This is a genomic window from Bradyrhizobium sp. HKCCYLS20291 (genome assembly GCF_051167715.1).
Classification (GTDB): domain Bacteria; phylum Pseudomonadota; class Alphaproteobacteria; order Rhizobiales; family Xanthobacteraceae; genus Bradyrhizobium.
In genome coordinates, this window is the sequence record NZ_JBNPTO010000031.1 from 1 (window position 1) to 41,859 (window position 41,859).

Genomic DNA, 41,859 nt, shown 5'->3' on the forward strand with positions numbered 1-41,859 from the left:
CCTGTGGTACCTGCCGCCTGCATTTTTTTCGCAGGCGGGCCACGGGCGCGGCCAGCGCCCGGCCTTCCCTGCGCCCTCTGTTATTCGAGGGCGGTGAGTTTCAGCACAGCTCGGGCGCATCGTGTCGCGAGGACGAAGGCGCATGTCTTGAACTCTGTCCCGGAGGCAACGCCCGCGCGTCAACCTCAACTGTCGTCCCGGACAAGCGCGAAGCGCGCCGATCCGGGACCCATAACCACAGGGTTCAATTGTTTTGCACGGGACTCTCGGCCTGCCTGTTTCAGACATCACGCGGTATGGGTCCCGGCGTTCGCCGGGACGACGCCGGTGGTGTGACGCGCGATGGGCCATTGCAAAGGCTGGCGTCATGTGGCGCCAAGTCCCGGAGATCTCAGTCGTTGCAGGCGCGCTCGCCGTTACCGACCTCCAGCTCCGCTCAATCCCTCCGCCCCGGCGTCTGAATGAATCCCCTGTTCCAGGTCGGGCTGATCAGGATTTCATTGACGCACACCCGTGGCGGCAGGCTCGCCACGAACGCGATGGTGCGGCCGAGGTCCTCGGGCTGCAGCATGCGGGCCTGCTCCTCTGCGCTCGGCACCACCGGGCGCTGCTCCAGGATCGGCGTGGCGACCTCGCCCGGCATCAGGCAGCAGGCGCGCAAGCCGTTCGCACATTCCTCCATGTTGAAGGAGTGCGTCAGCGCCAGCACCGCATGCTTGGTCGAGGTGTAGGCCGGGCCCGGCATCTTCGAGACGTGACGGCCGGCCCAGGACGAGACGTTGATGATGGTGCCGTCCTGCTGCCTGCGCATCGCCGGCAGCACCGCCTTCATGCAGTACAGCACGCCGTTGAGATTGATCTCGACCAGCTGGTTCCAGCCGTCCAGCGTCATGTCGTTCCAGCTCCGCTTCGGCACGTTGACGCCGGCGGAGTTGACCACGAGATCGATCCGGCCGTGCCGCGCCAGGATGGCGTCCGCCACCGCCTGCACGTCGGCGGCCTTGGCGACGTCGAGCGGAACGGCCTCGGCCACCCCGCCATTCGCCGCCACCTTCGCCACCACGGCCTCCAGCGCCGCCTTGCGCCGGCCCGACACGATCACGGTCCAGCCCTCGGCCGCCAGCGCCAGCGCGCCGGCCTCGCCGATGCCGGTGCCGCCGCCGGTGATCCACGCGATCCGTTTCCCCTTGGTCATATCGTTGCGTCTCCCGTTGCCTTCGAAAGGGCGTTTTTGCTAGAGCAGCCTCGAACAGAGACGGCCATCCTGGCGGCGCCGCCGCTGCCATCCGCCGTCCGGCCCTTTTCGTCTTCGTCGAGCCCGATGTTCCGCCGGCTGAAACAGCCGGCCCGGCGGTGCTCTTGAGGGGAATGTTGCATGAACCAAGCCGTCAACGCCAATTTGTTCGCCCGCCTGTTCGATGGCCTCGACGATCCCAGCCGTCTCGCGATCGAGACCCATGACGGCCAGCGCATTAGCTATGGCGACCTCGTCGCGCGGGCCGGGCAGATGGCGAATGTGCTGGTAAGCCGGGGCGTCAAGCCGGGCGATCGCGTCGCGGCGCAGACCGAGAAATCCGTGTCGGGCCTGGTGCTCTATCTGGCGACTGTGCGCGCCGGCGGCGTCTATCTGCCGCTCAACACCGCCTATACGCTCAATGAGCTCGACTATTTCATCGGCGACGCCGAGCCGACGGTCGTGGTTTGCGATCCTGCCAAGGCGGAGGGTATCGGCGCGCTCGCGGCCAAGGTCGGCGCCAAGGTGGAAACGCTCGATGCGTCGGGCAGGGGCTCGCTGACGGACGCGGCGGACAAGGCGGACAGCGCGTTCACGACCTTGCCGCGCGGCGCGGACGATCTCGCCGCCATTCTCTATACTTCGGGCACCACCGGCCGATCCAAGGGCGCGATGCTGTCCCACGACAATCTCGCCTCGAACTCGCTGACCCTGATCGACCACTGGCGCTTCACCAAGGATGACGTGCTGATCCACGCGCTGCCGATCTATCACACCCACGGCCTGTTCGTGGCCAGCAACGTGACGCTGTTTTCGCGCGCGGCGATGATCTTTCTGCCGAAGCTCGATCCCGACCTGATCATCAACCTGATGGCGCGCGCCACGGTGCTGATGGGCGTGCCGACCTTCTACACGCGGCTGCTGCAGAACCCGCGGCTGTCGAAGGAGACGACCCGCCACATGCGTCTCTTCATCTCCGGCTCGGCGCCGCTGCTCGCGGAGACCCACCGCGAATGGTTCGCGCGCACCGGCCACGCCGTGCTCGAGCGCTACGGCATGACCGAGACCAACATGAACACGTCGAATCCGTATGACGGCGAGCGCGTGCCCGGTGCGGTCGGCTTCCCGCTGCCCGGCGTGTCCGTGCGCGTCACCGATCCCGAAACGGCCAAGGAGCTCGCGCGCGACGACATCGGCATGATCGAGGTCAAAGGCCCGAACGTGTTCAAGGGCTATTGGCGGATGCCGGAGAAGACGAAGTCCGAATTCCGCGACGATGGCTTCTTCATCACCGGCGATCTCGGCAAGATCGACAGCCAGGGCTACGTCCATATCGTCGGCCGCGGCAAGGATCTGGTGATCTCCGGCGGCTTCAACGTCTATCCGAAGGAGATCGAGAGCGAGATCGACGCCATGCCGGGCGTCGTGGAGTCGGCCGTGATCGGCGTGCCGCATGCCGATTTCGGCGAGGGCGTCACCGCCGTCGTGGTGCGCCAGCCCGGCGCCGACATCAGCGAGGCCGGTGTGCTCAAGGGCCTCGATGGCCGGCTCGCCAAGTTCAAGATGCCCAAGCGCGTGTTCGTGGTCGACGAGCTGCCGCGCAACACCATGGGCAAGGTGCAGAAGAACGTGCTGCGTGACCAGTACAAGGACATCTATACGAAGTGACGGAGACGCGATGACCGGGCGGATGACGCGCGAGCAGGCCGAGGCGATTCAGCATCATCTACTCGATGCCTCGCGCGCCCTCGGACGCGCTGCGTCCGCCCTGGTCGATGTCGAAGACGACGAGAGCGGAGCGCTGTCGGCTGCGATGGTCGATGTCTCATCGCGGCTCTATCGGGATCTGCTCCAACCTGTCTACGCGCGGTTCCCCGACTTGGCTGTGCCGATGCAAGTCGTCGGGACAGTCAGGCATTTGCGTTGGGAGGATGTCGCGCTGCCGCCGTCCATCACGGAATCGGATCTCGATGGTCTCATCTTTTCGCTGCTGAAGCCCGGCTGGATCAATCTAGCGGTGATCCTCGTCTTGGCATCGCGGCGATGCGAGGAGCTGTCCTGGCCGCTGAATTTTGCGGAGATCGCTGCGCGGATCCAGGCGCTGGTCGACGCTGGCCGCATCGAGCATGAGGGCGATCTTCAAAGGTTGGGTGCAGGCGACGTGCGGCTGCCAGCCTTGAAGGACGAGGGCCAGGATGGTGGACGGACGAACGATCTCGGCCGGTGATAGCTCAGCGCTGCCGACAGAGCATGAGACCCGCGAGCGCGGCCAGCGGCGGCGCGGCGCAGATCAGCACGAATTCGAGCACGGCAAGCCACGCGATCTCGTGCTGAATAGCCAGCGCCAGGCAGGCGGCGAACAGTCCGGCTGCGGTGAAGCCGAGGATGCAGGTCAGCGGCTCCTCGGCCGGCTCTTGCGACGACACCTTGCGCGCCGGCAGCGCCGCCGGGCGTTCGGGTGTCGTCGGTCTGACCGTTTGAAGCGGCATCGGCGTGCCCCTGCACCGCGAGGTTTGTTGCGACTTGGCGAGATTAGGCCGCTTCGGCGTCCCCGGACATGCGGCAAAATGGACCCATGCCGTGCGCCTTTCCTTGCGCCGTCGGCCACGAGGAACGCGTGGGCCAGCGGTGATTTGCCGAAACAAGGGGACGAAACCGGAGCGCCGTTGGGGACTGATTGTCCCGCGAATCGCTCCGGTCAGGTTTGCAGATTCACGGGCCTTACGGGCCTCGCGTCTGCAAACCCGATACGGCGAAGACCGTAGTTAAGCGGTGAATCAATGACCTAGGATTGGCGCTATTTTACAGCTCGGACGTGGTCGCCGCGGCTTCAGCGGAGGGATAGAAATGAACCGAAATTCGCAACGAGGGCAGGTTGATAGGGTCTGGTATACCACGGCGGCGATTGGTCCTTTTTCCACTGCCGCCGTAGTACTGAATCGCTGTTCGGTTTCCAGCCATTTGGCCGTTGCAACACCTGTTCCTTCTCCGTAAATAAAGCCCGCCTTGCCGATCCACACGGCCGCAAGCCCCTTCCGTTCACGGCCCACAAGAAATCATCAAAGCAACCAATGACAGCCAGGATCGAACGACCGCTTTCGCCGCATCTGCAAACCTACCGCTGGACGCTGACGATGATCTTGTCGATCGTCCATCGCGCCACCGGTGTTGCACTTTATTTCGGGACGCTGCTGCTGGCCTGGTGGCTGATCGCCGCCGCGTCCGGTCCAAGCGCCTATTCCTATGTCCAGGGCTTCATGGCGAGCTTTCTCGGTCGCCTGATCGTGTTCGGCTACACCTGGGCGCTGCTGCACCATCTGTTGTCCGGCATCCGCCACTTCGTCTGGGACCTCGGCTACGGCTTCAAGCCCAATGAGCGCGAGACGCTCACCTGGGGTGCACTGATCGGCGGCATCTTCCTGACCGTTCTGGTGTGGATCGTGGCTTACGCAGTGGGAGGCGGCCGATGAGCGACGCACGCGCGAAATCGATGCGGACCCCGCTCGGCCGCGTCCGCAACCTCGGTGCGGCGCATTCCGGCACCGGTGATTTCTGGCGCCAGCGCATCACCGCGGTCGCGATGACCCTGCTGATCGTGCCGGTCGTCGTGGTGGTGATCATGCTGCTCGGTCGCAATCAGGCCGGCGCCGCGCAGATCCTCGGCTCGCTGCCGATCGCGCTGATCATGCTGCTGTTCGTGGTCGCGAGCTGCTGGCACATGAAGATCGGCATGCAGGTGATCATCGAGGACTACGTCCATAGCGAGCCGATCAAGCTCGTCGCCGTGATGGCCAACAACTTCTTTGCCGTGACCGTGGCGATCGCCTCGATCTACGCCCTCATCAAACTGTCCACTGGAGTCTAGCGAATGGCCGGCGGAGCAAATGGCAGCGCGAACGGCGCGCCCGCGACGAACGGAAAAGCCTATCCGATCGAGGACCACACCTACGACGTCGTCGTGGTCGGCGCCGGCGGCGCCGGTTTGCGAGCCGTGGTCGGCTGCAGCGAAGCGGGCCTGCGCACGGCCTGTATCACCAAGGTGTTTCCGACCCGCTCGCACACCGTCGCGGCGCAGGGCGGCATCTCGGCCTCGCTCGGCAACATGCACCAGGACGACTGGCGCTGGCACATGTACGACACCGTCAAGGGATCGGACTGGCTCGGCGACCAGGACGCGATCGAGTACATGGTGCGCAACGCGCCCGACGCGGTCTATGAGCTCGAGCATTGGGGCGTGCCGTTCTCGCGCACAGAGGACGGCAAGATCTACCAGCGTCCGTTCGGCGGCATGACCATGGACTACGGCAAGGGCCAGGCGCAGCGCACCTGCGCCGCCGCCGACCGCACCGGCCACGCGATGCTGCATACGATGTATGGCCAGTCGCTGCGCCATGCTGCGGAGTTCTTCATCGAGTTCTTCGCCATCGACCTGATCATGGACGACCAGGGCGTCTGCCGCGGCGTCATCGCGATCAAGCTCGACGACGGCACGCTGCACCGCTTCCGCGCCCAGACCACCATCCTGGCGACCGGCGGCTATGGCCGTGCCTATGCCTCCTGCACCTCGGCGCACACCTGCACCGGTGACGGCGGCGGCATGGCGCTGCGCGCCGGCCTGCCATTGCAGGACATGGAGTTCGTCCAGTTCCATCCGACCGGCATCTACGGCTCAGGCTGTCTGGTGACCGAGGGCGCACGCGGCGAGGGCGGCTATCTCGTCAACGCCGAGGGCGAGCGCTTCATGGAGCGCTATGCGCCGTCAGCCAAGGACCTCGCCTCGCGCGACGTCGTCTCGCGCGCAATGACCATCGAGATCCGCGAAGGCCGCGGCGTCGGCAAGAAGAAGGACCACATCTTCCTGCATCTCGACCACCTCGATCCGAAGGTGCTGCAGGAGCGCCTGCCGGGCATCTCTGAATCCGCCAAGATCTTCGCCAATGTCGACGTCACCCGCGAGCCGATCCCGATCGTGCCGACGGTGCACTACAACATGGGCGGCATCCCGACCAACTATCACGCCGAGGTGCTGACCAAGAAGGACGGCGACGACAACGCCATCGTCCCCGGCCTGATGGCGGTGGGCGAGGCGGCCTGCGTCTCCGTGCACGGCGCCAACCGGCTCGGATCCAACTCGCTGATCGACCTCGTCGTGTTCGGCCGCGCCGCCGCGCTGCGGCTCGCCGAGAAGCTGACGCCGAACGGCAAGCAGCCGGATCTGCCGAAGGATTCCGCGGATCTCGCGCTCGGCCGTCTCGACCGCTATCGCTACGCCTCCGGCGGCACGCCGACGGCGAAGCTGCGCGAGAGCATGCAGCACGTGATGCAGACCAATTGCGCCGTGTTCCGTACCGGCGAGGTGCTGCAGGAAGGCCACAACCTGATCCACAAGGTGCATGGCGGCGTCAGTGACATCGCCGTGTCCGACCGCTCGCTGGTGTGGAACTCGGACCTGATCGAGACGCTGGAGTTCGACAACCTCATCGCGCAGGCGGTGGTGACGATGGACTCGGCCAACAACCGCACTGAGAGCCGCGGCGCACATGCCCGCGAGGATTTCCCGGATCGCGACGACAAGAACTGGATGAAGCACACGCTGGCGTGGCTCGACAACAAGGACGGCAAGACCACGATCGATTTCCGCCCGGTGCACAACTACACCATGACCAACGACGTGCAGTACATCCCGCCCAAGGCACGCGTCTACTGATCGCGCGTGTACTGAGCCCCGTCCGTCAAAAGCAAGAAGGCCTCCCGAAATGGCTGAGTTCGCACTTCCGAAGAATTCGCAGATCACCGGCGGCAAGACCTGGCCGAAACCGGCCGGCGCCACCGAGGTTCGCGAGTTCAAGGTCTATCGCTGGAATCCGGACGACGGCAAGAATCCGAGCGTCGACACCTTCTATGTCGACGTCAACGATTGCGGTCCGATGGTGCTCGACGGCCTGATCTGGATCAAGAACCATATCGATCCGTCGCTGACCTTCCGCCGCTCCTGCCGCGAAGGTGTGTGCGGCTCCTGCGCGATGAACATCGACGGCCAGAACACGCTCGCCTGCACCAGGTCGATGCACGACGTGAAGGACGGCGCGGTGAAGGTCAATCCGCTGCCGCACCAGCCGGTCGTGAAGGACCTGGTGCCTGATCTCACCAACTTCTACGCGCAATACGCCTCGATCGAACCGTGGCTGAAGACGACCTCGCCGACGCCGCAGAAGGAATGGCGGCAGAGCCACGAGGATCGCGAGAAGCTCGACGGCCTCTACGAGTGCATCCTGTGCGCCTGCTGCTCGACCTCGTGCCCGAGCTACTGGTGGAACAGCCAGCGCTATCTCGGACCGGCGGCGCTGCTGCAGGCGAATCGCTGGGTCAAGGACAGCCGCGACGAGGCCACCGGCGAGCGGCTCGACAATCTCGAGGATCCGTTCCGGCTGTATCGCTGCCATACCATCATGAACTGCGCCAAGGCCTGCCCGAAGGGGCTGAACCCGGCCGAGGCGATCGCCGAGCTCAAGCTCAAGCTGGTCGAGCGGCAGATCTAGCCGCCGGACGTTCGCTACGAATATCGCCAGATGCTCCTCGGAATCGGGTGGTGTCTGGCTGGTAGCGATCGCCAAGCAGGCTACATCGATGCGTCGATCACCGCTGTCCCTGCTGTTCGATCTGCATCGCCTCGATCGCGATCTCAAGCGGCTGCCCTGCCCGCTCTGCAAGGCGGATCAGCCGCAACAGGTCCTGAGCCGCGACCGCTATTTCCTGCGTGTCGATCTCTCGATCTGCCAGGTCTGCGGCGCCATCTATCTCGCGCGCGGCCTGACCGGCGCGGCCGCACAGCGCTTCTACCGTGACATCTATCAGCGCCTGATGGCGGCCGAGAACCTCTCGCCCCCCGCCCTCGGCCAGGCGCGGCTCGCCGCCGGCTATCGCGTCAACGCGATTCGCAACGTCGTCGGCGCTCTTGATGACGTGATCGACATCGGCGCCGGCCACGGCTTCTTCCTGGCGGCCTGCCGCGACGCCGGCAGCGCGAGCTTCTGGGGCATCGAGCCCGGCGGACCGCAGCGTCGCTACGCCGAGGACCAGCTCGAGCTGCGCGGGCGCGTCGGCGGCGGCGATTTCACCTCGCCGGAGGGCGCGCCGTTCCAGCCGGCCATCGTCACCCTGTTCCACGTCCTGGAGCATCTCGAAGATCCCGGCGCGACGCTCGACACGATTGCCGGCTGGCTGCCGCGCGACGGCTGGCTGGTGATCGAGGTCCCCGACCTCGCGCGATGGTCGGAGATCGGCCTGAACTACGTTCATGTGTCGCATCGCAGCTACTTCACCGCCGCCACGCTGACCGGCCTGCTGACCCGGCATGGCTTTCGCGTCCACACCGTGCAGCAGGAGCTCTACGGTATCCATCCGACCAATCTCCGAGTCTTCGCGCGGGCCGGGGGTGCCGAGCCGACGGCGCTCGCCGTGCCGGATGCGCTGCGGCTGCGCGACGAGATCCGCCGCCAGATGCAGCCGTGGCGGCTCGCGGACGGCTATCCGCGGGTGGCGCGGCGGCTCGGCAAGCTCGCCCTGGCCGGCCGATGACCTGATCTATCGCGATCGCGCGGCCAGCACCTCGCGATAGACATCGAGATGGGCGTCGGTCATCCGATCGGCACCGAACATCGCCAGGCAGCGCTCACGCGCGTGCTGCCCCATCGCCGTCGCGAGCTCCGGCTCGTCGTGCAGGCGACGCATCGCCGCCGCGAGCGCGCGCGGGTCCGCTGGCGGCACGACGAGCCCGGTCAGGTCGGCGATATTGACGTAGCTCGTGCCGGTGCCGATCTCGGTCGAGATCATCGGCTTGCCGTAGAGCGCGCCCTCGAGCAGCGCCACGCCAAACGCTTCGGACCGCAGATGCGACGGCAGCACCACGGCGCCGCAGAGCGAGAGAACGGCCGCCTTGTCGGCCTCCGACAGGCTGCCGAGGAAGGTGACGTGCGGGGCTCCGCGCGCCAGCCGTCGCAGGCGGCCCTCCATCGGGCCGGCTCCCACGATCACCGTCGGAAGCCCGGTCAGCCGGGCGGCGTCGATCAGGAACGGCAGGCCCTTGTAGGCCCTGAGCACGCCCACGAACAGCACGAAGCCCTCGCCCAGCCGCTCGCGCCACGACCTCACGGCCTGTGCCTCGGGCTCGGGGTAGGATCGCGGATCGAGCCCGATCGGAATCACGCTGACCTTGTCCACATAGGCCTGCAGCATCTCGCTCGTCAGCAGATAGTTCGGCGAGGTCGCAACGATGCGATCCGTATGCGTCAGGAAGCGGCGCGCCAAGGGCCGGTAGAGGCGCAGCAGCTGCTTCTGCCGGACGATGTCGGAGTGATAGGTGACGACGCTCGGTCTGTCCTTCGACAGCGCTAGATGCAGGGCATCCATGAACGGCCAGGGATAGTGGAAGTGCACGATATCAGCGTCGCGGGACAGCTGCTGAAACCGGCGCGGTGCAGCGAGGGAGAAGCCGGTCGAGGCGATTTCGAAGCTCTGAGGGACGCGGTGAATGCGATAGCCGTTGCGCTGCAGGTCGGGCAGGTCGCCGGAGGCGGGCGACAGCGCCAGAAGATCGACCTGCACGCTGCGGCGGGCCAAGCCGGTGGCGAGCTGGTCGATGACGAGCGGAATGCCGCCGATCGTCTCGGGCAGACAAGCCTTGTAGACGTGCAGGACCTTCATCGGCGGCGGGCCCTCGTCATGCCGCCAGCTCGCGATAGGCCGCGCCGGTCAGTTGCGCGCAGCGCTCCCAACTGAAGCGGGCGGCACGGTTGAGGCCACGCGCGCGCGCCTGCTCTCGCCATGTCTCGTCGTCGAGTCCCTGCGCGATGGCCTCCGCGAGCGATCGCGGATCATGCGGCGATACCATCCTCGCTGCGTCACCCCCGGCCTCTGCCAGCGCCGGCGCATCGGAGCATACGACCGGCACCCCGGAGGCCATCGCTTCGAGCGGTGGGAGACCAAACCCCTCGTACAGCGAGGGATAGACGAACAGCCGTGCGCCGGCCATCAATGCCGGAAGCTGCCGGTCCGGCACGTAGCCGAGATAGATGAGCCAGCCGTCGCGCACAGCCCTTGAGATCTGTCGATGAAGATCCGCACTCTCCCAGCCGCGATCTCCGGCCAGCACGAGCGGGCAGCGCTGGCGTTGCTGCGCCGGCAGACTCGCGAACGCGTCGAGCAGAACGGTCAAATTCTTGCGCGGCTCGACGGTCCCGACCGAGAGGCAATAGCCGCCAGGCTGCACGGGCAAACCGGACAACGCCGCCTTCAGCGCGGCAGGCTCGTGGGGATGAAATTCCGGCCCGATGCCGAGCGGTGTGACCCTGATCCGGTCGGGATCGACGCCAAGAACCCGCGTGATCTCGGCCTTGGAGAATTCCGACACGGTCAGGATTCGCGCCGCGCGGCGCACGGCCAAGGCGACCTCCTTATGCATGTAGCGCACGCGATCAGGCCGGTGATACTCGGGCGCGGTGAATGCGGAGACGTCGTGGATGGTCACGATGCTGCGGCCGGGGAACACCGGGAGATAGTAGTTCGTGCCGTGGAAGATCGCCTCGGCGTGGCCACGCAGCGCCCGTGCGCGGCGGAGGCCGAGCTGATGCCGATACACAGCGGTCGGCAGGCTGAAGCCCGACAGCGCGTTGCGCAGGACCGGAACGAAGGGATGACCCGCGGCGGGGACGGGCAACGCATCGAGATGGCGGCTGCCTTGCATGAATGTCAGCGAGACGCCCGACTGCCGCGCAAGCGCGCGTGCCAGCTCGAGCGTGTAGCGTCCAACACCGGTCATCGGCTGACGCACCGCGTCGACGGTATAGATCACCTTCACCGGATCGCCCGCCGGTCTTGGCTCGCACACCCGCCTCCGCGAGCGGGTCCCGTGAGCTTGCGCAGGCCCCAGAGCACGGGCCGCAGCACGGGATAGGCAAAGCCGAGCCAGCGCGGCAACCGCATCCGCTTGATGTCGTCGCTGCTCGCCAGCGCCACCTGCGCCTGCGACCACCAGTGACGCCAGCCGCCGCGCAGGGCGAAGTGAGACAAACGCACGCGGGTCATGCCGAACGCCGTGTTCTCCAGCTCGGCCTCCCCTCCACCCGCCGTCATCGCGGCGAGCGCCACTCTGCCGAGCCTGCGCACCGCGCGATCCTGCGCCAGTACCTGTCGCGTGGCCGGGTCGAGCGGCGTCTCGAGCAGCTCGGCTGCGAGCCAGAGTGCCTGACCGACGGGACGCCGAAGGCCGATCTGGTCAGACAAGGTCAGGAGCCGCTGCGGCAGGTCGGCGCTGCTACTGAGGAGTACGTCGATATCGGCCAGCCACTTCAGGCGGCTCCAGGCGTGCAGCCCGCCGTGCAGACAAAGATAGGCGAGGAGCGTGTCGCCGCCCAACGTGCGCAGCGTTCTATCGCTGCCGATGCCGACGTCGCTCCAGCTCAGCTTCGCAGCCAGCAGATCGCCCAGCGCGGCATTCGGACATAGCCGCCAGTGCAGCTCGATCAGGATGCCGCTGTCGCGGTGGCGAAACTCCCATTCATTGAGCCGATGCGTCCACGCAGCGATATCGCCGCCCGGAAGCTCTCCGGCTGCAACGTAGCCAAGCTGCTGCAGCACATCAGTAGCACGTGCGAGGTCAGTGGGAGCGACGAATAGATCAAGATCGCGGCAATAGCGCCGTCCGACGTCGCCATAGAGCTGCATGGACAGCACCGGGCCCTTGAGGAAGCCGAGATCGATGTCCACGGCGCGGAATGCCGCGTCGAGTCGAATCGATTCGCTCGTGAGCACGAGGCCCGTGCGCGCGATCGCGCCGGCTTCCCGCGACAGGATCGCGCGCACGAACTCAGGCACTTCGGCCGCATGCGGCTGAAGGGCCCGATGCGCAAGACCTGCGATCCGATGGCGCTTGATGACGCGTAGCAGTTGCTGCCAATCGTCGACGCGGCCCACGGCACGTTCGACGGCCTGCGCCGACGTCCCGCGGACTGGTGCGCGCGTGCAGGCCAGCGCCAGCTGGAATGCTGCACTTTGCTGCGCCGATGGAGCCGCGAGCGCCCTCATGACGCAACGGCTCCAAACCAGCAGATGTCCGCGTTGCAATCCGTCTCGTCGACAGGAAAGCCCACATCATCAGAGCTTGATACGATGCGAGGCGGCTTACGCGATCTGAAGGTCATATCCGCGGCATCGCCTGCGCAAATCGGGAAACACTCGGATGAATGCGACGCGCAAATAATACCCTTCGCTGCTGTCTCGCGCCTGTCGAGGCCGCCCGCGGAGGGTGGACTTGCGTAGTCCGACTCCATAAGGCACGGAGGCGGGTGACACAAGCAAGGGCCGCCTGCTCCGGATCGATGCGCGGGTTCCCAACTGTACCGGAGTCCGGAATTTTCATGCGCGGCTGTCGGATTCTGAAGGTGCTGCAAACAGCCGAAAGCGGCGTTGCGTGCATACGCGCGGTCGCGTCATGTGCGGCCTGATCGCGATCCGAGGCGGCGACCCCGACCTGCTGCTGCGCGCCGCGCGGCGCGGGCTCGATGCCATCGCACATCGTGGTCCGGATGGCGAAGGTCTTCATGCCTGCGACAGCACCACCATCCTGGCGCATCGCCGGCTGTCCATCCTCGATCTCAGTGCGGCGGCGGCACAGCCCATGGTGTGCCCTGCGACCGGCAACGTGGTGGTCTTCAACGGTGAGATCTACAATTTCCTCGAGCTGCGCGCCGAGCTCGAAGGCCGCGGAGAGCGCTTCCGCGGCGACGGCGATACCGAGGTGCTCCTCGCCGGTTGGCGCATCTGGGGCCGCGACCTGTTCGCCCGCTGCGATGGCATGTGGGCGATCGTGATCTTCGAGCAGAGCTCGGGCGATCTGATCGCGTGTCGTGACCGCCTTGGTGTGAAGCCGCTGTATCTGCACCGCGTCGATCAAAGGATCATGCTGGCCAGCGAGATCGGGGCGGTCGCGGCGATGCGGGGAAGCTATCCTGACCCGAATCCGGGCTCCGTGTTCGATTTCCTGACGCTGGGTCTTTCCGGGCACACCCACGAGACATTCTTCCGCGGCATCGAGACCGTACCGCCGGGCGAGGTCTGGCGCATCGCCAGGGATGGCGTCACGACGTCATGGACCTATCACCGCTGGCCCCGTGTCGGTGAGGCGCCGCCGCTCGTCGCGGCCGATGCGCGCGAGCTGGTTTGCGGTTCCACCGCGCTGCGGCTGCGTTCTGACGTTCCGACCGTGGCGCTGCTGTCGGGCGGCCTCGACAGCTCGATCCTGACGACGACTGCGCTGGCCTGCGAACACCGGCCTCGCGTCACCTTCGCCGGCGCCTTCACCTACGGCTATGCGGATCGGGAGTTCGCACGCTTCGACGAGACCGAGGCGGCCGCGGCATTGATGCGCGGGCTCGGCGCACCAGAGCGCCATCATGTCTGCAGGGGCCGAGCGGTTCCGGATGAAATTGAGCTCGCCGCGCTCGTCCGCACCCAGGAGGAGCCGTTCAGCACGCCCTCCATCCTCGCCAGCTATCGTACCTACAAAGCGATCCGCGACACCGGCTACAAGGTCGCGCTCACGGGCGAGGGGGCGGACGAGGCCTTTGGCGGCTACTCGGCGCGCTACCAGCCCTTTGCCGTGCGCGATGCGCTGCATTCGGCGAACCTGACGGCGGCGCTGCGGCTCCTGCGCCGCGGCGCCCGGGTATCCCTGGTCGCCAACCGCATGGCCTGGGACCTTCCGCTTCCGCTTCTTGCGCGATTGCTCCGCGCCCGTCGCCCAAGCGTCGGCATGATCGCGCGGGAGCTGTGGTCTAAATCGCAGCTGCGGCTTGCTGTCTTGCAGGAGGACATGCGCGTCGACCTGCAGGAGCGGCTGCGGCGCGATGTGCTGTCGACCAGTCTTCCCCAGATCCTGCGCATCACCGACCGCAACGCCATGCGCTTCGGCGTCGAGGTGCGATCGCCCTTTCTCGACTATCGCCTTATTGAACGCGCCCTGGCCACGCCGTCTCAGCAGCTGATGGGATCGGGGCAGGGGAAGGAGCTGTTGCGGCGTGCCTTCTCCCACGACCTGCAGCCACGCGTGGCGTGGCAGAACAAATCCACCGGCTTCGGCCATGCCGAGCAGTTCCTGGTGTCGCGCATGCCGATTGCTCGGCTGCTCGACGATGTGCCGCCGGGACTCGACGCCTTCGTCGATGTCGCGCGGTTGCGAGCGGCCGCGAGCGGCGGCGACCTGCACCCGACCTTCTGGCTGGCCGTCTCGGTCGCGCTTTGGTATCGGAGCATCTATGGCTGAGCTCCATCCCACGCTGCCACGCGCCGAGAAATTGCGGTTCGCGTTGAAACCGGACAGCGGCTGCTGCCGGCTCTGCGGATCCGGCGCTCAGCAGCGGACCGTCGCGCCCGAATCTCATGTCGGCGCCGGCCAGGTGATCCGGCGCTGCGGCGTCTGCGCTGGTGTCTATCTTGCGCCCGATTTCACGGACGACAGTCTCGATCGGTTCTATCGCCACCACTATCGCCGCCTGTTTCCGTTCGAAGCGATGTGGGGCAGTGAGCGGCGCTTCTTCGCTTGGCGCGGGGATCGTGTCGTGGCTGCCTTGCGGTTCGCACGCGTCCAGCCGCATCTGGCGCGCGGGGCGCATCTCCTGGAGATGGGCTCCGGCTTCGGCGCCTTCCTCGGCGCAGCGGCAGGCGTGGACGGCATCCGGCTGTCGGCGACGGAGCCTGATATCACCAATCGGACAAGGCTCATCGGCGGCGCCGACGTGGCGTTCGTGCCGGACATCGACGCCGTGGCCGCTGGTGATCTCGACGTGGTCGTCGCGTTTCACGTGCTCGAGCATCTTGCGGAACCCGGTGTCGCGCTGAAACAAGTGCTGACCGCGCTGAAGCCGGGCGGCCGGGCGTTCTTCGAGGTGCCGGACCTGATGCGCGGCGCGATCTCGCCGAGCCTGTTTCATCCCGCCCATCTCAGCTACTTCACCGTCGCGACGTTGTCGGCGCTGGCCGGCAACGCAGGTTTTCGGATCATCTCCGCAGGTCCGCATCCCGATGGCGGCGTGCTCGCGGACAACATCTGGATCGAGCTGCAAAAGCCGTCAGCCGGCGAGACCGCGACCGCCGCGCCTCCTGCGACCGTGCAGGACATTGCAGCAATCGACGCGCGGCTTGCGGCCGTCGACTGGCAGCCGACGCGGCGCCAGCAGTTGCAGCGCGCCGCCAAGCGGCTGGTGCTGGCGACGGCGGGCCCGGGCCCGATCGGCGAGCTGCAGCGCTATCGACAGCGGCGCGCGTTGCGCCGCGTCGGCTGGACCTGATCGATGCCGTTCGCAGGCTTCGTCGCCGAGCTTCAGCACGCCTATGGCGCTGAAGCCGCGAGCGCGCGGCATGAGATCTTCTTCATCGCACAACGCACATCGTGGCTCGGACCGCGGCCGCGCGCGCTGCTCGCCGCCGTGCGAGATGCACTGCTGTGCCTGATGGCGAACAGCACTTCGGTCTCGGCGGCAGTCGTGATGATCGCGAGTAGGCCTGGCCCCAGCGGCATCGATGCGCTGCAGCCGTTCATGGCCGATCTGGATCGGCGCGGCATCCTCTACGACATCGCCGTTCACCCGCGACTTCGTCGCGCGGTCTCCGGCGCGTCCGGGCCAGGACGCCCGCCATGGTCGGCATGGATGCATGCCTGCCGCGCCTTCGTGCTTACGTTCGAGAAGCCGGACTGGCGCGCGTTCGTCGTCCGCTGCTGCCTGTTTCGGCTGCGGCTGTGGCAGGGCGCGTGGTCACGCACCCTTGGCGCACAGCGCGGCGGCGCTCTGGTGCTGCATAATGATTTCGAACTGTTCTGTGTTGCGGCGCTGCTCGCGGGGGGAACGCGGTGGCACGGTGTCTGCGTGCAGCACGGTCTGCCCACCGATGAGTTCTTCCCGACCAGAGCGCCGCGCCAGATCGTCTGGGGCGAAAGCAGCCGCCGCGCCTATCTCGACAAGGGGACACCGCCCGCGGTCCTGCGCTACGGGCCCCATACGCAGATCGTGACGCGGCAGGACAGGCCGCTGGCGCAGGCGATCGGCCTGGTGTCACAGACCCACACACCCGTGTTCGGCCGCGCGTTGTCTGCGGATTTTCTTGATATCGCCGAGCGTATCGCGGCGCGCTTCGCTGGCCGCGAGCTTGCAATCCATCTGCACCCCGAGGAAGTGCGGCTCGGCCATCCCTATACAAGCGAGCGCCTCGCGGTTCTCTGTCGGCGGCCGCCGCATGCCGAGTTTGGCGGGGACACTGGCCCATCAAAGATTCTGGTCGGGTTCTGCTCGACCGCGCTGATCCAGGCGGCGCAGAACGGCCATCTCGTCATCGGCATGAACTGGCCCGTCACGGCGTCACGACAGGCGCTATCAGTGGGCCGACCGGAGATCGTAGCTGATGATGCCGACCAGCTCTGCGATCTCGTCGATCGGCTGCTGGCCGATCCCGCCGCGCGCGCGGATATGTTGGAGCGGCAGCGGAGCTGGCTGGCGCGCAGCTTCGCCCATGGCGACGACTGGCTGCCGGAGATCCCGGCATGACGCTGCGCCGCGCCTATCTGCTGATCCTCGTCGCCTGGGTCCATCTCGGCGATCTGCTCTCCGCATGGATCTATCAGAGCGGCGCAGTGCCTGCGGTGGCCTACGCGCGGCCGCTCCGTGATGCGATCGTCATCGTCACCGCCGGCCTGTGCCTTGCGACGGCGCGGATGGCGCGCTCGCTCTGGATGCCGTTGCTGGCCTATGTCGGGCTGGCGCTGCTGGCGCTCGCGGCGAGCCTGGCGGCTGCGCTCCCCGCGTCGGTGCTGGTCGGTTCGTTCGGCACGCTGCTGATCCCGGTGCTGTTCTTTCTCGTCGGCTATCATTGCGTCCGCGACACCGCCGACATCCGCGCGCTGGTGGTCTGCCACGTCACGATCGCCAGCTTCAGCGCGGCCTTCGGTGCCTGGGATATCCAGCACACCGAGTTCTGGACCGAGACGATCGGCTTTCCCGCTTACATGGCAGGCATCAAGGGACTGGTGTATGGGGCCGAGCCCGACACCCGCCTTCCCTATAACTTCTTCATCGATCTCGAGCACACACGCCGCGCGGCCGGCCTCGTCGCAGCGCCGTTGGCGCAGGGCATCGTGCTCGCCGTCGCCGGCGTCCTGGTGGTGGCGACGAGGCCTACGCGGATCGGGTTGTGGAGAGCATTGACCTGCGTCGGGCTTGCCGCCGGCGTCTGGATGTCCGGTACACGCGGGGCGATGCTGGTCGGCACCGTCGCCCTCACGGGTTATCTCATGACGACGCCGGCCCTGAGACGACAGCCCGTGCTGCGTCTGCTAGTCGCCTCGACCGTGCTGCTGGGCATCTTCCTGGTGACCCGCAACGTCGTCGACGCCACCATCGATCAGACCGACGGATCAAGTCCCGGTCATTGGGCGGCCTTCCAGCGCAACATTGACGGGTTTCCGCAGATCCCGCTGCTCGGCTATGGCGTCGGCGCGCAGGGCCCGATCGCCGCGCAGTCCGTACCCGTCAGGGTCGGCGGCGGCGAGGGCGCGATCTTCTCGATCGCCTATCAGATCGGCGCGCCGGCCGCGCTGATGCTGCTGGTGTTCTACGCCGTCTGTCTCGTCCGTCTGTGGCGGGCCGACCGCGCGCATCAATTGCCTTACGCGCTGGCGACATTCTGGCTGATGATCGGGCTGGCGACCACCTTCATCACCTCCGATCACCTGCTGGCGGTGTCCGGATCGGCGTCACTGTGGCTGCTCACCGGCGGCGGCATGCGGCTGCTCGCGATGGCGCAAGACGCGGTGTCCGATGCCACCGAGGCGGCAGCATGAGGCGGCCGCGGGTGCTCCACGTTCATCGCGACTTTGCACCGCATCAGGGTGGCGGCGGTGTCGCGCGGCACATCCATGGCCTCGCCACGACGGCGGCCGGGCTCGGCTTCGACGTTCGTGTCGTGGCACCGCGGGCGGCGACGCCCGATGACAGGTGCGACTACGACGTACACGCCGACGCGAGGCGCGGACTTTGGCGCCACGTCGGCTGGGCCGACATCGTCCACGTTCATGGCGCCCGCACGCCGATCACAGCACTCGCGGCATTGCTGGCGCGGCTGCGAGGCAAGCGCCTTGTCTACACGCCGCATTGCTACTACGACGACAAGGCTTCGCTGAAGCAGGTCGCGAAGCGACTCTGGGACCACGTCATCGAGCGCCGCCTGCTTGCCGCGAGCGATGCCACGGTGCTGCTGGCGGAGTTCTGGCGCGATGAGCTGCGTGCGCGCGGGCTCGCTGCGGCCACGCCGGTGATCCTGCCGAACTGCGTGCTGGGCTCCGCCGTCCTGGCGGGTCCAGCGCGCGCCGTCCGGCTGGAGGGTGAGCCATCGCTGCTCTCTGTCGGGCGGCTCGATCCGGTGAAGCGGCTGGAGGATGCGATCGCGGCGCTCGGCCGGCCCGAGCTCGCCCAGGCGGTGCTGCACATCGTCGGGCGCGGCCCCGACCGCGAGCGGCTGGCACACTGTGCGGCACGCGCCGGCGTCGCGGCGCGCGTCCGCTTCCATGGCTTCGTCGCCGATTCCGAGGTCGCGGCGATGGCCGCTGGTGCCGGTTGTTTCGTGCTGCCGTCGGAGGCGGAAGGCGGTCCGACCGTCCTGATCGAGATGCTGCTCATGGGCTGCAGGATCGTGGCCAGCGATATCCCGGCGAATGTCGCGATCCTCCAGGCCGCCGGGTGGACCGAGGGGCTCTATCCGCTCGGCGATGTCGAAGCGCTCGCTGTTACAGCGGCCCGCGTGGCGCAATTGCATCTGCCCGCGGAGGTCACCGCGCGAACGAGAGATCATTTCACCTGGGAGAGCCATGCCGCGCGGATCCTTGCGCTCTATGGACAAACGTCGCCTCGCGCAGACGTCGGGCCAGCAGCGATGAGTGAGACCGATGGTCTCGTCTGAACGCGCATCCCTGCTCGGCTGTTCGGTCGACCTGCTCGGCCGGGCCGAACTCCTCCACCGCGCCATGGAGGCTGGGCTCGGGCGCGCGCCCCGATTGCGGATCGAGGGATTGAATGTCGCCAAGCTGGTCGATGCGCGACGCGATCTCGAACTGCGGCAGGCGCTGGCGCACGCCGAGATCGTCCATGTCGATGGCCAGGGCATCGCCCTTGGCCTCGCCGCCTTCGGGATCGCGAGCGAGCGCTATGCCGGGATCGACCTGATGCAGGACCTTTGCGCGCAGGCGTCGCGAGCAGAGCTTGGCGTCTATCTGCTCGGCGCGCAGCCGGAGATCGTGGCCGCGACCGCGCAGCGCCTGCGCCAGCGCTGGCCGTCGCTGCGGATCGCCGGTCAGCGCGACGGCTATTTCGGCCGGGATGAGGAGCCGGCCGTGATCGATGCGATCAACGCCTCCGGCGCGGCCTTCCTGTTCATCGGCATCAGCTCGCCGAAGAAGGAGATCTTCGTACGCGACAATTGGCAGCGCCTCACTGTTCCCGTGGCGATGGGCGTCGGCGGCTCGTTCGACGTGCTGTCGGGGCGCTTGCGACGGGCGCCGCGTTGGGTGCAGAAGATCGGCATGGAATGGCTGTTCCGATTGTGCCTCGAGCCGCGGCGGCTCCTGATGCGCTACGTCCGCACCAACGCCGTCTACGCGTGGCTGCTGGCCCGCGCGTGGGTGTCGCTGCGGTCAGTCGGGATCAAGGGCGAAGCGCGTTGACGATGGCGCAGCCAACCGGCGCCCTGTCGTCGCGGGTGCGCAGCTCGCAGGTCGCGGCGACGCTCGCCTTCACCGGCGTCTATTTGCTGTTCTGCCTGCAGCATGTCGTGGTCGGCAGCGGCTTCGGCGAGGGCATCTCGCTCGGCTCGACGGCGCTGCGCCTCGTTGGCATCGGCACATCCCTGGTCTTCCTGGTGCGGGCCGGCATTCCGGGCCGGCTGCGAGCGCCGCTGGTCGCGATCGGCGGCTGCCTTGCTGTGCTCACGGTGTCGACCGCGCTGTCCGAGCATCGCCTGATCGCGATGAAGTTCGGCGTACGCTACGCCACGCAGCTGCTCTTGCTATGGTGCATCCTCAATATCCTCGTTCTCCATCCCAATCTGCGCGGTGCGATCGGTCGTGCGCTGGTCATTGCGCTGTGGGTCGCGCTCGTCGTCGGGCTGGGCGGGCGCTATGGCATCGCGTGGATCGCTGATCTCGGCCTGTGGTTTCACGGCCCCGATGCGGTGAGATACCTGCCGCGGATCATCGGCCTCTACGAGCATCCCGCAACCTTCGGCGCCATCGCCGTCGTGGTGACGGTGATGGCCGCCCAGCTGCATGACGAGGGCGCGATCGGCCGTCCGACGCTGGTGGCCGCGATCGCTGGGACGGCGATCACGCTGGTTCTGACCGAGGCGCGCAATCCGGTGCTGCCGCTGCTGGCGTTGGCTGCGGCCTTCACCGTTACGCGGCGTGGTCGCCAACGACAGCTGGCGCTGACGATGCTGGGCGTGCTCGTCGCGCTGGTGGCCGTGATGATCTGGGCTCGCTACGACGAGCTCACCAGCGCCTCGCGCGAAAGTCTCGCCACCATGTTCTCGCTCGGCCGGACCTACATCATGCGCGGCGCCTTCGACGCCTGGACGCAACATCCGCTGTGGGGATTGGGTCCGGGCGTGTTCCAGTTCCTGACGCCGGATTTCACGGGCGGACGATTCCTGCGTGGCGAGCTGCACGCGCACAATTTGGTGCTCGGCATCCTCTCGGAAACGGGACTAGTGGGTCTCGCCGCCATCACAAGCCTTGCCGCCGTCCTGATGGCGCCTGCCTGGTCCGGTCGATCGGGGGCATCGGGGCTCAGGTGGATGCTGATCTGGCTCGTGGTCATGCTGAGCCTCGGCCTGTTCGACTTCTATCTGCCGTTCTACGGATTTGCCTTGCACATCTCGGTCGCGGCGGGCTTGGTCTTCACCCATCCGAGGACGGAGGCACCGGCATGAGGGTCTGTGTGACCGGCGGCGCCGGCATGATCGGGCGGCGTCTGGTTGCCCGGCTGGCGCGGCGCGGCGACGTGGTCACTGTGGTCGACGATCTCTCGAGCGGGTTGCCGATGCCGAGCGAGGCGGCGATTACAGAGAGATGCGACATTCGCGACGCGGCCGGACTGCACGCCGTGCTGCGCGACGTCAGGCCCGACGCCATCGTGCATCTGGCGGCCTTGCATCACATCCCGACCTGCGAGGCCGACCGCAGCAGGTGCCTCGACATCAATGTCGTCGGCACCGAGACGGTGCTCGCGGCCGCGGCGGAGGCGGGTGTCGGCCGGATCGTTCTGGCCTCCAGCGGCGCGGTCTATCAGTGGATCGAGGGGCCGCTTCACGAGGACACGTCGCCGACCCAGGCGATGGACAACTACGCGCTGTCCAAGCTCTGCAACGAGAGCCAGCTGAAGCTGTGGTGCGAGCGCGGCAACGGCACGGGGCGCACTGCGCGCATCTTCAACACGCTCGCCCATGATGATCCCAATGCGCATCTGCTGCCGGATATTCTCGCGCAGCTCGGACAGGACAGCGGCGTCGTCAGGCTCGGCAACGTCGCCCCGCGCCGGGACTATCTGCATGCCGACGACGTCGCCGAAGGCCTCGCCGCGCTGCTTGACGATGCACGCCCGCTGCCGCTCGATACTTTCAATATCTGCTCGGGACAGGAACACGCGGTGGACGCGCTGGTGCAGTGCCTTGCCGCCGTGTCGGGGCGTTCGATCCGCATCGAGGTCGATGCGCAGCGCCGACGGCGCACGGACAGGCCGAGCCAGCTCGGCGACCCGGCAAAAGCTTTGGCACTGCTCGGGTGGCGCGCGCGTCTCGATCTGCAGGAGGCGCTGCAACGCCTGCTCATCGAACGGGGTGGCGTCTGAGACGTGTCGCGCAGCCTAAAGGCTGTGGTCGGCATGGTGCCGCTCGTAGCGGAACAGCGCGCTGCGCAGCCGGCGCGGGAGCCAGGAGAACAGCGGGTCCTGCGAGGCCAGCCATGGCGTCGAGGCCGAAGCGTCGAGCTGCCGGGCGCTGCGATAGATGGCGAGGAACAGACCGAACAGCAGCATGGCCGCGACAAACACGCCGAGTGCTACCAGCACCGGCGATCGGGTGGCGACCGGCCCGAGGCCGACGCTCGGCGCGGCGCTGAACGCAATCCGGCTGCCGCGCGTGCGCGCTTCGGCCACCGCGAACGCGATCTCCTGATCGACCTGAATGGCCGCGCCGGCCGGATTGGCAAAGAAGGCCTTGCGCCTGCCGTCGAGCCAATCGGCGTAGCCGGAGCCGGACCGCACTGCCGGCGGCGGCGCAGAAGCCTGCGCGAAGAACTGCTCATACCAGTGGATCAGCTCGAGCTCGCGCCTGGCGGTCTCGACCTGGCCGCGTTGATCCAGCAGCGTTGCCTGGGACGCGACCAGCTGCGCCGCGGGTGACAGATACTTGCCGCCGCCGTTGTCGGGCGTCACGACGGTGTTGCCGCCGAGTGTCTTCAGATCGGGATAGGCGTCGATGAGCTGGCGCATGCCGGCAATGCGCGTCTCCGTCTGCGTCATCGCGAAGTCGAGCTTTGTCAGCGTGACCTCCAGCTCGGCCTTGCGGCTGACCGTCGCGTCCTTGCGATCCCGCAGGAACGTGTCGAGGATCGACCAGGACAGCGCCTGCCCAACGTGAATGGCAATCGCGTTCATCAGTTCGGCGGCTGTCTCACGGCTCGGTGCCCGCGTGCTGACGTCGATGCCCAGCGTCGTTGACATCCTCGGATCGGAGTTCGGCGCCTCGCGAACGTCTTCGCGCCGCAGGGCGCTGCGGTACTGAACGGTGCTGTCCCAGAAGCTGCGCGAGTCGAAACGTGCGCGGATCCACTCCGGGTCGAGCCGCGGGCCCGACGCCTGACGATCCGCTGAGCCGAACCGCTCGATGGTTCCGTTGATGAGGCGCGTGTCCGGCAGAAGCGGGCCGAGATGCCGCCATTCGTCGAGCGTCAGCTTCGGCGCGTCGAGCAGCCCGTTGGCCTCGTAGACGGGCTTCGCATAGACGTAGAGTCCCGCCGCGATCGCCGCCAGCAAAGCCAGCGGCAGCAGCAGCGCCGCGAAGTCCATATAGAAGCGCAGCAACGAGCGTCCGAGCTCCGACAGCAGGACGTCGTCGCTGCCACGCCTGAGATCGCGGTGAACAGTCATCGTCGCAGCCAACCGGACATGAGCGACGCGCCCGGCTGTGCAACCCGGCTTTGCGTCACGGCTCGCACGCGTCGGCTCCCGAAGCACTCGCCGCGTAGCGACGTGCCCGTTCTTCCGTCCTGAAATCCTTCACGACGGTCGAGATCTCCGCAGGCTTGGTCCGTTCGAACCGCACCAGCACCGGCGAGGGCGCCTGAGCGCGATGGGCGCCGTCGACATCGTCGCTCGCCTGCTCACCGAGATGATCCAGCAGCAGCGCCGCGATCCGATCGGCACTGCGGCCGTCGCCGAATGTTTCGCGCAACGCGCCGCGACGGTCGCGCGGCTGCGCCAGCAGACTGTCGACGACCGCCGCCAATTGCGCGCCGTCGATCGCCTCGGGATCGACGCAGGTCACACCGTCGACCAGCCGGCCGCGCTCGAGCACGCGGCGCAGGCAGACGACCGGCACGCCGAGTGTCACCGCCTCTTCGAGAATGCCGCCGGAATCGCAGATCGCCAGTGTCGATGCTGCCAGCATGTCGAGGAAGTGCAGATGCTCGGTCATGCCGATCATGCTGACGTTGCCGCCGAACGTCAGAGCCTCCTGGTCGGCGAGCAGGCCGCGTTTCAGCAGACGGAAATGTATCCCTGGATGGCTCGCGGTCAGCCGGCGCAGCGCAGCCAGGATCTGCTGGCGATGCTGATAGTTCTCGCGCCGGTGCAGCGAGACGAGAATGCCTTCGGGCCGGACTGCGGCGGCGGCCAGCCGTTCCCTGTGACGGAAAATCGGGTCGCAGACGGTATTGCCGACGATGAAGCTCTTCTTGCTGGTCACGTTCGCCGTGGCGATCAGATCGTCGAAGTCGGTGGGCGTGGCGCAGAACAACAGCTCGCTCTGCGTATCGATGAAGACCCGGTTCATCTCCTCGGGGAACGGGCTGAGCGGATCATGGCTGCGCAGCCCGGCCTCGATATGGGCAAGCGTAGCGCCGGCCCGGCGCGCTGCATGTGCGCCGGCAAGCGCGCTGTAGGTGTCGCCCTGCACCACCACCAGGTCGCCGCAGAGCTCCGCGATCTCGCTCGCGCACGCCGCCACCCAGTCGAGATCGTCGCGGCAGTCGGCGCGCACGACGCTCGTCCTGACCACCGGCACGCGGCCATCGCGCGCGAACACATCCATCCTGTTCTGCAGCGTGTCGTAGATCGTCACGCGGAGCCCGCTAGCAGCCAGCGCCCGCGCCACCTCGATCGACTTGATGATGTCGGGGACGGTCCCGACGACGAACGTCACAGCTGGCATAATGAACGGGTCTGGTTCCAAAAGCGCACGGCTTTGCTCGGGATTCTAGTCAATGCACTAATTGCTAGCATGGCGCGCATGGCCCGGCGACCCTCGCAGTCTGGAATTTTGCTGTGCAGTTCTGTCGAAGACTATCGACCGTTGCCGTTGGGGGACACAGCTGTGCGCTGGCGCGGCTCAGCGGGCTGTCGGCTGCTCCACCGGTCAACCCATCACGCCGGACACCTCCTGCCAGCGGCCGCTGGCGATCACGCGGCCCTCCCGCAATGCGACCACCTGATCAGTACGGTCGAGATGCGAGAGCCTGTGGCGGATGATGAAGATCGTCATCCGGCCGCGCAGGCTATCGAGGACCTCCTGGATGCGCTGGTCGGCATCGAGATCGAGTGCGCTGGTCGCCTCGTCGAGAATCAGCACGTCCGGTCGAGTCGTCAGGGCACGGGCGATGGCGATGCGCTGCCGTTCCCCGCCGGACAGCCGCGTTCCGGCGTCGCCGATCACCGTGTCCAGCCCGTCGGGAAGCCGCATGACGAAATCGGCCGCGGCCAGTCGCAGCGCGTCGTGCAGCTCGGTCTCGCTCGCGATGGGGCGTGCCCAGAGCAGGTTGGCGCGTACCGTATCGTTGAACAGAAACAGCTCTTGCGGCACGTAGGCGAGTGTCTGCCGCCAGCTCGCGCGGGCCGTTCCCGACAGTGCAGCGCCGTCCACCGCGACAGAGCCGGAATCGGGCTCGAGCAAGCCCGCGATGACATCCACCAGCGTGCTTTTGCCGGCACCTGACGGACCGATGATCGCGGTCGTCGTGCGGACGGGAAAGCGGAGCGACACGTCGGCGAGCGCCGGCTCATCCCGTCCGGCATGGCGCACCGTCACGCGCGCGAGGCTGATCTCCCGCCGCAGCACGAGGGGCGTCGCGCCGGGGCTGCTGCTCGGCTGCGCGGCACGCCGGCACTCCGCCAGCAGCTGCTCGGCCTCGGCAAAGGCGGGCACGGCGTGCAGCCAAAGGTGCAGTTGCTGCTGCAGACCGCCGAACATCGGGATCAGACGGGCGAAGACGGCGACCAGCGTCAGGATCTCCGCCATCGGCAACCGCCACCAGCTCAGTCCGACATAGACATAGATCGCAACGAGCCCAGCGCCCGCAGTCTGGAACAAGGCCTTCGACAGGCTCGCGCCGGCGACGAAGGCGAGCTGATATGTCTGCAGGTTGCTGCTCGAGGCCAGGATGGTCGCGTGCTGGAGGTGCTCTGCGCCGAGCGTCTTGGCGAGCTTGATTCCAGCGAGGCTCTGCTGCACGTCAGCGTGCAGAGCGCGACCGGCATCACCGAGCGTGCGGCCCAGCTGCAGCGCCTTGCGCCGTTGCCGCGCGAGCAGCCAGAACACCAGGCCACCGCTGACGCCCGCGAGCGCGGTGACTTTCCAGGACACGAGCAGCGCGGCACAGAGATAGGCGAGCGTCGTTGCTACGCCCGCCAGCAGGGCAATCCCGGCATTGAGGCCGATGCCGGTGCGATTGACGTCCGTGAGCAGCAGGCTGGCGTGATCGGACTGCCGCTGCCCCACCAGCCAGCGCCATTCGGCGTTGAGGACGGCGCTCAGGCACTGCCGCCGCAGCGAATCGACGAAGCGAAACTGCACGCTCGCCGCCAGCCGCTCGCGCGCATATTGCAGAATGTTGCGGATCACGACGACGCCGACGAACAGCGCCAGCATGGCCTGCAGCGTCATCGGGAGCCCGACGAAGGCGAGCGCGCGGCTCAAATGGGCGCCGCCCGCGCCGGGCGAGGGGCCGAGCAGGTCGAGCAGCGGGATCAGCAGCAGCAACCCGGCCCCTTCGCTGAGTCCGGTCAGCATCATGAGGATCAGGAGAGCGGCGGTCCTGCGTCGTGGAACGGTGCCGAGGAGTCGGAAAGCCGCAGCGAACGCCGTCATCTCGGAGCTGCTGCGCCCGGAGCTTCAACCTGCATCCGCGCAGACGACGCGGGCGCCCGTCGGATGGCGATCAGCGATTTCGTGAAGCCGAACACCGTCTCGCGGTGAAGCTCCGCGTCGGGAAACAGCCGTCGCATCTGCGCCGCGGTCAGCAGCGACCAGTCCGGCTGCGCGATCCGGCGTGGCCAGAACCTGTTGAACAGACTGATCACGCGCCATTGCAGGTGTGTCGGCAGATAGCCGACGAACGGAATCCAGCAATGCACCTCGATGGGAAAATACCGATAGGGCGTCTGCACGAAATAGGCCTTCGCACAGCGCCGGATCTCGTTTGCAAAACGTGTCTGGTGCGTCAGCGCCTCGGCCGCAAACCGTCGTCCATCCTGTTTGAACAGCGCCAGCGCCTGGTCTCGCGGCCCTGTGACGTGCTCGACGACGGAGGAGCAGAAGATGACGTCGAAGGCGCCGTCCGCCAGCGGCAGGCGGGCGCTGTCGTCCAGCAGCAGGGTTTGATAGCCATAGGTCTGCGCCGCATGCCGAAGCGGAGCGGGATCGCGATCGGCGATGCAGACATTGGTCAGGCGACCGTAGTGACGAGCGAAGTGAACGCCGCGGGCGCCGCCGAGATCGAGGACCCGCGCATCATCGCGGATGTCCAGAACCTTGAAGAACAGCTCCGCACGTTTGCGCCGGGAGCGTTCCGCCACGCGGGCCTGGAGCCGGGCGAGGAGGCCGGGTCCTCTGCGCACCCCGACCTTCAGATGCTGTTCCGCTTGTTCCGCCATGCCTCTCTCGATCTCTGCTCCGACCATTGAAAGGTTCGGCTCGATACGCAAGAGCCTTCACGCGCGCGCCGACCCGAATCGCGAACGTGACCGCTCCTGTGCACATGGCGTTCCATCGGTGGAAGGCATTTCGGCCGATCGTTGCATTCGCTATGGTAGAGCAGTTGCTCGGGATCGAGGGGTCGGCCGAACCTCGTTTGTGTCCGTCGGTCGCGAACGATAAAAGGGGGCGATGAGGCAAAGGGAACTTGCATGCCTGAAGGACTGAAGCTGACGGATGTCGTGTCGCGCGCGAAGGACCACCTCGCGACCGAGGTCGACAGCCAGTTCATCCTGATGAGCATCGAGCAGGGCGTCTATTGTGGCCTCGATGACATCGGCAGCGACATCTGGCGCCGACTGGACGCGCCGATGTCGATCGCGCGGCTCTGCGACGTCGTGGCCGCCGACTATCGCGGCGACCGCGAGCGAATCACCAACGACATCGTCAATCTGCTCACGAGCTTGCGCGACCAGCGCCTGATCGATGTCGGCTGATCTCGCAGCGATGGATATGACATCTATCAGCGGTGGCCAAACACCGGCGCGGTCCACGGATCTCGTCTTGTGTGGCTGGCGCGTGCACAGCGAGCTTGCGCTTCCAGAGCTCGCAGCTTGGAGCGGCGACGATCGTGTGCCCGATCTCGTCATCCGCACCGGCTCCATCCCGCCACAGCTCGAAGAGGCGATGGTGGTCTCGCCGCTGCTTCAGGTCACGCGCGAGGGCCAGGCACGCCTGGCGATCGATGGCGTTGCGACCTACTGGCTGCGCAGCCCGCACGAGATCGTCATAGCTCCCATCGTCGCACCCGATGCGCCGGATATCCGCACATTCCTGTTCGGTACGATGCTCGGCCTGCTGATCCACCAGCGCGGCCTGTTTCCGCTGCACGCGTCCGCCGTGCAGATTGGTAACAAGGCGATTGCGATGGCCGGCATGTCCGGCGCCGGCAAGTCGACCTTTGCCGCCGCGCTCACCCGTCGCGGCCACAAGCTGCTGTGCGACGATGTCTGCGTGATCGACTCCCAAGCTGCGCCGGCGCCGCTGGTGCGGCCGGCCTTCCCGCGGGTCAAGCTGTGGAAGGACGCGCTCGACGCGATGGGCATCGCCGCGGCCGATCTGCCTGCGAACCGCATGGGCCAGCAGAAATACTATCTACGCTTCGACGATGCGGCCGACTTCGAGATCGCGCCGGTGCCGCTCGGATCGATCTACCTGCTCACGCCGGGCCGCGCGCCCGTCGTCGGCCAAGGCGACATTCGCAGGCTGCCGCCGATGGCGGCGGTGATGACCCTGCATGGACAGATCTATCGCCACCGGTCGGCGCAGGTGTGGGGGTTGGAACCCAGGCTGTTCGCAGCAGCAGGACGCATCGCGAGCACCGTCGGCGTTCATCATCTAACACGCAGCGGCCACCTCGCCGATCTCGATGACTGGGTCCGGCGCGTCGAGGCGCATGCCGAATCATGAGCGGGCTGCATGTGCTCGCCTCCTACATGAAATCCGGCAACACCTGGGTGCGGGCGCTGCTGACCGCGCTCGATGACGGCCATGGCACTGTCGACATCAACGCGCTCGAAGGCTGGGCGGCGGCGGATCGCGCCTTCTTCGACGAGACGCTCGACGTCGACACGTCGGATCTGCTGCCCGAGGAACAACACCGGTTGCGTCCGCAGGCGCATCGCATCGCAACGCCGCCGCGCGCGCGCAGCTTTCCGATCAAGGTTCATGATGCCTGGCTGCCGGCGCCTGGCGCGTCCGAACCGCCGCTGCCGCGGGAGTGTATCGCGGCCGTCGTCCTGATCGTGCGCGACCCCCGCGACGTCGCACCCTCGCTGGCCACCCATCTCGGCCGTTCGATCGACGAGGCGATCGCCTTCATGGCCGATCCAGGCGCCACGCTGATCAACGACGGCGATCAACTGCGCACGCAGCTGCCGCAGTTCTCGTCCAGTTGGAGCGCGCATACCCTGAGCTGGCTCCGCTCCGGCCTGCCGCTCACGGTCGTTCGTTACGAAAATCTGCTCGCCGATCCGCTGCCGAGCCTGACCGCGATCGCGCGTGCCTTCGGCCGATCGGCGTCGGCGGACCAATTCTCGGCCGCCATCGCGGCCGCGCGTTTCGATGTGCTGCAGGCCGCCGAGGTGCGCACGGGTTTTCGTGAGGGGTCGTTGAAGGCACCAGGGCGCTTCTTCGGCTCGGGCGAGGCCGGCGGCTGGCGGTCCAGATTGACCGAGGCGCAGGCCGACCGCATCCGGCGCGACCATGGCGCGGTGATGCGGGAGCTTGGCTATGGCTGAGCACCGCAGCAGCCATCGCCGGTGGTGGCGGCGCCGGCGCGACTGGCCGCTCGTGACTGAAGCTGTCTGCTGTCTTGCCGTTGCTCGGGTCATGCTCCGCTTGCAGCCCTTCCCGCGCATCGCCCGCCGCCTGACCCGGGCTGCGTCCCCTGCACAGCCGGTCGATGCGGCATTGCTGGCGAACCGGGTCGGCTGGGCCGTGCACGCGGCCTCGCGGCGCCTTCCCTGGCATCCGGTCTGCTTCGATCAGGCCATCGCCGCGCAGCAGATGTTGCGCCGCCGTGGGCTCGTCGCCGAGATCGTCTACGGTGTCCGGCATGTCGCGCATGGCGTCGACGCCCATGTCTGGGTCCGTCTCGAAGACGGTGAGATCGTGGTCGGCGGCGAAACCTCGCCGCTCTACCAGCCGATCGCGCTGTTCCGGCCAGGACGCGACGAGGTCACCCTGCCCACAGCACAATGACGACGTCTTCAGGAATCGGCGCGATGAGGTAACCCGATGCCGGATCCTCCAGCATGGTGGATCAGACCAACTGGGACTGTCCGATGCCGATGACGCCGACCGATCGGAGCCCGCAACGGCGATTGTAAGAGCAAGAGAATGGAAGACGCCGGTGCTGACAATCGTGCCGACGACGAGGGCCCGGAGCGGGACCTTCGCGGGTGGCGACATCAGCTTTTCGTCCTGAGTGTCATCGACTGAATATCTTGACGCGCCACCCGAAGCGGTGGCCTAAATGGCGCGACGTTACTGCACTCACCGGGCGGGATACGATGCAAGAGCCTCACGATACTGTCGAACCGCAGAAGCATCCGAGGGCAGGGACGGCCACGACGGGAATGCCAAGGGAATGGCAGACGCCGGTGCTGACGATCATGTCAGCCAACAGCGCCAAATTCTCGACGTTTCCCGGACCCGACTTCAGCAGCTCATCCTGATCCGAGGTCGGCGGCGTTGCTCGATCCTGTCCTGTTTCGATTGAATGAAACTCCAGGTTTGGATGTTGCGCGCTTGCCCAGGCGGCAATCTTCAACGCTTTACCCATCGCGGGGCCCTGATTGGGCATCACGGCAGCCCTCATGATACGGACATCCGATGCAGAAGCATGAAGAGTCGACCGCACCGCAGGTCAACCCGCCGGCGATGACGGATCTGCCGAAGCAATGGCACGCGCCGGTGCTGACGATCATCCCGGCGCACACCGCCAAGACCGGCATCCTGATCAACGTGGATGCGACGTTCTCGTCCTGAACGTGACCATCGGCGTCATTCGTTGCCGCCTTCGAACCGGCGCAGGAAACGTCCGGTTGCCAATCCGCGCAGCAGCGCGAGCTGGTATTCGTAGGTCACTTCGACATCGTGCCAGCCGGCACCGGGGGCGCCGTCTTTCGGCCAATGGTCGAGCAACCGGCGCAGGCGTGGCAGGTCGAGACAGGCGCTCGCCAGCGGACTGTTCTGTAGCCGCGCAATCTCGGCTTCGATCTCGGCGCGGGCCGCGGTCAGATGACGCGGCCAATCTGCGCTTTGCATGCCTCGCCTCCGTTCCAGCCTGACTGCATCAGGCAGAACGCCCCGCATCGCCCGGCGAATCAGCGACCGGTCCTCGCCGCCGAGCAGGAATTGCTCGGGCGGAATGGCGAGGCAGAACTCGATGACGCGCCGGTCCGCCGTCGGGTCGAGGGTCGTGATCCCAAAGCGGCGCCTTGCGCCGCGCAGCGGCAAGGCGCGGTCGAGGCGGCCGAAAACAGCCAGCCTGACCTCCGATTCGCCCAGCGCGGTCGCGCCGACATCGCCGGACATCGTCAGCGCTTCGGCCAGCACGCCATGTTCAGCGGCGAATGCGCTGCTCATCGCGGAGAATTGCGACAGGACCGGCTCCGGCCGTCGCAGCCATTGGCGCAGCGGCCGCCGCAGCCGCGTCGGCAGCAGCGGGGCCACCACGCGATTGCCGAGCATCGCCCATGACTTGCCCCTGCGGTGCAGCGCCGACAGATGCCGCGCCAGCGTGATCCAGCGGCCGCTGCGGGCGAGATGGGTCAGGAAGCCGATGCCGTCATAGCTGACCGACATGTTGCCCATGGCGCCGGTCAGCAGCACGGTCACGCCGCGCTGCCGGGCGGCGCGGCCGATCGCGTCGATCCAGACCTGATTCGACGGTGCGCGCGCCGGCAGGCCGGCGCCGCCGTCGACCTGGTCGAGCGCGTCGAACAGATCGCCCTCATTCGGCACCAGCACATGGTCGATATTGGGATGGGCTGCAGCTACCACGCTCGCGAGCGGGCCCTCGTTCCAGATCCGGTTGCGGGGGATGCCGTGACCGTCGAAACCATCGCCGGGGACGGCGGTGAAGGCGGTCAGCCGCTGGCCGCAATCTGCGAGCTGCCGCGCCGCAAGCGTCGTCACGCTGGAGCTGTCGAGGCCCGCGCTCAGTTGGCTGCCGACGCTCCGCGCGCCGGCAATGCGGCAGCGGATCGCCTCGTCCAGCAGCTCGCGCACGCCATCGGCGTAATCCTGATCGCGCGGCAGGCGAATCGGTGCCAGCTCCTCCGGGCGCCAGTAGCGCCGTTGCTCCACCTTGCCATGCGCGAACACCGCAACATGACCGGGCAGCACGCGCGCGATGCCGCGGTGGAGCGTCGTCGCGTCGTCCTGCGGTAGCAGCGCCAGCCACCGCGCGACCCAGCGCGGATCGATCTCACGCGCGACCTCGTCATGCGTCAGCAGCCCGCGCGGCTCCGTCGCGAACAGGATCTGCTGATACGCGCACCAGTAGTGCAGCGGTTGCGCGCCCAGCGCGTCGCGGGCGAGCAGCAGAAGCTGTCGCTCTCCATCCCAGACGGCGCAGGCAAAATCCCCAAACAGCTCGCGGGCAAAATTCGTGTCCCAGCGCCGATAGGCCTGGATCAGAATCGTTGCCGCCGAACGTGCGGCATTCGGCTTGCCGAACTCGGTCGCGTCATCGAGACGGCCGTGAAACAGCGCTACGATGCGTCCGTCGGACACGAGCTCCGCCTCGTCGCAGACGCCAAGCTCGAGACCCCCGTCGCGATGCAGTCGCGGCTTGCCGGGACCCAGCGCCATGGCGCGCAACGCCCGGGCGACGTCGGGAATACCGTCGACAGAGCCGATGGCGCCGGCGATGGTCATCGCGGCACTCCAGCCTTCAAGATTCGGACCGCTGATGTCTGCCCCACCATGTTGCCGGTGTAGCGGGCGAGCCTGCCGATGCCAAATCGTTTTCGGCGGCGCGTCGGGAAGCTCTCGCGTCCCCGGCGAGATTCGCCAGGGTTCCCGGCTCAGCTTCTTTGTAGCAGCGCCCGATTGCGCTAGGCTCGGCCTCCCGAAGGCTGGAGCGACCTTGCAGACCGCACAGAGAAAATCGCTGACGACGCTGCGATGGATGATGGTCGCCTCGCTCGCGCTTCCCGTTGCGCTGTTCATGATTGCGGCCTACGTCTCCTACGGCTCGACGATCGAGGAGGCCGATCGGGAGATCCGCCGGTCGCTCGACGTCGTCCACGAACACGCGCTGAAGGTGTTCGAGACTCTCGACCGCAGCCTGTCGGAAATCGACGAGGTGGTGCGCGACCTGTCCGATGCCGAGATCAGGGCGCGTGAGCAGGCCTTGCATGCCCGGCTGCGCCAGCTGTCGGATGCGCTGCCGCAGATGAAATCCGCCTGGGTGTTCGACGCCAATGGCCGGTCGCTGGTCAACAGCATCATCTATCCGGCGCCCGATACACTGTTTGCAGATCGCGACTATTTCAGCGCTCACGTCAAGGACAGCCCCGGCACCTTCATCGGCGCTGCCCTGACGCCGCGCTTGCCCTATCAGGGCGCTCCCTTCTTCAGCGTCAGCCGCAGGCGGCCCGGCGAGGACGGGAGCTTCAATGGCGTCATTCAGGTTTCCGTGTTTCCCGACTATTTCGAGCACTTCTATGCCCGCATCGGCCGCGCCGCCGGCAGCTACTTCGCACTGCGCCGCTTCGACGGCCTCATCCTGGCACGCTTTCCGGCGGCGGCCAGAACCGCGGGTCCGTCGCAGAATGACGTCCCGACGAGCGCCGCGGATACCGAGCAGCTGATCACCGAGACCTCGCCGATCGACCGCATCGAGCGCCGCGTCGGCTACCAGCGCCTGAGTGGATATCCGGTCTATGTGTCGGCCGGGCTGGAGACGGCGACGATCCGCGGCCGCTGGCTCGGCACGATCGGCCGGCATCTGATCTTCGGTATTCCGGCCACCGCGCTGCTCGTTGTCTTCCTGACCATGGCGCGGCGGCGCACTGAGCGGTTCTACATCGAGGCCGCGCGCCGCCTCGAAGCGGAGGATGCGCTCAAGCACGGGCAACGCATGGAGGCGCTCGGCCAGCTCACCGGCGGCGTGGCGCACGACTTCAACAACCTGCTCACGGTGATCCGGGCATCGGCCGACCTGCTGCGACGCGCCAACCTGCCGGAGGAACGGCGGCTGCGCTACATCGATGCGATCTCGGACACGGTGGCGCGCGCCTCCAAGCTGACGTCGCAGCTGCTCGCCTTCGCCCGGCGCCAGACATTGAAGCCGGAGGTGTTCGACATCGGCCGCAGCGTCGTCACCCTGCGCGACATGACCAAGACCCTGGTCGGCTCCCGGATCGAGATCGTGACCTCGGTGCCCGACGAGCCCTGCTACGTCAACGCCGATGCCGGCCAGTTCGAGACCGCGCTGATCAACATGGCCGTCAATGCGCGCGACGCGATGGCCGGCCAGGGGCGGCTCGCGATCACAGTGGCGGCGGTGGCCGATCTGCCAACGCCCGCGGCCCCGCAGGAGCGTCCGCCGCTGGGCTACGTCGCCATTGCCGTCGAGGACACCGGCGTCGGAATCCCGCAGGAGCAGTTCAGCCGCATCTTCGAGCCGTTCTTCACCACCAAGACGATCGGCCACGGCACCGGGCTCGGACTCTCGCAGGTGTTCGGCTTCGCCAAGCAGTCCGGCGGCGAGATCGGCGTGACCAGCGAGCTCGGCAAAGGCGCCATCTTCACGCTCTATCTGCCGCGCGTTGCTCCCGCGCAGCAGCAGCGCTGCGACGACGGCGGCCATGCCGTGCCGATCAGCGGGCAGGGCATGTCGGTGCTGGTGGTCGAGGACAACATCGACGTCGGGCGATCGGCCACCGAGGCGCTGGCCGAGCTCGGCTATCTCACGACGCTGGTCGACAATGCCCGCGACGCATTGGAGGAGTTGATCGGCGGCGCCAGTCGGTTCGATGTCGTCTTCACCGACGTCGTCATGCCGGGCATGACCGGGCTCGAGCTGGCCGAGGAGATTCGCCGACTGGAGCTCAACGTGCCCGTCGTGCTCGCCAGCGGCTACAGCCACGTGCTGGCGCAGCAGGGCACCAACGGCTTCGAGCTGCTGCGCAAGCCTTATTCGATCGAGGAATTGTCGCGCGTGCTGCACAAGGTCGTCCCGGTGCCGCTGCATCGCGCGCCGCCGGTGGCGCCGAACTCCGAGGTGCGCTGACACCGCGGTGTTCGCAGGGGAACCGGCGCGGGAACCTTCCACTCAGGCTGCTGTTATCGCGGCATGGGACAGGTCCAGGACATCGAGCGGACCGCTGCGGCGGAGCCCGCAAAGACACCGATCATCGAAATCGCCGCCGAGAATGGCGAGCACGTCGAGCCGCCGCCGCCCGAGGTGGTCGAGCCGGATCCGGAGCTGTCGCCGGAAGAGGCCGAGCAGGTTCGCAAGCGTTATCTGCTGACGCGGTTCTGGATCAGCGCCCGCGGTTATTGGGGCAACAGCGGCGACAGGCTGGCGTGGGCGTTCTCGATCGGCCTGCTCGTCCTGATCGTCGGCACCGTGGTGTTTCAATACGGCATCAACGTTTGGAATCGGTCTATCTTCGACGCGATCGAGAAGCGCGATTCGGCGACCGTATTTCACCTCACCGCGATCTTCTTCCCGCTGGCAATCGGCAGCGTGATTCTCGGCGTTGCGCAGGTCTATGTGCGGATGGCGATCCAGCGGCGCTGGCGAGCCTGGCTCACCAACAGCGTCATCTCGCGCTGGCTGAGCAGCGGCCGCTATTATCAGCTCAACCTCGTCAGCGGCGATCACAAGAATCCAGAGTATCGCATCGCGGAGGATCTGCGCATCGCGACCGATTCGCCGGTCGATTTCGTCGCCGGCGTCACCTCGGCGCTGCTCTCGGCGGCTACTTTCATCGTCGTGCTGTGGACGATCGGTGGCGCGCTGACGCTGCATCTGGGCGCGACCGATATCACTATTCCCGGCTTCCTAGTGATCGCGGCCATTGCCTATGCGGCGATCGCGTCCGGCTCGATCGTGACGATCGGCCGCCGCTTCGTGCAGACTTCCGAGGACAAGAACCAGGCGGAGGCCGAATTTCGCTATACGCTGACGCGCGTGCGCGAGAACGGCGAGAGCATCGCGCTGCTCGGCGGCGAGACCGAGGAGCGTGCCGGCATCGACAAGACCTTCAGCAACGTCCTGCAGCAATGGGCGCGGCTCGCCGGCCAGCACATGCGCACGACGCTGGTATCGCAGGGATCGAGCCTGATCGCCCCTGTCGTGCCGCTGCTGTTGTGCGCGCCAAAATTTCTCGACGGCAGCATGACGCTCGGCCAGGTGATGCAGGCGGCGAGTGCGTTCACGATCGTACAGACCGCGTTCGGCTGGCTGGTCGACAATTATCCGCGGCTGGCCGACTGGAACGCCTGCGCGCGCCGCATCGCCTCGCTGATGATGTCGCTCGATGCGCTGGAGCGCGCCGAGCTCGGTGACGGCCTCGGCCGCATCAAGCGCGGCGAGACCACGGGCGAGGCGATGCTCACCCTGAACGACCTCTCGGTCACGCTCGATGACGGCACCGCTGTCGTCGGCGAGACCGAGGTCGTGGTCGATCCCGGCGAGCGGCTGCTCGTCGCCGGCGAATCGGGGACGGGCAAGAGCACGCTGGTGCGTGCGATCGCCGGTCTCTGGCCGTGGGGTGGCGGCAGCATCAACTTCCATCCCGACCGCCGGCTGTTCATGCTGCCGCAGCGGCCCTACGTTCCCTCCGGCAGTCTGCGCCGCGCGGTGGCCTATCCGGGAGCCGCCGAGGACTGGAGTGTGGAGAAGGTCGGCGAAGCGCTGCACAAGGTCGGCCTCGACCATCTCAAGGACAGAATCGAGGAAGAAGCGCCGTGGGATCAGACGCTGTCGGGCGGCGAGAAGCAGCGCCTCGCCTTTGCGCGGCTGCTGCTGCATAGCCCCGATATCGTCGTGCTCGACGAGGCGACGTCCGCGCTCGATGAGAAGAGCCAGGACCTGATGATGCAGATGGTGACGAGCGAGTTGCCCAGGGCAACCATCGTCAGCGTGGCGCACCGGGCCGAGCTGGAGGCCTTCCACAGCCGCAAGATCGTGCTGGAGCGGCGCAAGGGCGGCGCCAGGCTGGTCAGCGACATCGACCTGATTCCGCGCAAGGGCAAGCGGCGCCTGATCGGCCGCTTCCTGCGCCAGCGCAAGCGGGCCTGAGAACCCACACGCGACGCCGTTGTGCCGTCTCGCCATGGCCACAAAGCAGCCACGCGGTCCGCATTGGAGTCCTCGGCAAAACCGGCTATCACACGGCGCCCTCATTCCAGGACCCGCCCTTGACGCCCGACAACGACCCGACGCCGCCTCCGTTCGGCGCTTTCGCTCCCAATGCCGCGCAGGCGCTGGTCATCCGCCTGGCACACGGGTCTGGGCTGAAGCGCGGTGCTTTCCGGCCGATGCTGACCCGAATCGTCGATCTGCTGCGGGCCGGACCGCTCGACGTCGACTACCAGGGCGCCAGCTTCCGCTTCCATCATCAGGTGAGCGCGACCGAGCGCGGCGCGCTGTTCAATCCCGACTACAACCGCGAAGAGCTCGACTTCCTGCGCAGCCACATTCCGCCCGGCGGCGTCGCCGTCGATGTCGGCGCCAATGTCGGGACCTTCGCATTGCCGCTGGCGCGGCACGTCGGCCCAAATGGACTCGTGATCGCGGTCGAGCCCCATCCTGTGACGTTCGCACGACTGAGCTTCAATCGCGACGCGTCGGCCTTGGCGCAGGTCAGGCTGGTCGCTGCGGCCGCGGGCGACAGCGATGGCGAGGTGATGATCGCCACCGATGGCGACAATCTCGGTGCCAGCCACATCGTCACCGGCCAGGCCGGCGGCGAGGCCTTCAAGGTTCCCTCGCTGCGGCTGCAGGCGATCCTCGAGCAGGCCGGGGCCGCGCATGTCGATGCCTTGAAGATCGACGTCGAAGGCTTCGAAGACCGCGTTCTGACGTGCTTCCTGCGTGACGCGCCCGCGACCTTGTGGCCGCGCGCGATCGTGATCGAGCATCTGTCGCGCGACGAATGGCAGAACGATTGTCTCGCCGACATGATCGCGCGCGGCTATCGCGAGATCGGTCGCACCCGCAGCAACACGCTGCTGCTGCGCGGCTGACGCGCCACCCCGCGGCGCGCTTTCATCAGGCGAATTCCGGAACATCGCGGGACCACGCGGCGTTGTCGTTCCTGAAACTCAGGAGCGAACCATGGGTAACAACGATGCGCGCGATCAGGATCGCGTCTGGGACTTGATGAAGAAGATCGGCTTCGCCATGCTCGTCACTCGTGATGGTGACCGGCTGCGGGCGCGTCCGATGAGCGCGTATCTCGCGCGCGACGAGAACATGGTCTACTTCCTCACCGATGCGCGCCATCACAAGGACGAGGAGATCGCGCGGTCGCCGCAGGTCAATCTCTCCTTTGCCGACGCGGGCAGCCAGACATACGTCTCGCTGACCGGCACCGCCGCGATCTCCAACGACCGCGCCAAGATTCGCGAGCTGTTCACGACCACGGCCAAGGCGTGGTGGGACAGCGCCGAGGATCCCAACATCCGCCTGCTGCGCATCACGCCCGACGACGCCGAGTTCTGGGACTCGCCCGGCACCGTCGTCAGCTACGTCAAGATGGCGGCCGCCGCCGTGACCGGCACGCGGCCTGACATCGGCGATAACCGCAAGGTCTCGATGTGATGCCGATCGAATCGCCCGAGATCCCGCCGGCCACGCCCGGTCGCCCCGCCGAGCCGCCGCCGGAAGATCCGGTCGGCAACCCGGCTCCGGAAGTGCCGCCGCCGGTGCATGAGCCGGATACGCCTGCGCCACCGCGCGAGTTGCCGGGACAAACCCCGGACGAAGTGCCTGGACGTGGACCGCTTGGTCCGACCACACCTAGTCCAGTCACGGATTGACCGCGATCGCGCCGTGATCATGATAGATCAGAGAGAGGGTCGGCCAAGTGCCGGCCTTTGTCTCGCGTGTCCTGTCAAGCCTTTGAAATCCAACACTGAATGGGACATGAATGGCGGCGGTGAGATGACGGCTTCGCGTCGAAATAAATCCCCTCGCGAATTTGAACTGCGCCACAATCCGGCCTAACGCATAAAGGTTGATCAGTTCGTGCTGACAAAGAACCTTTTCGGGAAACCAAGACACATGAGCAAATTCCGCGTCCTGCTGCTCGCGACCACCGCGCTGTCGGCGATGCAACTGACGAGCTCCGGATCCTACGCGCAGGGCGCGCCGATGGTCATGGCCCAAGGCGGACCCGGTGGCGAGGTCGGTCCCGACGGCAAGCCGAAGCAGCATGGTCAGCCGCCGCAAGGCCAGCCGCAACGCCAGGGGCCTGGTGCTCCGCCGCCCGCTGCGGCTCCGCGTCCGGCGCCACCTCCGCCGCCTCCGCCGGCAGCTGCACCGCGTCCTGCACCGCCGCCCCCGCCTCCGCCGCGGGCTGAGCCGCCGCGTCCGGCGCCGCCCCCTCCGCCGCCACCACGTGCTGAACCGCCGCGTCCGGCGCCGCCACCTCCGCCTCCGCCGCGTGCTGAACCGCCGCGTCCAGCGCCGCCGCCTCCGCCGCCGCCGCGTGCTGAGCCGCCACGCCCAACCCCGCCGTCGCCTCCGGTTGCGGCTCCGCCCACGCATTCGCCGGCCCCGCCGCCGCCGGTGGTGCCGCGCGAGCCTGCGCGCCCAACTCCGCCGCCCCCCGCTGCCGCACCGGTCACGCCTCCGGCACCTCAAGCGCCGCCTGCGGCCACGCCGACTCCTCCACCGCCTCCGCCCCATTCGCCGCCACCCGGTGCGTCACCGCCGCCGCCGGCACCTGGGCAGACGCCCCCGCCGAATGCAGGTCAGCCTCCGTCCGGTCGGCCCGGAGCGGGTGGTCCGCCGCCCGGAGCCCAGCCGGGAGGTCAGCCGCCGCGCGGCGGGCAGACGCCGCCGGCTGCGGGAACGCCGCCTTCGCCCACACCGGCCTCTCCGACTCCGCCGGCCGCGCAAACCCCTGCACCGGGAACGCCGCCCGTCGCCGGCAATCCACCGCCCGGTGGACGTCCTGGCACGCCTCCTGGCGGCCCGGGCGCACCTCCGCCCGTCGCGGGTCAGCCGGGTGGGGGTGGTCCCGCCCCTGGCGCGCCGCAGGCCGGGCCGGGGGCCGTGCCGCCGGCCGGACCACCGGCCATGAACAATCGCCCGCCGCCGCAGGTGGCCGCTCCGATTCCGGCTCCGCCACCGCCGACGGCTCAGCAGCTCACGCCGATCGCGCCGGGTGCGCCGATGCAGGGGCCGCAGCGGCTCGACGACTTCCGCGGCCAGCGCCGCGAGGTTCAGGAAGGCGGACGAACGGTGATCTACGAGCCGGGCCGCGTCATCGTGCGCGACCCGAGCGGTCAGGCGTTCGTGCGCCACGACGAACTCGAGCGCTTCCGCTATGGCGCGCGCGACATTCGCGTGCAGCAGGAGCGCGGCGAGACGCGCACGGTGGTGATCCGTCCCGACGGCAGCCAGATCGTCACGATCACGACACCCGATGGCCGGCTGCTGCGCCGCATCCGCCGTGACATCGGCGGCCGCGAGATCATCATCATCGACAACACCTACCGCGATCCCCAGGCGGTCGGCGGCTTCTACGTCGAGCTGCCGCCGCCGGAGATCCGCATCCCGTACAACCGCTACATCGTCGACGCCGAGGAGGCGCCGCCGGATGTCATCTACGACACGCTGATCGCGCCTCCGGTGGAGCGCGTGCAGCGGCGCTACTCGCTCGACGAAGTCCGCTACTCGCCATCGGTGCGCCAGCTGATGCCGTCGATCGATCTCAACACGATCACTTTCGAGACGGGATCGTGGGAGATCGGCCCTGACCAGGTCGCGAAGCTGCAGGTCATCGCCGACGGCCTCAACCAGGCGATCCAGCGCAATCCGCGCGAGGTCTTCCTGATCGAGGGCCACACCGACGCGGTCGGCAACGAGACCGACAATCTGTCGCTCTCCGATCGCCGCGCCGAATCGGTCGCGACCTTGATGACGCAGCAGTTCGGCGTGCCCGCCGAGAACCTGACGTCGCAGGGCTATGGTGAGCAGTACCTGAAGGAGCAGACGCAGGGACCGAGCCGCATCAACCGCCGCGTCACGGTCCGCCGCATCACGCCGCTGCTCAACGGCGGGCAAGCGGCGCTGCCGCCGCCGCCTCCGGGCACCGCGCCGCCGCGCTGAGGCGGTGCGCCCGACAGAAATAAAAATGGCTGGGAGCAATCCCGGCCATTTTGTTGGCGATCAGCCCAAGTCACAGTTTGAGCTTGGCTATGATCTCCTCGACGTCACGAGCCTCGCTTTCCCGCCCCATCCTGCGAAACGTCGCGACCGAGCGCTGCAGAATTTCGCGAGCCTGGCCGCGCGTCTCTTCTCCCGCCGCGAGGATCTGGCCCAGAGCGGCGCCGATCACGGCGATCCCCTCGGCCCCACCGAGGCGGAGGAAGATTGCATAGGCTTCGCCCATGCGGGGCATCGCGTCGTCAAATCTCTCTCGGGTGAGTTCGATCAACGCCACATTCCAGAGTGTGGCGGCGATGCCGTCGTCGTCGCCGAGGCGCTCAAAGACGGGCAGCAGCTCCTCTTTTCGGATACGCAAGGCCTCGTCGAGATCGCCGCGGGCTGAGAGGATGTCGGCGATTTTGCCCATGGTGACGGCGCG

At 67.3% G+C, this 41,859-nt stretch carries 39 protein-coding genes; 26 read left to right on the forward strand and 13 right to left on the reverse strand.

What is annotated here, in order from left to right:
• Positions 1–436: 436 nt before the first annotated feature.
• Positions 437–1,195 carry an SDR family oxidoreductase gene (locus tag ACQR07_RS36185; protein WP_434906819.1) on the reverse strand — a complete coding sequence of 253 codons (759 nt, stop codon included), beginning with the start codon at positions 1,193–1,195 and terminating at the stop codon, positions 437–439.
• A 180-nt stretch (positions 1,196–1,375) separates the two neighbouring features.
• Between ACQR07_RS36185 and ACQR07_RS36190 the strand changes: the two genes are divergently transcribed.
• Both ACQR07_RS36190 and ACQR07_RS36195 read left to right on the forward strand, forming a co-directional pair.
• Positions 1,376–2,902: a malonate--CoA ligase gene (locus tag ACQR07_RS36190; RefSeq protein ID WP_434906820.1), complete on the forward strand. Its 1,527-nt coding sequence runs from the start codon at positions 1,376–1,378 to the stop codon at positions 2,900–2,902.
• A 10-nt stretch (positions 2,903–2,912) separates the two neighbouring features.
• Positions 2,913–3,461: a hypothetical protein gene (locus tag ACQR07_RS36195; protein ID WP_434906821.1), complete on the forward strand. Its 549-nt coding sequence runs from the start codon at positions 2,913–2,915 to the stop codon at positions 3,459–3,461.
• Positions 3,462–3,465: 4 nt separating this feature from the next.
• Here the strand turns inward: ACQR07_RS36195 and ACQR07_RS36200 are convergent, their stop codons facing one another.
• Complete coding sequence (locus ACQR07_RS36200; RefSeq protein WP_434906822.1) at positions 3,466–3,723, reverse strand: hypothetical protein; 258 nt, start codon at positions 3,721–3,723, stop codon at positions 3,466–3,468.
• A 582-nt stretch (positions 3,724–4,305) separates the two neighbouring features.
• On the opposite strand from ACQR07_RS36200, the gene sdhC reads away from it, so the two are divergent.
• From sdhC to ACQR07_RS36225, 5 genes are all read left to right on the forward strand, one after another.
• Positions 4,306–4,704, forward strand: coding sequence for a succinate dehydrogenase, cytochrome b556 subunit (sdhC, locus tag ACQR07_RS36205; RefSeq protein WP_434866592.1), 399 nt, complete (start codon positions 4,306–4,308; stop codon positions 4,702–4,704).
• Between the two features lie 20 nt (positions 4,705–4,724).
• Complete coding sequence (gene sdhD, locus ACQR07_RS36210) at positions 4,725–5,099, forward strand: succinate dehydrogenase, hydrophobic membrane anchor protein (RefSeq protein ID WP_434866659.1); 375 nt, start codon at positions 4,725–4,727, stop codon at positions 5,097–5,099.
• Positions 5,100–5,102: 3 nt separating this feature from the next.
• Entirely contained in the window at positions 5,103–6,941 is a 1,839-nt protein-coding gene (sdhA, locus tag ACQR07_RS36215; RefSeq protein ID WP_434906823.1) for a succinate dehydrogenase flavoprotein subunit, read from the forward strand.
• Positions 6,942–6,990: 49 nt separating this feature from the next.
• On the forward strand, positions 6,991–7,773 hold the full coding sequence (locus ACQR07_RS36220; RefSeq protein ID WP_434866590.1) for a succinate dehydrogenase iron-sulfur subunit: 783 nt from the start codon (positions 6,991–6,993) through the stop codon (positions 7,771–7,773).
• A gap of 88 nt (positions 7,774–7,861) precedes the next feature.
• Entirely contained in the window at positions 7,862–8,812 is a 951-nt protein-coding gene (locus ACQR07_RS36225; RefSeq protein ID WP_434906824.1) for a class I SAM-dependent methyltransferase, read from the forward strand.
• Positions 8,813–8,818: 6 nt separating this feature from the next.
• On the opposite strand, the gene ACQR07_RS36230 is transcribed toward ACQR07_RS36225, so the two are convergent.
• The 3 genes from ACQR07_RS36230 to ACQR07_RS36240 are packed head-to-tail and all read right to left on the reverse strand — an operon-like array spanning position 8,819 to position 12,316.
• On the reverse strand, positions 8,819–9,937 hold the full coding sequence (locus ACQR07_RS36230; RefSeq protein ID WP_434906825.1) for a glycosyltransferase: 1,119 nt from the start codon (positions 9,935–9,937) through the stop codon (positions 8,819–8,821).
• 16 nt (positions 9,938–9,953) lie between these two features.
• Positions 9,954–11,090 (reverse strand): glycosyltransferase family 4 protein, encoded by a 1,137-nt coding sequence (locus tag ACQR07_RS36235; RefSeq protein ID WP_434906826.1) that lies wholly within the window; start codon positions 11,088–11,090, stop codon positions 9,954–9,956.
• Positions 11,087–12,316: a nucleotidyltransferase domain-containing protein gene (locus tag ACQR07_RS36240; RefSeq protein WP_434906827.1), complete on the reverse strand. Its 1,230-nt coding sequence runs from the start codon at positions 12,314–12,316 to the stop codon at positions 11,087–11,089. Before ACQR07_RS36240 ends, ACQR07_RS36235 begins: the two co-directional genes overlap by 4 nt.
• Positions 12,317–12,701: 385 nt before the next feature.
• Between ACQR07_RS36240 and asnB the strand changes: the two genes are divergently transcribed.
• From asnB to ACQR07_RS36280, 8 genes are read left to right on the forward strand one after another with little or no spacing between them, the layout of a single operon-like run.
• The gene (gene asnB, locus ACQR07_RS36245) at positions 12,702–14,552 is read left to right on the forward strand and encodes an asparagine synthase (glutamine-hydrolyzing) (protein WP_434906828.1); all 1,851 of its coding nucleotides are present in this window, start codon (positions 12,702–12,704) and stop codon (positions 14,550–14,552) included.
• Positions 14,545–15,576, forward strand: coding sequence for a class I SAM-dependent methyltransferase (locus ACQR07_RS36250; RefSeq protein ID WP_434906829.1), 1,032 nt, complete (start codon positions 14,545–14,547; stop codon positions 15,574–15,576). The genes asnB and ACQR07_RS36250 overlap by 8 nt, the downstream gene beginning before the upstream one ends.
• Before the next feature lie 3 nt (positions 15,577–15,579).
• Positions 15,580–16,827 carry a hypothetical protein gene (locus ACQR07_RS36255; RefSeq protein WP_434906830.1) on the forward strand — a complete coding sequence of 416 codons (1,248 nt, stop codon included), beginning with the start codon at positions 15,580–15,582 and terminating at the stop codon, positions 16,825–16,827.
• Positions 16,824–18,119 (forward strand): O-antigen ligase family protein, encoded by a 1,296-nt coding sequence (locus ACQR07_RS36260; RefSeq protein WP_434906831.1) that lies wholly within the window; start codon positions 16,824–16,826, stop codon positions 18,117–18,119. The genes ACQR07_RS36255 and ACQR07_RS36260 overlap by 4 nt, the downstream gene beginning before the upstream one ends.
• Positions 18,116–19,234, forward strand: a complete 1,119-nt coding sequence (locus tag ACQR07_RS36265; protein ID WP_434906832.1) for a glycosyltransferase family 4 protein — start codon at positions 18,116–18,118, stop codon at positions 19,232–19,234. The genes ACQR07_RS36260 and ACQR07_RS36265 overlap by 4 nt, the downstream gene beginning before the upstream one ends.
• Positions 19,221–19,994 (forward strand): WecB/TagA/CpsF family glycosyltransferase, encoded by a 774-nt coding sequence (locus ACQR07_RS36270; protein WP_434906833.1) that lies wholly within the window; start codon positions 19,221–19,223, stop codon positions 19,992–19,994. Before ACQR07_RS36265 ends, ACQR07_RS36270 begins: the two co-directional genes overlap by 14 nt.
• A gap of 2 nt (positions 19,995–19,996) precedes the next feature.
• The gene (locus tag ACQR07_RS36275) at positions 19,997–21,256 is read left to right on the forward strand and encodes an O-antigen ligase family protein (RefSeq protein ID WP_434906834.1); all 1,260 of its coding nucleotides are present in this window, start codon (positions 19,997–19,999) and stop codon (positions 21,254–21,256) included.
• Positions 21,253–22,173, forward strand: coding sequence for an NAD-dependent epimerase/dehydratase family protein (locus tag ACQR07_RS36280; protein WP_434906835.1), 921 nt, complete (start codon positions 21,253–21,255; stop codon positions 22,171–22,173). The genes ACQR07_RS36275 and ACQR07_RS36280 overlap by 4 nt, the downstream gene beginning before the upstream one ends.
• A 15-nt stretch (positions 22,174–22,188) precedes the next feature.
• On the opposite strand, the gene ACQR07_RS36285 is transcribed toward ACQR07_RS36280, so the two are convergent.
• The 4 genes from ACQR07_RS36285 to ACQR07_RS36300 all read right to left on the reverse strand — a co-directional run bounded on the left by ACQR07_RS36285 (position 22,189) and on the right by ACQR07_RS36300 (position 27,522).
• Entirely contained in the window at positions 22,189–23,472 is a 1,284-nt protein-coding gene (locus tag ACQR07_RS36285) for a hypothetical protein (RefSeq protein ID WP_434906836.1), read from the reverse strand.
• Between the two features lie 55 nt (positions 23,473–23,527).
• Positions 23,528–24,754 carry a UDP-N-acetylglucosamine 2-epimerase gene (locus ACQR07_RS36290; protein ID WP_434906837.1) on the reverse strand — a complete coding sequence of 409 codons (1,227 nt, stop codon included), beginning with the start codon at positions 24,752–24,754 and terminating at the stop codon, positions 23,528–23,530.
• Positions 24,755–24,958: 204 nt separating this feature from the next.
• Positions 24,959–26,686 (reverse strand): ABC transporter ATP-binding protein, encoded by a 1,728-nt coding sequence (locus tag ACQR07_RS36295; RefSeq protein WP_434906838.1) that lies wholly within the window; start codon positions 26,684–26,686, stop codon positions 24,959–24,961.
• The gene (locus ACQR07_RS36300) at positions 26,683–27,522 is read right to left on the reverse strand and encodes a class I SAM-dependent methyltransferase (protein WP_434906839.1); all 840 of its coding nucleotides are present in this window, start codon (positions 27,520–27,522) and stop codon (positions 26,683–26,685) included. The genes ACQR07_RS36295 and ACQR07_RS36300 overlap by 4 nt, the downstream gene beginning before the upstream one ends.
• Before the next feature lie 201 nt (positions 27,523–27,723).
• Here ACQR07_RS36300 and ACQR07_RS36305 point away from each other — a divergent pair, with 201 nt between their 5' ends.
• The 4 genes from ACQR07_RS36305 to ACQR07_RS36320 all read left to right on the forward strand — a co-directional run bounded on the left by ACQR07_RS36305 (position 27,724) and on the right by ACQR07_RS36320 (position 30,274).
• Positions 27,724–28,008: a PqqD family protein gene (locus ACQR07_RS36305; protein ID WP_434906840.1), complete on the forward strand. Its 285-nt coding sequence runs from the start codon at positions 27,724–27,726 to the stop codon at positions 28,006–28,008.
• A 67-nt stretch (positions 28,009–28,075) separates the two neighbouring features.
• Positions 28,076–28,981 (forward strand): hypothetical protein, encoded by a 906-nt coding sequence (locus tag ACQR07_RS36310; RefSeq protein WP_434906841.1) that lies wholly within the window; start codon positions 28,076–28,078, stop codon positions 28,979–28,981.
• Positions 28,978–29,811 (forward strand): sulfotransferase domain-containing protein, encoded by an 834-nt coding sequence (locus ACQR07_RS36315; RefSeq protein WP_434906842.1) that lies wholly within the window; start codon positions 28,978–28,980, stop codon positions 29,809–29,811. The genes ACQR07_RS36310 and ACQR07_RS36315 overlap by 4 nt, the downstream gene beginning before the upstream one ends.
• The gene (locus ACQR07_RS36320; RefSeq protein ID WP_434906843.1) at positions 29,804–30,274 is read left to right on the forward strand and encodes a lasso peptide biosynthesis B2 protein; all 471 of its coding nucleotides are present in this window, start codon (positions 29,804–29,806) and stop codon (positions 30,272–30,274) included. Before ACQR07_RS36315 ends, ACQR07_RS36320 begins: the two co-directional genes overlap by 8 nt.
• Before the next feature lie 322 nt (positions 30,275–30,596).
• Here the strand turns inward: ACQR07_RS36320 and ACQR07_RS36325 are convergent, their stop codons facing one another.
• Positions 30,597–30,893, reverse strand: coding sequence for a hypothetical protein (locus tag ACQR07_RS36325; RefSeq protein ID WP_434906844.1), 297 nt, complete (start codon positions 30,891–30,893; stop codon positions 30,597–30,599).
• Positions 30,894–30,907: 14 nt separating this feature from the next.
• Between ACQR07_RS36325 and ACQR07_RS36330 the strand changes: the two genes are divergently transcribed.
• The gene (locus ACQR07_RS36330; protein WP_434906845.1) at positions 30,908–31,063 is read left to right on the forward strand and encodes a hypothetical protein; all 156 of its coding nucleotides are present in this window, start codon (positions 30,908–30,910) and stop codon (positions 31,061–31,063) included.
• Positions 31,064–31,078: 15 nt separating this feature from the next.
• Here ACQR07_RS36330 and ACQR07_RS36335 read toward each other — a convergent pair whose 3' ends face one another.
• Positions 31,079–32,959: an asparagine synthetase B family protein gene (locus ACQR07_RS36335; RefSeq protein ID WP_434906846.1), complete on the reverse strand. Its 1,881-nt coding sequence runs from the start codon at positions 32,957–32,959 to the stop codon at positions 31,079–31,081.
• A 211-nt stretch (positions 32,960–33,170) separates the two neighbouring features.
• On the opposite strand from ACQR07_RS36335, the gene ACQR07_RS36340 reads away from it, so the two are divergent.
• The 5 genes from ACQR07_RS36340 (at position 33,171) to ACQR07_RS36360 (ending at position 39,082) form a co-directional block, all read left to right on the forward strand.
• Positions 33,171–35,321 (forward strand): ATP-binding protein, encoded by a 2,151-nt coding sequence (locus ACQR07_RS36340; RefSeq protein WP_434906847.1) that lies wholly within the window; start codon positions 33,171–33,173, stop codon positions 35,319–35,321.
• Positions 35,322–35,384: 63 nt separating this feature from the next.
• Entirely contained in the window at positions 35,385–37,340 is a 1,956-nt protein-coding gene (locus ACQR07_RS36345; RefSeq protein WP_434906848.1) for an ABC transporter ATP-binding protein/permease, read from the forward strand.
• Positions 37,341–37,459: 119 nt separating this feature from the next.
• Positions 37,460–38,287 carry an FkbM family methyltransferase gene (locus ACQR07_RS36350; RefSeq protein WP_434906849.1) on the forward strand — a complete coding sequence of 276 codons (828 nt, stop codon included), beginning with the start codon at positions 37,460–37,462 and terminating at the stop codon, positions 38,285–38,287.
• A gap of 91 nt (positions 38,288–38,378) precedes the next feature.
• Positions 38,379–38,864, forward strand: a complete 486-nt coding sequence (locus tag ACQR07_RS36355; protein ID WP_434906850.1) for a pyridoxamine 5'-phosphate oxidase family protein — start codon at positions 38,379–38,381, stop codon at positions 38,862–38,864.
• Positions 38,864–39,082, forward strand: coding sequence for a hypothetical protein (locus tag ACQR07_RS36360; protein WP_434906851.1), 219 nt, complete (start codon positions 38,864–38,866; stop codon positions 39,080–39,082). The genes ACQR07_RS36355 and ACQR07_RS36360 overlap by 1 nt, the downstream gene beginning before the upstream one ends.
• Here the strand turns inward: ACQR07_RS36360 and ACQR07_RS36365 are convergent.
• On the reverse strand, positions 39,072–39,479 hold the full coding sequence (locus ACQR07_RS36365; protein ID WP_434906852.1) for a hypothetical protein: 408 nt from the start codon (positions 39,477–39,479) through the stop codon (positions 39,072–39,074). The genes ACQR07_RS36360 and ACQR07_RS36365 overlap by 11 nt on opposite strands.
• Here ACQR07_RS36365 and ACQR07_RS36370 point away from each other — a divergent pair.
• On the forward strand, positions 39,375–41,381 hold the full coding sequence (locus tag ACQR07_RS36370) for an OmpA family protein (RefSeq protein ID WP_434906853.1): 2,007 nt from the start codon (positions 39,375–39,377) through the stop codon (positions 41,379–41,381). The two genes, ACQR07_RS36365 and ACQR07_RS36370, sit on opposite strands and share 105 nt — an antisense overlap.
• A gap of 70 nt (positions 41,382–41,451) precedes the next feature.
• Here ACQR07_RS36370 and ACQR07_RS36375 read toward each other — a convergent pair.
• On the reverse strand, positions 41,452–41,859 hold a 408-nt coding region (locus ACQR07_RS36375; protein WP_434906854.1), incomplete at its 5' end, for a tetratricopeptide repeat protein.

Bases quoted from the DNA above. Each gene is read 5' to 3' on its own strand.
- ACQR07_RS36250 (WP_434906829.1), top strand. From the start codon at position 14,545: ATGGCTGAGCTCCATCCCACGCTGCCACGCGCCGAGAAATTGCGGTTC.
- ACQR07_RS36265 (WP_434906832.1), top strand. From the start codon at position 18,116: ATGAGGCGGCCGCGGGTGCTCCACGTTCATCGCGACTTTGCACCGCAT.
- ACQR07_RS36370 (WP_434906853.1), top strand. From the start codon at position 39,375: ATGCAACTGACGAGCTCCGGATCCTACGCGCAGGGCGCGCCGATGGTC.
- ACQR07_RS36295 (WP_434906838.1), bottom strand. From the start codon at position 26,686: ATGACGGCGTTCGCTGCGGCTTTCCGACTCCTCGGCACCGTTCCACGA.
- ACQR07_RS36360 (WP_434906851.1), top strand. From the start codon at position 38,864: ATGCCGATCGAATCGCCCGAGATCCCGCCGGCCACGCCCGGTCGCCCC.
- sdhD (WP_434866659.1), top strand. From the start codon at position 4,725: ATGCGGACCCCGCTCGGCCGCGTCCGCAACCTCGGTGCGGCGCATTCC.
- ACQR07_RS36305 (WP_434906840.1), top strand. From the start codon at position 27,724: ATGCCTGAAGGACTGAAGCTGACGGATGTCGTGTCGCGCGCGAAGGAC.
- ACQR07_RS36325 (WP_434906844.1), bottom strand. From the start codon at position 30,893: ATGAGGGCTGCCGTGATGCCCAATCAGGGCCCCGCGATGGGTAAAGCG.
- ACQR07_RS36285 (WP_434906836.1), bottom strand. From the start codon at position 23,472: ATGACTGTTCACCGCGATCTCAGGCGTGGCAGCGACGACGTCCTGCTG.
- ACQR07_RS36290 (WP_434906837.1), bottom strand. From the start codon at position 24,754: ATGCCAGCTGTGACGTTCGTCGTCGGGACCGTCCCCGACATCATCAAG.
- ACQR07_RS36190 (WP_434906820.1), top strand. From the start codon at position 1,376: ATGAACCAAGCCGTCAACGCCAATTTGTTCGCCCGCCTGTTCGATGGC.
- ACQR07_RS36255 (WP_434906830.1), top strand. From the start codon at position 15,580: ATGCCGTTCGCAGGCTTCGTCGCCGAGCTTCAGCACGCCTATGGCGCT.
- sdhA (WP_434906823.1), top strand. From the start codon at position 5,103: ATGGCCGGCGGAGCAAATGGCAGCGCGAACGGCGCGCCCGCGACGAAC.
- ACQR07_RS36270 (WP_434906833.1), top strand. From the start codon at position 19,221: ATGGTCTCGTCTGAACGCGCATCCCTGCTCGGCTGTTCGGTCGACCTG.
- ACQR07_RS36195 (WP_434906821.1), top strand. From the start codon at position 2,913: ATGACCGGGCGGATGACGCGCGAGCAGGCCGAGGCGATTCAGCATCAT.
- ACQR07_RS36315 (WP_434906842.1), top strand. From the start codon at position 28,978: ATGAGCGGGCTGCATGTGCTCGCCTCCTACATGAAATCCGGCAACACC.
- ACQR07_RS36280 (WP_434906835.1), top strand. From the start codon at position 21,253: ATGAGGGTCTGTGTGACCGGCGGCGCCGGCATGATCGGGCGGCGTCTG.
- ACQR07_RS36345 (WP_434906848.1), top strand. From the start codon at position 35,385: ATGGGACAGGTCCAGGACATCGAGCGGACCGCTGCGGCGGAGCCCGCA.
- ACQR07_RS36355 (WP_434906850.1), top strand. From the start codon at position 38,379: ATGGGTAACAACGATGCGCGCGATCAGGATCGCGTCTGGGACTTGATG.
- ACQR07_RS36335 (WP_434906846.1), bottom strand. From the start codon at position 32,959: ATGACCATCGCCGGCGCCATCGGCTCTGTCGACGGTATTCCCGACGTC.
- ACQR07_RS36260 (WP_434906831.1), top strand. From the start codon at position 16,824: ATGACGCTGCGCCGCGCCTATCTGCTGATCCTCGTCGCCTGGGTCCAT.
- sdhC (WP_434866592.1), top strand. From the start codon at position 4,306: ATGACAGCCAGGATCGAACGACCGCTTTCGCCGCATCTGCAAACCTAC.
- ACQR07_RS36330 (WP_434906845.1), top strand. From the start codon at position 30,908: ATGCAGAAGCATGAAGAGTCGACCGCACCGCAGGTCAACCCGCCGGCG.
- ACQR07_RS36185 (WP_434906819.1), bottom strand. From the start codon at position 1,195: ATGACCAAGGGGAAACGGATCGCGTGGATCACCGGCGGCGGCACCGGC.
- ACQR07_RS36230 (WP_434906825.1), bottom strand. From the start codon at position 9,937: ATGAAGGTCCTGCACGTCTACAAGGCTTGTCTGCCCGAGACGATCGGC.
- ACQR07_RS36220 (WP_434866590.1), top strand. From the start codon at position 6,991: ATGGCTGAGTTCGCACTTCCGAAGAATTCGCAGATCACCGGCGGCAAG.
- ACQR07_RS36240 (WP_434906827.1), bottom strand. From the start codon at position 12,316: ATGAGGGCGCTCGCGGCTCCATCGGCGCAGCAAAGTGCAGCATTCCAG.
- ACQR07_RS36200 (WP_434906822.1), bottom strand. From the start codon at position 3,723: ATGCCGCTTCAAACGGTCAGACCGACGACACCCGAACGCCCGGCGGCG.
- ACQR07_RS36275 (WP_434906834.1), top strand. From the start codon at position 19,997: ATGGCGCAGCCAACCGGCGCCCTGTCGTCGCGGGTGCGCAGCTCGCAG.
- ACQR07_RS36320 (WP_434906843.1), top strand. From the start codon at position 29,804: ATGGCTGAGCACCGCAGCAGCCATCGCCGGTGGTGGCGGCGCCGGCGC.
- ACQR07_RS36225 (WP_434906824.1), top strand. From the start codon at position 7,862: ATGCGTCGATCACCGCTGTCCCTGCTGTTCGATCTGCATCGCCTCGAT.
- ACQR07_RS36365 (WP_434906852.1), bottom strand. From the start codon at position 39,479: ATGCTGCTTCGGCTTGCCGTCGGGACCGACCTCGCCACCGGGTCCGCC.